Annotated in this window: 61 protein-coding genes, 1 pseudogene and 1 riboswitch (2 of these 63 only partly in view); of the genes and pseudogenes, 45 read left to right on the top strand and 17 right to left on the bottom strand. The window is 48.5% G+C overall.

The annotated features are described in order from the left end of the window. A protein-coding gene (locus ACSZLD_RS04680; RefSeq protein WP_377907964.1) for an HD domain-containing protein crosses the window boundary here: on the bottom strand, window positions 1–467 show its 5' portion. 70 nt of this gene lie to the left of the window's left edge; 467 of the gene's 537 nt are visible here — the first part of the coding sequence; its start codon is at window positions 465–467; its stop codon lies beyond the left edge, outside the window. 206 nt (window positions 468–673) lie between these two features. Here ACSZLD_RS04680 and ACSZLD_RS04675 point away from each other — a divergent pair, with 206 nt between their 5' ends. The 7 genes from ACSZLD_RS04675 (at window position 674) to pepF (ending at window position 7,977) form a co-directional block, all read left to right on the top strand. Then, window positions 674–2,047, top strand: a complete 1,374-nt coding sequence (locus tag ACSZLD_RS04675; RefSeq protein ID WP_377907965.1) for a putative glycoside hydrolase — start codon at window positions 674–676, stop codon at window positions 2,045–2,047. Between the two features lie 237 nt (window positions 2,048–2,284). Further along, window positions 2,285–2,866 carry a GNAT family N-acetyltransferase gene (locus tag ACSZLD_RS04670; RefSeq protein WP_444684386.1) on the top strand — a complete coding sequence of 194 codons (582 nt, stop codon included), beginning with the start codon at window positions 2,285–2,287 and terminating at the stop codon, window positions 2,864–2,866. Between the two features lie 56 nt (window positions 2,867–2,922). Continuing rightward, window positions 2,923–3,057 (top strand): hypothetical protein, encoded by a 135-nt coding sequence (locus ACSZLD_RS04665; protein WP_377907967.1) that lies wholly within the window; start codon window positions 2,923–2,925, stop codon window positions 3,055–3,057. A gap of 478 nt (window positions 3,058–3,535) precedes the next feature. Beyond that, window positions 3,536–3,937: a transcriptional regulator SpxA gene (spxA, locus tag ACSZLD_RS04660; protein WP_168009294.1), complete on the top strand. Its 402-nt coding sequence runs from the start codon at window positions 3,536–3,538 to the stop codon at window positions 3,935–3,937. A 257-nt stretch (window positions 3,938–4,194) separates the two neighbouring features. After that, the gene (gene mecA, locus ACSZLD_RS04655; protein ID WP_444684385.1) at window positions 4,195–4,842 is read left to right on the top strand and encodes an adaptor protein MecA; all 648 of its coding nucleotides are present in this window, start codon (window positions 4,195–4,197) and stop codon (window positions 4,840–4,842) included. Continuing rightward, window positions 4,751–6,103 (top strand): competence protein CoiA, encoded by a 1,353-nt coding sequence (locus ACSZLD_RS04650; protein WP_444684384.1) that lies wholly within the window; start codon window positions 4,751–4,753, stop codon window positions 6,101–6,103. The genes mecA and ACSZLD_RS04650 overlap by 92 nt, the downstream gene beginning before the upstream one ends. A 65-nt stretch (window positions 6,104–6,168) precedes the next feature. Further along, window positions 6,169–7,977, top strand: coding sequence for an oligoendopeptidase F (gene pepF / locus ACSZLD_RS04645; protein ID WP_444684383.1), 1,809 nt, complete (start codon window positions 6,169–6,171; stop codon window positions 7,975–7,977). Between the two features lie 153 nt (window positions 7,978–8,130). Here pepF and ACSZLD_RS04640 read toward each other — a convergent pair whose 3' ends face one another. From ACSZLD_RS04640 to ACSZLD_RS04625, 4 genes are all read right to left on the bottom strand, one after another. Beyond that, a complete protein-coding gene (locus ACSZLD_RS04640) occupies window positions 8,131–9,063 on the bottom strand; it encodes a ClpXP adapter SpxH family protein (protein WP_377907971.1) in 933 nt (310 codons plus the stop codon). After that, complete coding sequence (locus ACSZLD_RS04635; RefSeq protein WP_377907972.1) at window positions 9,060–9,461, bottom strand: globin domain-containing protein; 402 nt, start codon at window positions 9,459–9,461, stop codon at window positions 9,060–9,062. Before ACSZLD_RS04635 ends, ACSZLD_RS04640 begins: the two co-directional genes overlap by 4 nt. Window positions 9,462–9,662: 201 nt before the next feature. After that, entirely contained in the window at window positions 9,663–10,277 is a 615-nt protein-coding gene (locus ACSZLD_RS04630; RefSeq protein ID WP_444684382.1) for a lytic transglycosylase domain-containing protein, read from the bottom strand. Between the two features lie 23 nt (window positions 10,278–10,300). Next, window positions 10,301–10,876 carry a CYTH domain-containing protein gene (locus tag ACSZLD_RS04625; protein WP_444684381.1) on the bottom strand — a complete coding sequence of 192 codons (576 nt, stop codon included), beginning with the start codon at window positions 10,874–10,876 and terminating at the stop codon, window positions 10,301–10,303. Between the two features lie 162 nt (window positions 10,877–11,038). Here ACSZLD_RS04625 and ACSZLD_RS04620 point away from each other — a divergent pair, with 162 nt between their 5' ends. The 4 genes from ACSZLD_RS04620 to ACSZLD_RS04605 are packed head-to-tail and all read left to right on the top strand — an operon-like array spanning window position 11,039 to window position 13,737. Next, window positions 11,039–11,416, top strand: coding sequence for a UPF0738 family protein (locus tag ACSZLD_RS04620; RefSeq protein WP_377907975.1), 378 nt, complete (start codon window positions 11,039–11,041; stop codon window positions 11,414–11,416). A gap of 5 nt (window positions 11,417–11,421) precedes the next feature. Next, a complete protein-coding gene (gene yjbM, locus ACSZLD_RS04615) occupies window positions 11,422–12,060 on the top strand; it encodes a GTP diphosphokinase (protein ID WP_377907976.1) in 639 nt (212 codons plus the stop codon). 16 nt (window positions 12,061–12,076) lie between these two features. Next, entirely contained in the window at window positions 12,077–12,865 is a 789-nt protein-coding gene (locus tag ACSZLD_RS04610) for an NAD kinase (protein ID WP_377907977.1), read from the top strand. Continuing rightward, window positions 12,865–13,737, top strand: coding sequence for an RluA family pseudouridine synthase (locus ACSZLD_RS04605; protein WP_444684380.1), 873 nt, complete (start codon window positions 12,865–12,867; stop codon window positions 13,735–13,737). Before ACSZLD_RS04610 ends, ACSZLD_RS04605 begins: the two co-directional genes overlap by 1 nt. On the opposite strand, the gene prpE is transcribed toward ACSZLD_RS04605, so the two are convergent. Next, on the bottom strand, window positions 13,730–14,464 hold the full coding sequence (gene prpE / locus ACSZLD_RS04600; protein WP_444684379.1) for a bis(5'-nucleosyl)-tetraphosphatase PrpE: 735 nt from the start codon (window positions 14,462–14,464) through the stop codon (window positions 13,730–13,732). The two genes, ACSZLD_RS04605 and prpE, sit on opposite strands and share 8 nt — an antisense overlap. A gap of 120 nt (window positions 14,465–14,584) precedes the next feature. Here prpE and fabI point away from each other — a divergent pair, with 120 nt between their 5' ends. Both fabI and ACSZLD_RS04590 read left to right on the top strand, forming a co-directional pair. Then, the gene (gene fabI, locus ACSZLD_RS04595) at window positions 14,585–15,361 is read left to right on the top strand and encodes an enoyl-ACP reductase FabI (protein ID WP_444684378.1); all 777 of its coding nucleotides are present in this window, start codon (window positions 14,585–14,587) and stop codon (window positions 15,359–15,361) included. 885 nt (window positions 15,362–16,246) lie between these two features. Beyond that, entirely contained in the window at window positions 16,247–16,564 is a 318-nt protein-coding gene (locus ACSZLD_RS04590) for a hypothetical protein (RefSeq protein ID WP_377907981.1), read from the top strand. A gap of 64 nt (window positions 16,565–16,628) precedes the next feature. Here ACSZLD_RS04590 and ACSZLD_RS04585 read toward each other — a convergent pair whose 3' ends face one another. Continuing rightward, window positions 16,629–18,005, bottom strand: coding sequence for an MFS transporter (locus tag ACSZLD_RS04585; protein WP_444684377.1), 1,377 nt, complete (start codon window positions 18,003–18,005; stop codon window positions 16,629–16,631). A 176-nt stretch (window positions 18,006–18,181) separates the two neighbouring features. Between ACSZLD_RS04585 and ACSZLD_RS04580 the strand changes: the two genes are divergently transcribed. Next, window positions 18,182–18,733, top strand: a complete 552-nt coding sequence (locus ACSZLD_RS04580; RefSeq protein ID WP_377907983.1) for an NADPH-dependent FMN reductase — start codon at window positions 18,182–18,184, stop codon at window positions 18,731–18,733. A gap of 77 nt (window positions 18,734–18,810) precedes the next feature. Further along, on the top strand, window positions 18,811–19,053 hold the full coding sequence (locus ACSZLD_RS04575; protein ID WP_377907984.1) for a protein YuzH: 243 nt from the start codon (window positions 18,811–18,813) through the stop codon (window positions 19,051–19,053). Here ACSZLD_RS04575 and ACSZLD_RS04570 read toward each other — a convergent pair. Then, window positions 19,041–19,166 carry a hypothetical protein gene (locus ACSZLD_RS04570; protein WP_377907985.1) on the bottom strand — a complete coding sequence of 42 codons (126 nt, stop codon included), beginning with the start codon at window positions 19,164–19,166 and terminating at the stop codon, window positions 19,041–19,043. The two genes, ACSZLD_RS04575 and ACSZLD_RS04570, sit on opposite strands and share 13 nt — an antisense overlap. A gap of 208 nt (window positions 19,167–19,374) precedes the next feature. Here ACSZLD_RS04570 and yxiS point away from each other — a divergent pair, with 208 nt between their 5' ends. The 7 genes from yxiS to ACSZLD_RS04535 all read left to right on the top strand — a co-directional run bounded on the left by yxiS (window position 19,375) and on the right by ACSZLD_RS04535 (window position 26,762). Beyond that, window positions 19,375–19,683 carry a protein YxiS gene (gene yxiS, locus ACSZLD_RS04565; RefSeq protein WP_377907986.1) on the top strand — a complete coding sequence of 103 codons (309 nt, stop codon included), beginning with the start codon at window positions 19,375–19,377 and terminating at the stop codon, window positions 19,681–19,683. Next, entirely contained in the window at window positions 19,680–20,642 is a 963-nt protein-coding gene (gene phnD / locus ACSZLD_RS04560) for a phosphate/phosphite/phosphonate ABC transporter substrate-binding protein (RefSeq protein ID WP_377907987.1), read from the top strand. Before yxiS ends, phnD begins: the two co-directional genes overlap by 4 nt. A 13-nt stretch (window positions 20,643–20,655) precedes the next feature. Continuing rightward, a complete protein-coding gene (gene phnE, locus ACSZLD_RS04555; RefSeq protein ID WP_377907988.1) occupies window positions 20,656–21,417 on the top strand; it encodes a phosphonate ABC transporter, permease protein PhnE in 762 nt (253 codons plus the stop codon). Window positions 21,418–21,431: 14 nt separating this feature from the next. Continuing rightward, complete coding sequence (phnC, locus tag ACSZLD_RS04550; RefSeq protein ID WP_444684376.1) at window positions 21,432–22,166, top strand: phosphonate ABC transporter ATP-binding protein; 735 nt, start codon at window positions 21,432–21,434, stop codon at window positions 22,164–22,166. Window positions 22,167–22,448: 282 nt separating this feature from the next. Next, window positions 22,449–23,963 (top strand): HD domain-containing phosphohydrolase, encoded by a 1,515-nt coding sequence (locus ACSZLD_RS04545; RefSeq protein ID WP_444684375.1) that lies wholly within the window; start codon window positions 22,449–22,451, stop codon window positions 23,961–23,963. Window positions 23,964–24,025: 62 nt separating this feature from the next. Next, window positions 24,026–26,296 (top strand): putative bifunctional diguanylate cyclase/phosphodiesterase, encoded by a 2,271-nt coding sequence (locus ACSZLD_RS04540; RefSeq protein WP_444684374.1) that lies wholly within the window; start codon window positions 24,026–24,028, stop codon window positions 26,294–26,296. Beyond that, entirely contained in the window at window positions 26,262–26,762 is a 501-nt protein-coding gene (locus tag ACSZLD_RS04535; RefSeq protein WP_377907992.1) for a GNAT family N-acetyltransferase, read from the top strand. Before ACSZLD_RS04540 ends, ACSZLD_RS04535 begins: the two co-directional genes overlap by 35 nt. Before the next feature lie 97 nt (window positions 26,763–26,859). Here ACSZLD_RS04535 and ACSZLD_RS04530 read toward each other — a convergent pair whose 3' ends face one another. Beyond that, window positions 26,860–27,201, bottom strand: coding sequence for a DUF4870 domain-containing protein (locus tag ACSZLD_RS04530; protein ID WP_377907993.1), 342 nt, complete (start codon window positions 27,199–27,201; stop codon window positions 26,860–26,862). Between the two features lie 33 nt (window positions 27,202–27,234). Further along, a complete protein-coding gene (gene rarD / locus ACSZLD_RS04525) occupies window positions 27,235–28,131 on the bottom strand; it encodes an EamA family transporter RarD (protein WP_444684373.1) in 897 nt (298 codons plus the stop codon). A gap of 171 nt (window positions 28,132–28,302) precedes the next feature. Here rarD and ACSZLD_RS04520 point away from each other — a divergent pair, with 171 nt between their 5' ends. The 16 genes from ACSZLD_RS04520 (at window position 28,303) to ACSZLD_RS04445 (ending at window position 40,086) form a co-directional block, all read left to right on the top strand. After that, on the top strand, window positions 28,303–29,280 hold the full coding sequence (locus tag ACSZLD_RS04520; protein ID WP_377907995.1) for a zinc-binding dehydrogenase: 978 nt from the start codon (window positions 28,303–28,305) through the stop codon (window positions 29,278–29,280). Between the two features lie 319 nt (window positions 29,281–29,599). Then, window positions 29,600–31,243: a SulP family inorganic anion transporter gene (locus ACSZLD_RS04515; RefSeq protein WP_444684372.1), complete on the top strand. Its 1,644-nt coding sequence runs from the start codon at window positions 29,600–29,602 to the stop codon at window positions 31,241–31,243. A 60-nt stretch (window positions 31,244–31,303) separates the two neighbouring features. Beyond that, window positions 31,304–31,690: a DUF302 domain-containing protein gene (locus tag ACSZLD_RS04510; protein WP_377907997.1), complete on the top strand. Its 387-nt coding sequence runs from the start codon at window positions 31,304–31,306 to the stop codon at window positions 31,688–31,690. Between the two features lie 17 nt (window positions 31,691–31,707). Continuing rightward, on the top strand, window positions 31,708–31,968 hold the full coding sequence (locus tag ACSZLD_RS04505) for a metal-sensitive transcriptional regulator (protein WP_168008925.1): 261 nt from the start codon (window positions 31,708–31,710) through the stop codon (window positions 31,966–31,968). 169 nt (window positions 31,969–32,137) lie between these two features. Next, window positions 32,138–32,617, top strand: a complete 480-nt coding sequence (locus ACSZLD_RS04500; protein WP_377907998.1) for a DsrE/DsrF/DrsH-like family protein — start codon at window positions 32,138–32,140, stop codon at window positions 32,615–32,617. A 22-nt stretch (window positions 32,618–32,639) separates the two neighbouring features. Further along, window positions 32,640–32,942 carry a rhodanese-like domain-containing protein gene (locus ACSZLD_RS04495; RefSeq protein ID WP_444684371.1) on the top strand — a complete coding sequence of 101 codons (303 nt, stop codon included), beginning with the start codon at window positions 32,640–32,642 and terminating at the stop codon, window positions 32,940–32,942. Window positions 32,943–32,954: 12 nt separating this feature from the next. After that, complete coding sequence (locus ACSZLD_RS04490; protein WP_377908000.1) at window positions 32,955–33,518, top strand: sulfurtransferase TusA family protein; 564 nt, start codon at window positions 32,955–32,957, stop codon at window positions 33,516–33,518. A gap of 23 nt (window positions 33,519–33,541) precedes the next feature. Beyond that, window positions 33,542–34,672: an MBL fold metallo-hydrolase gene (locus ACSZLD_RS04485; RefSeq protein ID WP_444684370.1), complete on the top strand. Its 1,131-nt coding sequence runs from the start codon at window positions 33,542–33,544 to the stop codon at window positions 34,670–34,672. 18 nt (window positions 34,673–34,690) lie between these two features. Beyond that, window positions 34,691–34,918 carry a sulfurtransferase TusA family protein gene (locus ACSZLD_RS04480; RefSeq protein WP_444684638.1) on the top strand — a complete coding sequence of 76 codons (228 nt, stop codon included), beginning with the start codon at window positions 34,691–34,693 and terminating at the stop codon, window positions 34,916–34,918. A gap of 177 nt (window positions 34,919–35,095) precedes the next feature. Further along, window positions 35,096–35,632: a hypothetical protein gene (locus ACSZLD_RS04475; RefSeq protein WP_444684369.1), complete on the top strand. Its 537-nt coding sequence runs from the start codon at window positions 35,096–35,098 to the stop codon at window positions 35,630–35,632. Window positions 35,633–35,644: 12 nt separating this feature from the next. Continuing rightward, window positions 35,645–36,133 (top strand): metallophosphoesterase family protein, encoded by a 489-nt coding sequence (locus tag ACSZLD_RS04470; protein WP_444684368.1) that lies wholly within the window; start codon window positions 35,645–35,647, stop codon window positions 36,131–36,133. A 60-nt stretch (window positions 36,134–36,193) separates the two neighbouring features. Continuing rightward, window positions 36,194–36,238: riboswitch (PreQ1 riboswitch) on the top strand. Between the two features lie 117 nt (window positions 36,239–36,355). Beyond that, window positions 36,356–37,012 (top strand): 7-cyano-7-deazaguanine synthase QueC, encoded by a 657-nt coding sequence (queC, locus tag ACSZLD_RS04465; RefSeq protein WP_377908004.1) that lies wholly within the window; start codon window positions 36,356–36,358, stop codon window positions 37,010–37,012. A 4-nt stretch (window positions 37,013–37,016) separates the two neighbouring features. Then, entirely contained in the window at window positions 37,017–37,490 is a 474-nt protein-coding gene (gene queD, locus ACSZLD_RS04460; protein ID WP_444684367.1) for a 6-carboxytetrahydropterin synthase QueD, read from the top strand. Then, on the top strand, window positions 37,483–38,223 hold the full coding sequence (gene queE / locus ACSZLD_RS04455; protein WP_444684366.1) for a 7-carboxy-7-deazaguanine synthase QueE: 741 nt from the start codon (window positions 37,483–37,485) through the stop codon (window positions 38,221–38,223). Before queD ends, queE begins: the two co-directional genes overlap by 8 nt. A gap of 90 nt (window positions 38,224–38,313) precedes the next feature. After that, complete coding sequence (gene trhO / locus ACSZLD_RS04450) at window positions 38,314–39,285, top strand: oxygen-dependent tRNA uridine(34) hydroxylase TrhO (RefSeq protein WP_444684365.1); 972 nt, start codon at window positions 38,314–38,316, stop codon at window positions 39,283–39,285. Between the two features lie 243 nt (window positions 39,286–39,528). Continuing rightward, window positions 39,529–40,086: a DUF2179 domain-containing protein gene (locus ACSZLD_RS04445; protein WP_377908008.1), complete on the top strand. Its 558-nt coding sequence runs from the start codon at window positions 39,529–39,531 to the stop codon at window positions 40,084–40,086. A gap of 532 nt (window positions 40,087–40,618) precedes the next feature. Here the strand turns inward: ACSZLD_RS04445 and ACSZLD_RS04440 are convergent. Then, window positions 40,619–41,692, bottom strand: a complete 1,074-nt coding sequence (locus ACSZLD_RS04440) for a DUF3900 domain-containing protein (RefSeq protein WP_444684364.1) — start codon at window positions 41,690–41,692, stop codon at window positions 40,619–40,621. A 310-nt stretch (window positions 41,693–42,002) separates the two neighbouring features. Between ACSZLD_RS04440 and ACSZLD_RS04435 the strand changes: the two genes are divergently transcribed. The 3 genes and pseudogenes from ACSZLD_RS04435 (at window position 42,003) to ACSZLD_RS04425 (ending at window position 46,703) form a co-directional block, all read left to right on the top strand. Then, complete coding sequence (locus ACSZLD_RS04435) at window positions 42,003–43,655, top strand: glutathione ABC transporter substrate-binding protein (protein WP_377908010.1); 1,653 nt, start codon at window positions 42,003–42,005, stop codon at window positions 43,653–43,655. 246 nt (window positions 43,656–43,901) lie between these two features. Further along, window positions 43,902–44,447, top strand: a pseudogene (locus ACSZLD_RS04430) (peptide-methionine (S)-S-oxide reductase); the annotation flags it as partial. A 60-nt stretch (window positions 44,448–44,507) separates the two neighbouring features. Beyond that, window positions 44,508–46,703 carry an alpha/beta hydrolase family protein gene (locus tag ACSZLD_RS04425; protein WP_444684363.1) on the top strand — a complete coding sequence of 732 codons (2,196 nt, stop codon included), beginning with the start codon at window positions 44,508–44,510 and terminating at the stop codon, window positions 46,701–46,703. A gap of 221 nt (window positions 46,704–46,924) precedes the next feature. On the opposite strand, the gene ACSZLD_RS04420 is transcribed toward ACSZLD_RS04425, so the two are convergent. From ACSZLD_RS04420 to ACSZLD_RS04410, 3 genes are read right to left on the bottom strand one after another with little or no spacing between them, the layout of a single operon-like run. Then, window positions 46,925–47,653: a hypothetical protein gene (locus ACSZLD_RS04420; protein WP_444684362.1), complete on the bottom strand. Its 729-nt coding sequence runs from the start codon at window positions 47,651–47,653 to the stop codon at window positions 46,925–46,927. Window positions 47,654–47,683: 30 nt separating this feature from the next. Then, entirely contained in the window at window positions 47,684–48,172 is a 489-nt protein-coding gene (locus ACSZLD_RS04415; RefSeq protein ID WP_377908013.1) for a DUF456 domain-containing protein, read from the bottom strand. Window positions 48,173–48,184: 12 nt separating this feature from the next. Continuing rightward, window positions 48,185–48,484, bottom strand: a complete 300-nt coding sequence (locus ACSZLD_RS04410; protein WP_377908014.1) for a hypothetical protein — start codon at window positions 48,482–48,484, stop codon at window positions 48,185–48,187. A gap of 111 nt (window positions 48,485–48,595) precedes the next feature. Here ACSZLD_RS04410 and ACSZLD_RS04405 point away from each other — a divergent pair, with 111 nt between their 5' ends. The 4 genes from ACSZLD_RS04405 to ACSZLD_RS04390 all read left to right on the top strand — a co-directional run bounded on the left by ACSZLD_RS04405 (window position 48,596) and on the right by ACSZLD_RS04390 (window position 53,315). Continuing rightward, window positions 48,596–49,600 (top strand): zinc-binding dehydrogenase, encoded by a 1,005-nt coding sequence (locus tag ACSZLD_RS04405; RefSeq protein ID WP_444684361.1) that lies wholly within the window; start codon window positions 48,596–48,598, stop codon window positions 49,598–49,600. Further along, window positions 49,597–51,378 (top strand): prolyl oligopeptidase family serine peptidase, encoded by a 1,782-nt coding sequence (locus ACSZLD_RS04400; protein ID WP_444684360.1) that lies wholly within the window; start codon window positions 49,597–49,599, stop codon window positions 51,376–51,378. The genes ACSZLD_RS04405 and ACSZLD_RS04400 overlap by 4 nt, the downstream gene beginning before the upstream one ends. 1,057 nt (window positions 51,379–52,435) lie before the next feature. Next, on the top strand, window positions 52,436–53,143 hold the full coding sequence (locus tag ACSZLD_RS04395) for a tyrosine-protein kinase family protein (protein WP_444684359.1): 708 nt from the start codon (window positions 52,436–52,438) through the stop codon (window positions 53,141–53,143). 10 nt (window positions 53,144–53,153) lie between these two features. After that, on the top strand, window positions 53,154–53,315 hold the full coding sequence (locus ACSZLD_RS04390; protein ID WP_377908018.1) for a hypothetical protein: 162 nt from the start codon (window positions 53,154–53,156) through the stop codon (window positions 53,313–53,315). A 72-nt stretch (window positions 53,316–53,387) separates the two neighbouring features. Here the strand turns inward: ACSZLD_RS04390 and ACSZLD_RS04385 are convergent, their stop codons facing one another. The 3 genes from ACSZLD_RS04385 to ACSZLD_RS04375 all read right to left on the bottom strand — a co-directional run. Then, the gene (locus ACSZLD_RS04385) at window positions 53,388–54,350 is read right to left on the bottom strand and encodes an acetamidase/formamidase family protein (protein WP_444684358.1); all 963 of its coding nucleotides are present in this window, start codon (window positions 54,348–54,350) and stop codon (window positions 53,388–53,390) included. Window positions 54,351–54,416: 66 nt separating this feature from the next. Beyond that, window positions 54,417–54,737 carry a YolD-like family protein gene (locus ACSZLD_RS04380; RefSeq protein ID WP_377908020.1) on the bottom strand — a complete coding sequence of 107 codons (321 nt, stop codon included), beginning with the start codon at window positions 54,735–54,737 and terminating at the stop codon, window positions 54,417–54,419. Then, window positions 54,734–55,357, bottom strand: partial view of a DNA polymerase IV gene (locus ACSZLD_RS04375; protein ID WP_444684357.1) — the 3' portion only. 603 nt of this gene lie beyond the right edge of the window; only the last 624 of its 1,227 coding nucleotides appear in the window; its start codon lies beyond the right edge, outside the window; the stop codon is at window positions 54,734–54,736. Before ACSZLD_RS04375 ends, ACSZLD_RS04380 begins: the two co-directional genes overlap by 4 nt.

The following is a 55,357-nucleotide window of genomic DNA, read 5'->3' as shown; positions in this document are numbered from 1 at the left end:
TGCGAAGCTTCGCGGTCACTGATGTGGCGGTAATGGTGAAGCCCACCGGGTTCTTCATCAGCTTCATCAGCAGCAGCAACTACTTCCTGAAGCGGCTCCCTGCGGATCGATTGCTCCGGTAAAAACGAATCCGTGTGTAATAGGACGGCAAGTGAAATCCGCTTTGCGTCACCAGGGTCTTCGCCAAGCTCAATTAAAATACGGTGCGCGCGCTCAGCACCTTTAATCGCGTGAATATCATTGCGGCGGTATAGCTCGTAATCCCATTCGCCGTCCCGGTACCACGTATAATGGCCGATATCATGGAGAAAAGCAGCCTTTACAGCAAGCGCTGTATTAGTTCCGTATTCCGGTGCCAGACGGTATGCATGATAAGCACATGCCACCGCATGAGCGAGTCCGGAACGTTTCACGTATTTTTGAACATCGGGATGAGAGAATAAATCTAGCAGTGTTACACGGCTCATCTTACATCGCCTCCTTTAAAAGGGTATTTTTACAATAGTACGGAATACGCACAGAAAAGTCAATAAGTCTGTTTATACATTTGCGGAATGGTTCCATCAGCATGAATTTTCAGGAATTGCAGATAAATCATTGGTTGAAGCGGGAATTCATAGTATAATTTACCAAGCACATACAAATATAATGGAAGAAAGCGGGTATTACATATATGAAACACTGGAAATTGTACGCGGCCGGAGCCGCCCTTGCAGCAGGCGGATTCTCAGGACAGGCTTTGGCAGAAGAAGAAAACAGTGAAATGCTCACAGCGCATGCGCATAATGGTAAAACGATCGTACTAGCAGAACGGCAATGGCCTGACCGTGTGGCGCGATATACATTTGATTCAGGCTACCACTTCGATTATCCGGATGCCGTACGCGGTATTTTTGTTACAGGTCACATTGCAGGCCACCCAACAAGGTTCGACGAGCTGATAGAGCTCGTAAATGAAACAGATTTAAACTCAATGGTCATCGACGTGAAGGAGGACGACGGCTACATTACCTTCGAGCCCGAGGAAGGCAATCCCTACGTCGATATCTCTCAGCCAATGATCGGCGATCCGGAAGAAATGATGGAGAAGCTCGAGGAGAACGAGATTTATCCGATTGCGAGAATCGTTGTCTTTAAGGATTCCCAGCTGGCTGATGCCCAGCCGGAGCTGTCCTTTATCGAAAACGGGAACGTGTGGGCCAATCCCCGCGGAGATAAATTTGTAAATCCTTTCTTGGAGGAAGTGTGGGACTATAACTTGGAAGTAGCGCGCATGGCCGCTGAAATGGGCTTCCAGGAAATTCAATTTGACTACGTCCGTTTCCCTGAAGGATTTGAAACAAGAGATGAGAACCTCGAATATGATACTGGCAACTACACAGATCGTCCAGAAGATGATAATATCGGCGCCCGTGTCGATGCCGTCTCTGACTTCGTCGAGTATGCCTATGAAGAGCTGCAGGAGTACGATGTAGACGTTTCTGTCGATATTTTCGGCTACACGGTAACAGTTGAAAATGCACCTGGCATCGGTCAGAACTTCTCCCGAATTGCAGAAAACGTTGATATTATTTCTTCTATGCCGTATCCAAGCCATTGGCAGCAGGGGGATTTTGGGTTTGATGAAGGCCACCCGGATCTGTACCCGTACGAGCTGATGAACCGATATTCTCAGGCAGAAAATGAAGTGATGTCCAACCTGGAAGATCCGCCCGTATCCCGTCCGTGGCTGCAGGATTTCACCGCCTCTTATTTAGGATCCGGGAACTATCTGAATTACGGCAAAGATGAAGTTGAAGCGCAGATTCAGGCGATTTATGATAATGAAATTTACGAGTTCCTGCTCTGGAACGCAGGCAACCGCTATTCAGAAGGGGTGGATTATCTGCTCGGACTTGATCCAGAGGATTTAAACCAAGGTGAGTTAGATGAAGAAGCTCAAGAGGACTACGAAGAAGACAGTGAAGCACCTGATGAAGGAGTCGATGAGGAAGACGATGACTGGGATGTAGAGGAAGATGAAGATCTCGGTGATGAAAACGAATAACGTTCACTAGTTTGCCCGCCGCTCAGTTTATTTGCTGAGCGGCTTTTTTATGAAGCATAAATGCGCGGTTCGTTTGAACGGAATCGAGGCAGGAATCCGAGGCTCAGAATAGAAAGCTGTACGAAACAGCCTGTCAAAGCGAATTGTGAGGGGAGAATCCGCTTATCTGCCCTTTCCGTTCAAGGAAAACCGTTATATAATAAGATGAGAAAGTGAAACAGCCGAAGGAGGGGTTTCATGCACTGGTACGAAAAACTGAACAAATACTTTCCCGACGAAGAAATGAAATCTAGAGAACACATGGAACTGCTTCTGAAAGAGAAACAAGATATTTATAAGAAAAGTGAAGATGAGTATCACGTCATGATGTATGTAGAAATGGAAGATTTTACGTTCATCGATTATTTGTTTGTGTCTAAAATGGCAAGAGGAAAAGGGATTGGCAAGAAGCTGCTCGACGATTTAAAACAACGCAGCAAGCCAATCATTTTAGAAGTTGAGCCTGTTGACTATGACGATACGGATACTGAAAAGCGTCAGCGGTTTTACCGGCGCGAAGGCTTTCAGCATGCGAAATCAATCGGTTATTCAAGGCGCTCGCTCGCGACCGGTGAAGTGAATACAATGGAAATCCTGTATTGGACGCCGGAAGATGAATCTGAAGAAAGCATCTACAACAAAATGAAGCATACGTATGAAAACATTCATACGTATAAGGATGTCGAGCTGTATGGAGAACCTTACGAAGAAGTAGACAAGGCACTCGTCTACCGGGAAATAAATAAGGAAGAAGGAAGCGGTGAAGAACCGGCCTCCTGATTTCTGAAGCATATAGCACACTGACCGCTGTCATAACACGGGAAGGAGTGTGGATCATGAAGGGAAACAAATCCCGTCGCAAAAGCAGGAAAAAGCTTCTTTGGAGAGATCTTCTTAAACGTAAACTGGAAGAAGTAAATAAAATTCCAAAGAAGCAGCCTGTCTCCCAATCCAGGCCGCTTGCTTCCTGATTGGGGACCGAGAAGAACCGGCAAATGCCGGTTCTTTTTCTATTGAATGAGGGTAGTGAAACTTTTCTATGCTTTAATCGTATACTAATGAAGAGAATCCTGTTTTGATCATTTTTGACATTTATCTAATTGATAACGTTTTTTCGTAACTGAAAATGTGATAGAATGAGCGTAATGATTGATTGTACAATCATGTATGAGCTTAACCTTCTGGGACCGCCAGCTAGTAATAGCTCGCTCTGCTCCTGCTGTGAGGCAGAGCGCCATTCATATAAATTTGTTTATAAAAAGTAGTTTAACCATTGAACAAAAAGGTTATTAGACATATGTGAGCTTATAATCAAGCTTTTGTAAGGATTTTGTACAAGTTTTTTAGAAGGCATTGATAATTTGTAAGCAATGTTGTATAATAATAATTATAATTAAGCGATCGATGGTAGTGGTATACATTATTTCTTGTGAAAGGGGATTCAGCCGTATGGTCACGCTATTTACATCACCGAGCTGCACGTCCTGCCGAAAGGCTAAAGCATGGTTGGAAGAGCACGATATCCCATTTGAAGAAAGAAATATATTCTCAGAGCCTCTGTCGGTTGAAGAGGTGAAACAGGTTGTTCGAATGACGGAGGACGGCACTGATGAAATAATCTCGACACGTTCTAAAGTTTTTCAAGAGCTTGATGTTGAATTGGATGCTATGCCGCTTCAAGAACTGTTCCAGCTGATCAGCGATCATCCTGGCTTACTTCGACGACCGATTATCCTTGATGAAAAACGAATTCAAGTTGGGTATAACGAAGCGGAAATTCGACGCTTTCTTCCTAGAAAGGTTCGTACATTCCAGCTTCAAGAAGCAACGAAGCGCCTCGTAAACGAATAACTTTCAGAGAGTGATGCTGCTGATGCGCATCACTTTTTTCCTTATTTACGCAACGACAGCCGGAAAACGGGATAAGTTGGAATTTTCTGATAAATAGTTTGAAAAAAACGAGCAGAGTTATTTCATTTCCCGTCTTTATCATCTAGAATAGGAGTAAGCAGATCATGATTGACACTTGCAGGATTCGGGAATAGAATGTTAAGTTAATATAACCCAAAGACATCGTCAGCGTATTCTCGCGAAAGGGTGAGACTTTTATGGAAATAGAACGCATTAATGATACGACTATTAAGTTTTATATTACGTATCACGATATTGAGCGTCGTGGATTCGATAAAGAGGAGATCTGGTATAGCCGTGAACGCGGCGAAGAGCTTTTCTTTGAAATGATGAACGAAGTAAGCGATCAAGAGAAATTTGAAATGAACGGCCCGCTATGGGTTCAGGTTCATGCATTAGATAAAGGACTTGAAGTAATTGTAACACGCGGCCAAATTAATGATGGAAACGTAAAGCTCGAAATTCCGGTTGAAGATGAAGGGGAGGACAGCGTGGATAAAAATATTGTCGATATGCTTGATCAGCAGTTTGCTAATGATGAAGCCAATGAAATTGCCAAAGACCATTCGCTTAACGTCGTCGTCGGCTTCAGAGATTTCGAGGATGTTATTTCGTTAAGTAAAGTATTTGATGAGGACATTTCAACAAGTCTTTATCATTTTGAGAATACGTACTTCATTTATGTATCAATCGACGAATCGTATTCGGACGATGAACAGGACAACATGCTTAGCCGCATTCTCGAGTACGGTTATGAATCAGACACAACGATCCACCGCATTCATGAATACGGAAATCGTATTGCTGATCAAAATGCGCTCAGCGTCATTCGCGGCCAATTTTAATTTTAATCAAAAGGCAGAGGACATTGTTCCTCTGCTTTTTTGTTTCCGTGATTTGAACGTACGTTCCCCATTGTGGTATACTTACAAAAATTGGAGAGAGGTGAACGCTCTGTATACTGCCAGGTGCTCAGATCGCTCTTTAATACACAGTCTGACCGCATCAAAGCTTACGAATAAAAGTGCCTATCGGTGCCCGGACTGTGATCAACCTGTCCTCTTAAAGACTGGCTCAAAGGTCCGTCCTCATTTCGCTCATATCCGCAGCTGCCGCGCAAGCGGGGAGAGCCGCTGGCATCGTGCTGCAAAAACAAAGCTGTTTGAGCTGTTCTCAGATCAGCAGCTGTTTGTTGCTTTGGAGTATTATCTGCCGTCAGCTGGCAGAAGGGCAGATGTGTATGTGGCATCTGCAGGAAAAACCTACGTGTTTGAATGTCAGTCTTCTGCCATTTCACAGAAGGAGATGACAGAAAGGAAGCTTGACTACGAACGAGCTGGAGCAGAGTTAATTTGGATTCTCATGCCGGAAAACGTGAAGACAGGCGTGCAGCGGCAGGCCGTATCTGTGGTAAAACGCGGCGCGTTGTGTCATGCAGCATCCTTTCATTACTGGACGCTCTGTCCGCAAACCGGTCAACTGTTCTGCTATGGAGGCTGTGCGTCGATCAGCCGTGCCCGATGGACTGTGGATGTTACGTCGTTTCGTATCTATAACCAGTCTCCAGAATGGTTTTTAATGACTCGAGCCACCACCGATAACGGGGAATTTAACAGAGCTTTACGAAGCAGCTGGAGCAAAAACGCTATTTCCCATCGCATGACACGATTTAAGCAGACCGATCCGCCCGCCGTTCTGCTCCGCGAACTGATGGCTGTCTTTCAGCTTCCACCTCACGCCTATCCAGCACTGGCGAGAGTTCCTTTCCCGGGGAGTGGTGCGTTATCGATTCCGCCTGAAGTCTGGCAGTCGCTGCTGCACGTAAAGCTGCTGCGAAACGAGGGAGTATCGGTAAGGCTGACAGGTGCTTGTGAGCTTATACTGCTGAAGTGTCATAGCTTTTTGCAGCCGATGGATCGATTTCATATTCGGTCGATTGTCCTTGTTTACTTCAGCTATTTGGCCGATTGGGGTGTTTTGACGCAGCGATATCCAGGGGTTTTTACGGTCAAGCATCCGATTACCTTTAACAAAACAACCGAACAGCTTTTTATGGACGACAGCTACGTCGCCCAGCAAAGTTCTTTCGTGTACAAAAATAATTGATAATTAGTACTATTCATATTACGATGGAAGAAGTACACAGATTGATAATTGGAGGGTACATATTCATGAGTAAAACGGAATTGCCGGTACGCAGTGAAATACCGAAAGAACGCACGTGGGATCTGGAAGACATTTTTGCAAGTGATGACGAATGGGAAGCAGAGTTTGAGCAGTTGAAGCAGGAGCTGCCTCAAGTAGCCTCTTATCAAGGAAAACTCGCCGAATCCGGCAGCTTGCTGTACGAGGCACTGCAGACAGAGGATACGCTTTCCATTAGACTGGGAAAGCTCTTTGTATATGCGCGGATGCGCTACGATGAAGACACGACGAATGCGCATTATCAGGGACTGAATGAAAAAGCACGTCAGCTGCTCGTGCAGTTTGGACAGCAGTCTTCGTATGTGACGCCTGAGATTCTCGCAATGCCAGAGGAAAAACTGAAGCAGTTCCTGCAGGAAGAGCCGGAACTGCAGCTTTATGAACACGCGTTGGAGCGGCTTAACAAAAAGCGGCCGCACGTTCTTTCTGAGAAGGAAGAAGCATTGATGGCACGGTTCAGTGATGTATCTGGTGCATCTTCCAATACGTTCAGCATGCTGAACAATGCGGATCTGCGTTTTCCAGAGGTAGAAGACGAGGATGGCAACATGGTTGAAGTAACGCAGGGGCGTTTTGTCGGAATGCTGCAGAGCCAGGACCGCAGAGTGAGACGGGATGCGTTTCAGGCGATGTACAGCACCTATAAAAAGTTTCATCATACATTTGCCAGTACGCTCAGCGGAGAAGTAAAGAAGCACCTGCTTTCCGCCGATGTGCGAAACTATGAGAGTGCAAGACAGGCTGCTCTGTCAGCGAACCACATTCCGGAAGTCGTATATGATCAGCTTGTAGATACGATCAATAAAAACCTTCCGCTGCTACACCGTTATGTAGCAGTCAGAAAGAAAGTGCTGGAGCTTGAAGAAATGCATATGTACGACCTTTATACGCCAATGATTCAGGATGTTGATTTCTCTGTTTCCTATGACGAAGCCAAAGAGCTGATGGTTAACGGACTTGGAGCAATGGGTGAGGAGTATCAGGAAATAGTAAAAGATGGACTTTCAAATCGCTGGGTCGATGTGGAAGAGAATAAAGGCAAGCGGAGCGGTGCTTATTCCTCAGGCACGTTTGGCACAAAGCCATATATTCTCATGAACTGGCAAAACGACATTAACAACTTGTTTACTCTCGCACACGAATTTGGTCATTCTGTGCACAGCTACTATACGAGGGAGCACCAGCCTTATCCGTATGCTAATTATTCGATTTTCGTTGCAGAGGTTGCTTCTACAACGAATGAAGCACTGCTGAATCGATATTTGCTTGATCGAGAAACGGATACTCGTCGCAGGCTTTACTTGTTGAATAACTTTTTAGAAGGGTTCCGAGCAACCGTATTCCGTCAGACGATGTTTGCAGAATTTGAACAGCTGATTCACGAAAAAGCAGAAGCAGGGACGCCGCTTACAGCAGATCTTTTAAACACGTTGTATTATGACTTGAACATAAAGTATTTCGGCGATGAGCTCGTGATTGATGAAGATATCGCATTTGAATGGCAGCGTATTCCTCATTTCTACATGAATTTCTACGTCTATCAGTATGCGACCGGGTATAGTGCTGCAACAGCACTCGCTCAGCAGATTCTCGATGAAGGAGAGCCTGCAGTGAAGCGATTTACCGATTTCCTGAAAGCTGGTAATTCAGATTATCCGATCGAGGTGCTGAAGCATGCTGGAGTAGATATGACCTCCGCAGAACCGATCCAGCAGGCACTGAACGTATTTGAATCAGTTCTCGATGAATTTGAAGAGCAACTGAAGTCGCTTTAATGAGTGGCTAGTTATACGGACACCCCAGCCGCCTTGAGACTATGCAGGGCGGCCGCTCCGTCTCAAAAATATGGAGAAGAATACAGGCATGCAATGAAGAAGAGAGCGGTTCCTCGCGCAGGAACCGCTCTCTTTTTCAAACAGTTGAATCCGTCACGTTGATGACGCCAATGAACGCCAGATGGATCCGTGTTTTGTTGGAATTTCTTCTACTATTTGCTGCAGCTGCAGTTTTTTCATTTCGCGGTGTGCTTCTTCCAGTTTCATATCATAGACAACCGCAATTTCTTTAGTCGCAACCAGCGAGTAAAAGGATACAAATTCTTCAAGCGGAATCGGCGGGCATTTCTCAAGTTTCTGTGCGGACATTTCCCGGAGCAGTTCTTCATAAATTTCGTACCGGTACGCACCTTCAACCTTCAGGCCGGGCTCATCGACATCTTCATTAAAAAAGACGATCGTAGGAGTAGAACGGATATCCATTTCTTCCGCCGTCTTCCGGTCATTGTCGAGTGCTTTCTTGGTCGTGTCGGAATGAAGGTCACGAACAAATTCGTCTACGTCCATTCCGGAAACACGCATCGCGCAATTAATGAGTACTTGCTGATCAGCGATGTTTTCTTTATGAAGAAACAATGCTTCACGGACTCTCCTTAAATACTTGGCACCAATTACTTTTCCCTGCAGGCCGGCAGCCTTAATGGCAGCCATAGCATCATATGGAGCAGGTGCGGGATTCTCATACCACACGTCTCCGTCACACGGCATGCCGGTGCGGCAGCCTGTTTCATTATAAGCCTGCGCCATTTCTTTCATGAGAGACCGGTGCTTGGACCCGCAGGACGAGTGAAGCGGCTCCAGATTATTGGCAAGCACCAGATTAAGCTTTAAATACCTGCCGTATTCCATTTTCAGCTTTTTTATAGCCGGCTCAAGCGCCCAGCATTCCGGGCAGAGCGGATCGATAAATACATACACTTCCATGTCGGCAGCTGCACTGCCGTTTTCATAAATGGAGGAAAGCTCCTGTGGGCAGCATTGTCCCGATTCTTCCTCACATACGTAAGTCCGGTTCTTTGTTGTCATGAATGATCCCCCCTGGATGAAGCATCCACTGTGTTCACCATATGGCGGGCGGTCTGCTGGAGCCGTTCAAATAGATAAGAGCGCAGAGGCTCTTCGACGTCAGCTTCAACCAGCGCCTGTCCCATGCAGGAAAGCCAAGCATCTGCACGCTCAGGTGTGATGACAAATGGCATGTGTCTGGCTCTCAGCATCGGATGTCCATGCTCTTCTGTATAAAGAGCGGGACCGCCAAAAAACTGTGTCAGAAACTGCTTTTGCTTCCGGCGTGTTTCTGTGAGGTCATCCGGAAAAATATCTTTCAAATCCGGATGCTCAGCAACATGACCATAAAATATATCGATAAGGCGGTGAAGGCGTTCTTCGCCGATTGCCTCAAAGGCACTGTTAGCTTGATTCATGGTAAAAACCCTCTTTATCGAACGTATCGTTATTGTAGCAGGGCTTCCGAATTCCAGCAACAAATGTGAACTATTTATGACAATTGCGGAAAGAAGCGCTGCCCCGACTGCTTATGTTAACGTCCTATCGACAGCGGTGCAAGCAATAAGGCGTAAAAAACCAGCATCTTCTGCCGAAGCGGACAGAAATGCTGGTCTCTATTATGCGTAGCTGCTGCCTGATCGGTAGCTGGCCATCACTTTTGGTACGTAAGCCTGTGTTTCTCGAAACGGCGGAATGCCACCGTATTTATCCACGTTGCCGGGCCCTGCGTTATAAGCAGCAAGCGCGAGGGACTCATTGCCGTCATAGCGGCGGAGCATGTCACGCAGATAGCGTGTGCCTCCCTCGATATTTTGCTCTGGATCAAAGCTGTCAGCTACTCCAAGAGAGCGGGCGGTTGCCGGCATCAGCTGCATCAAACCGCGGGCGCCTGTGTGGCTTACAGCATCCGTTTTGTAATTGGACTCGTGCTTTATTACCGCATGGATCAGCGCCGGATTGACTCCATGTTTATCAGCAGCCTGCTGAATGAGCGTGTTGATAGAGCTGTCCTGGGAACGGGGTGTTGATGAAGGTGCCTGCTGAACCGGAATGACGGGAGCGGCGGCAGCAAGCTGCTGCATAGCCCCTGAGCGCTCGCGTGCCAGCTCTTCAAAAGATTTAAACATCTCTTGCTCCAGCATCGATTGAAATTGTCCGGAAGCAGCAGTTGATTCATTTGGCGGGAAAATACGGCGGGAAAATATATCGTTCATAATTGGCGGCAGGAACATCGTGCAGTCATCTCCTTTTCACTTTAGGACTGCTCGTAGGCGGCCCGGTAAAACCTTCTTATTTTATTATCGGGTGTATTCCAGGAAAGTTTCCATTCTGACAGAAGATTTTCGAAAAAAACTTTACCTTCCTCGTAGCTGGCTGATTCGAATTCCAGCTCGTAATCAGTTACCCCGGCATAGGTGGATTTATCGAAAACAAGGAGTCCCTCGGGCAGCTTTTTTTCCATTCGCTCTGTTACTAAACTTCCGAGCCAGTTGAGCGAGGGTTCATATCCGAGAAACGACCTGAGCTGATCAGCGGTTTCACCTTTTGGAAGCCGTCCGTCAGCCTTGAATGCTTCAAACGCGTCATATGTTATAGACTGATTGGTTTCAAGCAATCCTTCTCCGGAAGGCTGCTTCAGCGTAAACTCCAGGCTGTTGTCTTTTACTCGCACTCGCAGAGCGGCTCCTTTCTCCCGCAATGCCATGTCCTCAGTCTCGAAATAATGATTTTCCTGACGAAATGGCGTGGGCATTTCATAGTGACGGATCATCTTTTCAAAAAGGCTGTTCGTCAGCAGCTGTTTAAATTCAATTTCCATTTCCTGAGGCATTGTATGTCTCCTTTATATGCATCTGTTTTCTCTATTGTTCCATAGAGAAAGAGCTGTGGCAATGAGCCAAAGGACGATGCAGCAGACCGTTTCTTCGTTTACAAATAAGGGAATAACAGATAATATGGAAAGCGGAAAAGCATTGGCAGAAGGAGCGGACGCATGATTATTGTAAAGACCATTCACGAAGAAGAAGCAAACTTGTTAGCAAAAGGAGATGTGACGCTTCCGTTTCAGGGACTGGAGCCGGAAGGACGCATGCTTGTAGATTCAGACGGAGCTGCATTTGTTTATTTGCTCGCTCACGGAGATGAATTTATCCATCTGCGCTTTGAAGAATCGGCCTGGCAGCAGCTGCATACATACCGGGCCTCCGCAAAGCCTATGTTCGTGCAGACAGTGCTGAAACCTGTTGAACTGACGGCCTTCTGGGAAGAGCTTGATTTTCTGCTGGACAATATTAAAGGCAATCAGAACTACGGGAAGGAATTCGTCGATAAAGCAGACGAAATCTTTGAGCTGAACAGCGGGGAGGACTGATCGCAATGATGGATTGGGATGTGCTGCTCACGCCCTATAAACAGGCGGTCGAGGAGTTAAAGATCAAGCTGAAAGGTATCCGGGATCAGTATCAGCTGACATCTAAACATACGCCAATTGAATTTGTAACCGGGCGCGTTAAACCGGTATCCAGCATTCTGGAAAAAGCGAAACGTAAAAACATCCCGTTAAATCGACTGGAAGAGGATATGCAGGATCTCGGGGGCGTGCGCATCATGTGCCAGTTTGTCGGCGATATCGATACGATTGTGGAACTGATTAAAGCACGAACGGACTTTTCCATTGTGGAGCAGCGCGATTACATTAAAAACAAAAAGCGGAGCGGCTATCGTTCGTATCACATGATATTAAAATATCCGGTGCAGACGATTGAGGGCGGCGAAAAGAATACATTGGTAGAACTGCAGATCCGCACGCTTGCCATGAACTTCTGGGCTACCATTGAACATTCCCTGCAGTATAAATATTCCGGAAAAATACCGGACGAGATTGAACAGCGGCTCGTAAAAGCAGCAGAAGCCGCCTTCCAGCTAGATGAAGAAATGTCGAAAATCCGCGGTGAGGTACAAGAAGCACAAAAGATTATGACGAAGCAGCAGGAAGCCTCACGCCGGAAACCATAGGGAAAGGCGGTACGCTATGAATTTTAACGTTCGCTCACGCGGCGATCATTCATCCAACGTGCTAACGCAGCAAGTGAAAACGTATTTGGAGGAATTCGGACTCGTTTACCATGAGGACGAGCCGGAAATTGTGATATCGATCGGCGGGGACGGCACACTGCTGGAAGCCTTCCACCAGTATGCCCACCGGCTCGATTCTACGAGCTTTGTAGGGGTACATACCGGTCATCTTGGCTTCTATGCGGACTGGCAGCCCGATGAAATCGAGAAGCTCGTCATTCATATTGCGAAAACGCCGTTTAAAATTGTGGAGTATCCGCTGCTGGAAGTGTTAATCCGACATACGAACGATCTGGAAAATGAACGCTATCTGGCTTTAAATGAATGTACGGTGAAAAGTATGGAGGGCTCGCTCGTTATGGATATTGAGATCAAAGGGGATCATTTCGAAACCTTTCGCGGCGACGGGCTGTGCATGTCGACGCCTTCTGGAAGCACCGCGTATAACAAAGCACTCGGTGGAGCGATTCTTCATCCATCCCTTGCATCAATCCAGCTTTCCGAGATGGCATCAATTAACAATCGCGTTTACCGGACGATCGGTTCACCGGTTGTCCTGCCAGAGCATCACACCTGTCTGCTTAAGCCTAAAAATGACGTTGATTTTCAAGTGACCGTTGACCATTTAACGCTTGTCCAGAAAAAAGTGAAATCAATCCAAGTTCGCGTAGCGGATGAAAAAGTCCGGTTTGCGCGCTTCCGGCCATTCCCATTTTGGAAAAGAGTGAAGGAGTCGTTTATTTAATGGTCCATACCATTCACATCGCGTGGCGTGTATCCCGGTCGCAGGCAGGGATGACGCTGCGCGATTTTCTTCGTGTCGAAAAGCAAGTGTCAAGAAAACTGCTGGCTGAAGTGAAATATGAGGGGGGAGGGCTGCGTGTTAACAGTAAAGCAGTGGATGTTCGCGCGAGGATCGCAGAAGCGGATTTAGTCGAGGTAACATTTCCGCCGGAGGAAGCAAGCTCCAACATTGTGCCGGTAAAGGCACCTCTTGAAGTCATTTATGAAGATGAGCATGTACTTTTAATTGAGAAACCAGCAGGTCTTGCAGTGCTCCCAATGTCCGACAGACAGAAACCGTCACTTGCAGGGGCTGTGCTGGCATATTACCAGGAAAGCGGCTGGCCGGGGACAGTTCATATTGTGACAAGACTGGACCGAGATACGACGGGTCTGGTGTTGATCGCGAAGCACCGCTACGCGCACAGTATCTTGACCGCTGCTCAACAGAGCGGAAGCATTCACCGCATGTATGAAGCGGTCGTGCGTGGCAGCTTTTCATGGGAATCCGTATCTGTTTTTGCGCCGATTGGGCGGAGAGCTGGAAGCATCGTTGAACAGGAGGTTTCTTCTTCCGGAAAATGTGCTGTGACGCACGTGACCTGCCTGTCACGGTCGCCTTTCGAAAGCCGTTTAGCTGTGCAGCTGGAAACCGGCCGTACGCATCAAATTCGCGTGCATCTCGCCTGGCTCGGATTTCCACTGTCCGGTGAGTCGCTCTACGCTTCAGCAGACAGAAGGCCAGTTCACGCGCTGCAGGCCAGAATGATTGCGTTTCCTCATCCTTACACGAATCAGATGCTCACCTTCGAAGCGAAAAGAAAGCTCATTTGAACGTGCGGAACTTTTCGTCAACACGCGGCATAGAAGAAGCGACGGAAACCGTCTCGATTTCCGGATAGCGAAAAGCGGTGAGCCTGCCTCCAAAAACACAGCCGGTATCAATATTAACCGTGTGTCCCACGAAGCGAGGAGCCTCCACAGGCGTATGACCGTATACGATCCAGGCTTTGCCTTGAGGATAAATGGTTGCCCAGTCCCGGCGTTCGGGCTTGCCATCTGCATCCACTTTTCCCGTAGTGTCTCCGTAAAGCACGAATGATTTAATCCGCTTATTATTCAGACCGATATCATCATAGCGAATGCCGGCGTGAGCCGCGACAAGACCTCCTTGGTCCAGCACCTCATAAAGCGGTGCTTCTTCGTAAAGCTTCATAAAAGCAGCGCGGATGGCTTTCTGCTGCGCTTTTGAAAGCGCAGCAACCTCGGCAGTAGTCGTTTCCAACCCGTGCAGCACTTTCACGTTTCGACCTAAAAACCAGCGGTACAGCTTGTCACAGTGGTTGCCTGGAACATATACGTGTCCTTGTGACACGAATGCAGCAACGTCTTCAATAACACCTGTTGAATCAGGGCCGCGGTCCGTCAGATCTCCAATGAAAACGAGCCGCCGCCCGTCCGGATGGACTGCCTTTCCATTATATAAGCTGTAGCCAAGCCGTCGAATCAGCTGATGCATTTCCAGCCGGCAGCCATGAATGTCACCTATTAGATCGTACATTGAACCGTCAGCTCCTTTCCAGCTGTAATTATAGCATGAAAGAATTGACGGGAGGAAAGCAGTACGCTAAAATTAGGACCAGATACTAACAGTTGTACAAATGAGGGAGGAACCATCATCATGCAAATCGATCTTTCAAATAGAACCTACGTCGTAATGGGCGTGGCGAATAAACGAAGCATTGCTTGGGGAATCGCACGGGCATTGGATCAGGCTGGAGCATCTCTCGTATTTACATACGTCGGAGAACGATTTGAGAAAACAGTTCAAGGGTTGGCGGATACGCTTGAGGGGGACCACTATGTCCTGCCATGCGACGTGACCAGCGATAAAGATTTAGAAAAAGCATTCCATCAAATCGGGGAAAAATCAGGTGCGATTCATGGGATCGCGCACTGTGTGGCGTTTGCCAACAAAGAAGAACTGGAAGGCGAATATTTAAACACGACGCGGGACGGCTTTCTTCTGGCGCAGAATATCAGCGCATATTCCCTCACGGCTGCTGTAAAAGCCGCGAGACCATTTTTGGCCGAGGATGCAAGTATCGTAACGCTGACGTATCTCGGTGGAGAGCGCTACGTGAAAAACTACAACGTCATGGGTGTAGCAAAAGCGAGTCTGGATGCGAGTGTAAAATACCTGGCTCACGATCTGGGCAAGGACGGCGTTCGTGTCAATGCAATCTCGGCAGGACCAATCCGTACACTCTCTGCGAAAGGAATCGGCGGCTTTAACGAAGTACTAAAGGAGATGGAAGACCATGCCCCTCTTAAGCGCACGGTATCCCAAGAGGAAGTGGGCAGTACAGCTCTGTTTCTAATGAGCGGGCTGGCCTCCGGAATTACAGGAGAAATGCTGCACGTCGACGGAGGTTACCACACGATCGGACTAACGTAACAGCAGACAGATCGTTAAGCAAATAGAACCGCTCTGATTATAGATCAGGGCGGTCAGGGTGTCGATAAAGTGTTTTTAGGTGAATAACGTTGCATCTGCCTGTATCTGCAGACGCTCGCTCTCCGGAGGGAGCGGGCTCGGCTTTCCCTTCTTCCGTCGGAAGCGCTGGATCTTCACCTCGTTCTGATCCTCCTGGAGTTGAGGCCCTCCGATGCCGGCAGCTGATAGCATGTTTCACGTGCCTGGTAATGACTGCAAGATCTAGTTCTATACGGATAGAACCTTCCCGATGAAACGTTTCGATGTTGCATAGAGATGCCACTACGTCATCGAATTCACGATAAACGCATGATAAGCAGTCGCGTTAGCCTGTCGTGACGTTGTTCTCTAAGAAGCATAGCCGTTTCCCAGATGTGTCCGACGGAGACGCAACTAGCAGTCTGAAGATGCCGTGCCGTTCAGTTCTGCGAACGGCATCAACGCACGAGCGGAGCCTGACTGGCTTTTGAAAGCTTCTCGTGAGAAGCCTGAGTCCGAGTGAAGCCTCATCGCCGTTCGAACTTGAACGGCATGACAAGCGCGAGCGGAGCCGGACCGGCTCTTGAAGGCTTCTTGTTAGAAGCTTGTGTACGAGTGAAGCCGCGCTATCCTCCCGCGTCATTCTCCCTGCAAAAAGGGATCACGCTGAAAAATAGCTGAAGGCAAGTCCACGGCAGGCTCGGTAAGCGGAAGGGAAATACCACCAAATGAATCAACATATAAGCTAATTGACTTTGTCTACAGTCTCACCGCTCTGAGTATACATCAGGGCGGTTTTTTGACGTGCACATAGGTTTCTTTTTAGAGAATGCTGGGAATACGTAAGTAAGGAGAAGGGGTGATATCATGGGTTATATTCCACTTGTACGGGATGAACAGCCGATGAATTACGCAGCAAGACAGGTTCTCCAGAAGCCGCAGCAGCTGACGGTGGACGGCATCCCGCGAGTCGCATTTCAAGACGTAATGGAACATCGCAATCCGTATGGCAGCTATTTTCAAAGGTATGAACGAATTGCCGCGCACAAACTGCGTGCCGGTGCCGGCAATCGCACGCCTTCCGCGACAGCGGAGCGGTCGATTAAAGAACGGAAATTGGAAGCTGCCAAACGGCACGAGGCAGAGCTGCTTCGTAAAGGTACGACATTCGATGCGTCTGTCTGACAGCTGGTTATATAAGTGCGAAGAGGATTCAGGTGGCATCCATGATGCACGCTGAATCCTCTTTCTATAGAGCGGGTCGCTTTCGTTTACGAAACTGCCTCGTGAACAACAGCAGGGCACCGACTGCTGTAAGACTGATTGCTAAAAACAAATTGGAGTAAAGTGCCAGCCCATCATATATTGCAATAGGGTTCAGCTGCAAAGAGGTTTCCTGTAAATCGAGAAACGCCCCGAATATAGCACTGGAGACAGCCCCTGAAAGAAAGTTCATCAAGTTGAACATCCCGATCCCGACACCGGTCTTTTCTTTCGGTACAAGCTCTGTTAACAAATTCGCAGTGGAGCTTTGAATAAGCGGAAATGCGACATACTGAACAAGAATACATAGCGCCAGCAGAAACGGCGGAATACCGATAAAGATCGAAATCAGCAGGCTGCCTGCAACAGCCAGCAGGAAGGCAAGCTGCAAGACTGGAAAACTTCCTCTTGACTCAACAAGCCTTCCGCCCCGCTGACCAATGACAGCTGCCCCGAGAGCGCCAGGGAAAAGCAGAAGACCAATCTCGATTGTCGAAAGCCCGTAAACAGCTCTTGCCATAATCGGAACGATAAAAATCATGCCGAACATTACGCTCGTACCTAGAAAACTTGTCATTACGGCCGTCGTGTAATACTTATCCTTCAGCATCGACGGATCAATAAAAGGAGCAGGATGCCTCCTAATGTGCAGAATAAATAACAACATTGCCAAGGCAAAAAAGGCGAGCCCTGTCAGGCTGAAAGCCGTAATAAAAAAGAGAAGTCCCGCTACAGCTGACGCAATCAGCAGTGCACCGATGAAATCAATACGGCCCGAACGAGTTTCTTCATCCGGGATCCACTTTCTTAAAAAAGGCAGCGTCAAAAGCGAAAGAATGGACAAGATGAATAAATAGCGCCAGTCAAAAGCTCCGCCAATCAAGCCTCCGGTGATTGGTCCAAGACCGGAAGCAAATGCTACCGTAGCGGACACGGTTCCAAAAACGCGGCCGCGTTCCTTCGGCATAAATCGAGCAGGGATAATAAACGCGAGGGCGGGAATCGTAGCACCGCCAGTTGCCTGAATGATTCGAGCGGCAAGCAGCATGGCATAGTTCTGAGAAAATAAACCGAGTGTAGCACCGGCAGCAAATAAAATAATACCGATTGTTAAAATTCGTTTAATTGGAAACATATCCGCAAGCTTTCCGTACATCAGTGCGCCAACTGCAAAGACCAGAATGTACCCGGTCATGACCCAGGTCACCTGAGAGGGGAGCAGCTGGAAATCTTCGGCAATATCAGGGATCGCGACGTTAAACATCGTTCCATTCATAACGGTGAATGTTAAAATGACACAGAGCATGACAACGAGCCGGTTTTTCTGGCTGCGCGTCAGCTCTGCAGGGGTTTGATCAGTCATAGTGGTTCCTCCAACAGCTCTTTTCCAGGAATGCTGTGTAATTAATGCGTAAGGTTTGTATAAAGAGGGTATAGAAATTCGAGCAAGGTTATTATTTCGAGACCAAAAACAATTACGTTCATATCTTACGTCTGAAGGATGAACCTGTCAATCAATCAAATGAGGGAGTGTCGATTATGACAAAGAAAATCGCCGCGTTCTGCGGTAGTCTGCGTAAAGAGTCATTCAACAAGCAAGTACTGGAAACCATGGTGGAGCGAGCGCCGTCTCACTTTGACGTATCGGTCCTATCAATTGAGGAGATACCGCTGTACAATGCGGATATCGAATCGGAGGGAGTGCCGGACCCGGTACAATCATTTAAGGATCAGTTGAAGCAGGCAGACGGTATCTGGATTGTGACGCCTGAGTATTCAGCCAGCATGCCTGGTGTGTTGAAAAATGTACTCGATTGGGCCGGCAGCATGACAGTTGAAAACGCATTGGACCAGAAGCCGGTCCTGATTGCTGGAGCATCACCAACACAGCAGGGAACAGCCTTTGCCCAGGCACATCTGCGCCAGACGCTTGCAGCCTGTAACGCATATCCAATGCAGCAGCCGCAGCTTTACATCGGCGGTGTTCCAAATAAGCTGAGCGGTGGAAAGGTGGACGACGAAAAAACGAATGAATTTCTCGAAAAGGCGATGAAGGCCTTCGACAACTGGATGGACACCTTTCAGAAATAAGAAGAGGGTTGCAGAACGAACGTTCGTGAGGTAAGCTAATCAGGGAAAGAAACTGAGAAAGAGGTGGCTGGTCCGTCATGAAGCTGCTTGACTGGAGCTACGGCCGCAGATATCAGATAAAGGCCGTTTTCTCCAAGTTTCCGAAATCAACCGTTATTTTTCGCTCTTTCCCTGCCTATTATTTCATTTATACGGTACGATGGTCAGAAGATGATCCCGTGGTAACGAGAGAAGATCTCGTTGAAATGGAGAAAATATTGAATGACATGCTCGGTCTTCTCGATAATTATGAGAATCGCCGGGCGATTCAATTAAGATAAAACGTACCGATCAAAAAACCGATTAGAAATGTTACAAAAAACATCGTCACACCTGCAGCGACGACAACGAGCGTTTTCTGTTTGGTAGTCAATTCCGCAAATTTATTCAGCAATAAACGTTACCTGCCTTTCTGTTTTTTGCAGGGCAGCGCGTCTGCCGATCGGCAGACGCGCTTTTTTTATCCCTGCTTTCATAATCAGTTTACCGGCCTGGCGCATTGTCGCGCAAGTCTCTTTCAAAGTGAATAAAGTGTTATCCTTTGTTTTCCACTTCCGTTTCGGCTAAGATAGAGACCGGATGCTAATTTTGGAGGTGGAACCATGTCCTCTTACTCAGATAAGGAAAAGCACATTATTGAATCTTTTCAGCAGGATGAGCTGATGATGGCCCACGTTTTTGCCCAGTGGTGCGTCAACAATGAGCTGGATCCTGCTCACGTCTATAAAGAAGCATATGGCACAGCTGACAGTGACGTACTTAAACAGGCAATAGCTCTCACGGTATCTAAAGAAGAAGCTGGAGAGATTGCCACATCGACATTATTAAACGTGTTAAGTCTTTACAACAACGACGCACTCGCAGAACGAGTCGTCCATTATGATAAGGAGAAAGGACCAAAAAAAACATGAAAAAAACATTATTTATGGTGACTGCTTCTGCATTAGTGCTGGCTGCATGCGGGGCAGATGAAAATGACAACGCGACCGGCGGGAGTGAAGCAGGGGATGAAGACGTCTTTGAAGTAGCCGTCATCCCATCCCAGTCTATCGGCGAAATGGAAGAAGGGTTGAACCTGCTGGAGGAACACCTGGCAGAAACATTGGATGAAGAAGTGGAAGTTACGCACTATCCAAGCTATAACGCCGTAGTGGAAGCAATCAACTTTGGACATGTCGATCTGGCTTACTTCGGTCCTGTTACGTACCTGATTGCGTTCGAGCAAAGCGGTGCAGAAGCGATCCTGACGCAGACGATCGATGGAGACCCGTATTACTATTCCTATATGATTACGCAGCCGGATGCGCCGTGGGACAGCCTGGATGACCTTCTCGCAGATGTGGAAGATATTCAGTTTGCATTTGGCAGCCAGTCCTCCACGTCCGGATTTGCTATTCCTGCATATGAGCTTTTGCAGCAAGGAGTGTATGAGAGCGAAAGCACATACGAATTTGAAAGCGTGCAGTTTACCGGCTCTCATGACATTACAGCTGACGCAGTAGCGAGCGGTTCTGTCGATGCAGGTGCTATTGACAGTGCAATTTTCCAGGCATTGATCAACGATGGGTTGATCGATGAAGATGACTACAAAATTATTTGGGAATCAGAGCAGCTCTATCAGTATCCTTGGGCCGTTCCAGATGGTACAAGCGATGAACGCATCAGTGAAATACAGGAAGCATTCATGGCTGTGGACGATGAGCAGATTCTACAGATTTTTGGAGGGGCGGATGCTTTTGTAGAAGCTTCTCCAGATGAATACGAAGTTGTTTTAGAAGCAGCACGTGCGTTTGATCTGCTGGAACCTGAGGAAGAAGATGAGGAAGACGAAGAAGAAAACAACGGCGCTGACGAGGCTGAAAACGAATAAAGGAAGGTAGCCGATGGTTTGGTTTCGTAAACGCATGCTCATTTATGCGGGGATTATCCTCGTACTTTTAATACTAAGCGGGAGGGGCTCGGATTTTTCTATTACCGGGCTCTTTCAGCTTGGAAACACATGGGAAATGCTCTCAGACCGGTTTTTTCCGCCGCGCTGGGATCTTGTTCCTTACTTGCTGCAGCAATCTCTGATTACGCTCTCCATTGCGTTTTTCGGGACGCTGACTGCCTTGTTAGTAGCGCTGCCGATCAGCTTTCTGGCTGCTGAGAATACGTCTGGCTCTGCTCCCGGCTTTTACCTTGTGCGCTCCCTGCTCAGCGTATTCCGTTCCGTACCAGAAATCGTTTTTGGCCTGATTTTTGTTGTTTCATTGGGGTTGGGTCCATTTGCCGCCCTTCTGGCAATTTTTCTGCACAACGTTTCTGTACTTGGCAAGTTGATTGCAGAGCTTGTCGAGTCTTCCGATAAAGGGCCGCAGGAGGCGATGAGCTCCGTTGGTGCCGGCAGAAGAACCGGCCAGCTGTTCTCGATCATTCCTCAGATTTGGCCAAACGTGCTGTCTCATTATTTTTACCGGTTTGAAGTGGCAATCCGGACGTCTCTCGTACTCGGGATGATCGGCGGGGGCGGACTCGGTCAAAGTCTCATGAACTATTACAACAGCCTGGCCTATACGTCGATGGCGACCGCGATTATCATTATTATGGTGCTCGTTATTATCGTGGATGTCAGCGGCGGAATTGTTCGCAAGCGGGTGATTTGAGGAGATGAACGACTATGCTGGATTTTAACAACGTAACCGTCCGCTATGACGAAGCAGATGATCCTGCCGTCGATGGACTGACGATGCAAATTGCAAAAGGGGAGTTCGTCTGCGTGCTCGGTCGAAGCGGCGCCGGTAAGTCGACATTCATCCGTACGATAAACGGCCTGCAGTCCCTTACAGATGGATCTGTTACGGCGCTTGGGTATGAACTGATGGGACTGGATCAAAAAAAACTGCGCCAGCTCCGCTCGGAGATTGGCATGATTTTTCAGCACTTTCACCTCATTCCAAGAATGACGGTTCGTCAAAACGTGTATACAGGCAGGTTCGGCAAACGAAGCGCTTACCGTAATTACTTGGGATTGTTTTCAGATGAAGAAAAGCAGCTGACGGAGTATTTTTTAAATGAGGTCGGATTGCTTCCATATGCAGACCGCAGGGTAGAGCGATTAAGCGGAGGTCAGAAGCAGCGGGTAGGCATCGCCCGTGCGATGGTACAGGAGCCGTCGATTTTACTTGGAGATGAACCGGTGGCGAGTCTGGACCCAACGACATCAGATCATATTTTTCAGCTGCTGCGGCAGCTGCATGATGAAAAAGAGCTGACGACTGTCATTAATGTGCATGACGTGGAGCTTGCAAAAAAATATGCCTCACGGATCATCGGACTGAAGCAGGGGAGACTCGTATTTGATGGATCGCCAGCTGATATGTCCAGCGCTGATCTCGATGATATTTATGAGTAGTCAAAAAGCCCGAGCAGCAGTGTCGCCTAATGAAACGCCTCTCAAATAACATAGCAAAGCTGATCAGGAGGCTTGCGATACCTGCTTCATGAAAAAAGATCCCTTTCACCAGGGGTCTTTTTTGTATTTGTTGATCGTCATATATGAAGCATACTGCTTTTACCTTGAAGCCTGTTTAGCCCGTTCCACTTAATCAAGCCGATGAAATTATAGTTCCGATCGGTTTTGAATTGGCGTATACTGAATAGTAGCACAATTAGGTAAGAGAAAGGGGGCGAAACGATGGAGGAAATGAGAAAACTTTTTATCAAACAAGCATGGAGAAGCTATGTCATCGGTTCAACGGCAGCTCTTTTTTGCGCCGTGAGCCTGATTGTCTTCCACACGTCCCGACTGAGTGCGGGCGAGCTGTATATCGTGCTGCTCATTCTTTCCGTTTCGATCCCTGTCATGCTTCTTGCTGAATGGTACGCATTTAAGCGGGACACGACTTCGCTGCGCAAACTGACGTTTGAATCAACTCCGGAGGCATGGCAGGCAGCAGCGAAAGAAACATTGTATTTTCCGATTGCCTGCGTTAAACGCGTCATGCTCCCGCACTTTATAGGCATAAGTCTGCCGGCTGCTTCACTGACGTGGATGGCGATTCTCATGGATTTGCTTACGTTTTCACCGCTCTATATCCTCCTTGCAGTGATTGCAGGGCTCTTAATTGCTGGATTGCATGCGATGATAGAGTTTTTTTTAGTTTATCCGCTGAGCGTTAAACTGGCTGCGGTTTTACATGAACAGGCTCCAGTTCCTTCATCGATTGTTCACGATCGCTCTTTATTTGTCACCTCCTTCCGCCGTAAACTGATTGCGAGTCTAGTATTTACATCTGCCTTTCCGGTATTAATGCTGCTGCTATCGCTTCAGGTCAGACGCATGAGCGGTGTGACTGAATCAATAATCGAGTTTTGGACGTGGGCCTCTATTCTCGTTCTCATCACTGCAGGTACAGCCTGGGCTGGAGCCTGGCTGCTCTACCGCCATCTCCTGACCCCGCTCTCAAAGCTCCATGAAGGGTTTCGTCGGGTAAATGAAGGGGACTGGGCGCCGGTGCAATCATTGTTCGGGGATGAATTTGATGAACTCTCCAATGGATTCAATGCGATGATCAGCGGGCTGGAGCGCCGGGAGAAACGAAACCGTGAACTGCTGCAAAACGTGTTTTCGTTCTTTGCGGCAGCGCTTGATGCTAGAGATGAATACACGGCAGGCCACTCAAGGAGAGTAGCCTCTTATGCAGTTTCCATTGCGAAGGAAGCGGGATTTTCAGAGAGTGAGCAGGATCTGGTTTACAAAGCCGGACTGCTGCATGACGTGGGAAAGATCGGTGTTCCGGATGCTATATTGCTGAAAAAAGGCAAGCTGACAGAGGCCGAATTTGCTGCGATGAAGAAGCATCCTGAAATCGGGGAGCAAATGCTCATTGAAGCGAATCTGCCTGCTGAATGGATTGGCGTTCTGCCAGGCGTCAGGCATCATCACGAGCGCATGGATGGAACCGGCTATCCTGATGGACTGCAGGGAATGGAAATACCGATACTCGGCAGACTGCTCGCCGTTGCGGATTCGTTTGATGCAATGACATCAGACCGGCCTTATGTGAAAGGGATATCCGTTCAGCAGGCCCTCCTTGCCATTGAAGAGGGGAAGGGGCGTCAGTTTGATCCGAGGTTTGCAGACGCATTTCTGCACGTGATGAAATCCGCAAGCAAAGATAAAGGAATCCCGCTTGAGGCTGTCGAATAAATCAGAAATAGGAGGGGATTGGTCTGCGGTATTCAGAAGACATCCAGCATACGCTGACTTCCATGAAGCAGCGCGTATTGACTATCACCTCTTTAACCATTGCCGGACTTGGTATGTTATTTCTTGCAGCCAATTTCTTAAACGAACAATCATTAGGAAATATCAGTGTCACCTTGCTTGTCATTCCGGTATACGGTGCCGTAGTGGCTGCGCTTTTAGCCCGCAACCGGATAAACAGCAGTCTTCACAGCTATATTAATATTGGCGCTGTTTATGTGACGGGCATGTTAAGTGCTCATTTTTACGGCATGATTGGACCTGGGATGATGTTTTTTCTGGCATCCGGTTTTATGGCGACTATTCTGTTATCGAGGCGTCATGCCTATGTGCTGATCGGACTCAATCTTGTTACAGCTGCAGGTTATTACTATGTATGGACAACCGGATTTTTGACGTTTGGATTTGATGTAGCCGAATACGCGTCATCAACAGAAACGTTTATTTCCCGTGTCATGATGCTGGCATTTTTTGCAGGGCTGCTTTTTATTAACCAGCATCAGATCGTCGACTATTTGATGGGAACGCTGAAGGAAGTCGGGCAGACGCACCGCAAACTGGATGACCAATACAGGGAGACGGAATCAGCGCGCAAAAAACTGGAGCTCAGCGAGCAGAAATATCGTCTGCTTATTGATCATACAGATGATTTCATTTACAGTTTAACGCCTGAAGGAGACATCATTTCCATCAATCCGCCAATGGAAAAAGCGATGAATCTGGTGGAGACTGATATAGCCGGCACCTCAATGTTTCATTATTTGCCAAATAAGGAACATTCTCTGAAACTGGAAAAAGCGCTGTCGGATATTCGCGAGGGCAAGCCTTCTTCTGTCTATGTTGTTATGACAGAACAAGCTGGTGCGAGGCATGTTACGCTTACGCCGGTAACAGACACGGATGGAACAATCAGTCTGGTAACAGGGCGGGCCAATGATGTTACGAAACTACTCGAAAAAGAGCGGGAGATTAAGCGACTTGCCTTTTCGGATCCATTAACAGGGCTCGGCAACCGCACGACAATGGAATACGAGGTCAAGCAGCGGCTGAAGCGAAACGAACATTTTGCTTTGTTGTACTTTGATCTCGACCGGTTTAAAAAGGTGAATGATACACTCGGGCACACAGCTGGAGATGATTTGTTGAAGCAGATAGCCAGACGCGTGGAAACAGTGCTGAAGAAAGGAGCGCATGCAGCCAGAGTAGGCGGCGATGAATTTGCAGTCATTATAGAAGGAAATGGGCTTAACGAAGCCGAAACAATAAGGAGCATTCTTCTGGAACCGGTGATCGTAAATGACATCGCGTTTTATACAGGAGCCAGCATCGGCCTCGTCTGTTCTCCTGATCATGGCACTGAGCTTGAACAGCTGCTGCAAAAGGCGGATGAAGCGATGTATCGCTCAAAAGCAGCTGGCGGCGGCAAGGTCAGCGTATACGATGATTCAATGAGGGAGGAAACAATGCTGCTCGTCAAGCGGGAACACGAGCTGCGCCAAGCGCTGCAGCGTAGTGAGCTGAAGCTGCATTATCAGCCGGTTATCCATGCTGCAACCGGGAAAGTGCGCGGGATGGAGGCTCTGCTCCGCTGGGAAAATGAATTGTTCCCGGGTACAGGACCTCAGGAGTTTATCCCAATATTAGAAGCGAATGGGCTTATCACAGAATTTGGTGAATGGGTGCTGGAGCATGCGTGCGTTTTTGCAGAATCGTGCACGACGGCCGATTGGCGGCCTGTCGTATCAGTGAATGTTTCACCTGTTCAAATGAAGCAGCCCGAATTTGTGGAAACCGTGCGGAGTATCTTGGGACGAAGCTGTTTGGCACCTGAGCAGCTGGAGCTTGAAATTACAGAAGGCACGATGATGGATACGTCCAGTAAAACGATTCAGACGCTGGAGCAGCTGCGCGACGCAAGAATCCGTACAGCCCTCGATGATTTCGGAACAGGCTACAGCTCCCTCAGCTACTTGCGCAAGCTTCCGATTGATACACTGAAGCTGGACAAATCGTTTTTAAAGGAAGAATCGACGAGTCGGGTTGGCAAGCACGTAACAGATGCGGTTATTTCCATGGCACACGCACTGCGCCTTGATGTAGTTGCAGAAGGTGTCGAAACAGCGTCTCAGGCAGCGGATTTGCAAAAGCGCGGTTGTGATTTCATGCAGGGCTACTGCTTTTCAGAGCCGCTTGATTCAGAGTCATTTAAAACGTGGGTTAAATTAGAAAGGAGTGCAGCTGATGTTTTGCAGAAGAGCAGTGAAAGAGGACATTAATGACATTCAGGATATCGCCGTTCAATCCTGGCACGATACGTACGAAGGACTCATTCCTAGAGAGATCCAGGATGCTTTTTTAAATAAAGCCTATTCCTATGAACGAATGGAGGAAAGGCTGGAGAAAAACAACGTGTTTGTTTGTGAGAAAGCCGGTCATGTCATTGGCTTTACGTCTTTTTTTCATGAATCTGATACGTCTGCCGAGGTTTCTGCTATTTACGTGCTGCCGGGAGCGCAGCGCGAAGGAGTCGGGTCAGCTCTGATGAAACACATATGGGCTCACATGCAAAACGTGGAAGAGCTTTACGTTGACGTAGAAGCAGGGAACGAAAAAGCCGAAAACTTTTATGCAATGCTCGGATTTACGCTGCAGCAGGAATTTGATGAGGTATTTGAAGGTCATACGATGCGAACAAAACGCCTTCGCCTTACGGCAGCAGAAGCCTGTCAGCAAGCAATCTGACGCCGCAACAAATCAGATATTCATCAAAAAGCCGGCCCTCCCCATGACGGAGAGCCGGCTTTACCCATGTTTCTGATACGTGACGGCCTTCGCTTACCTACATCTTCACGGATGGGATCAGGCGAAAAATAAGCGGAAAACGATATGTCTCTCCAGTAATTGCTTTGACGGCACCGATAATAGTAAGAATGATCAATGCGATTCCTAATACCGACAGAATGATCCATCCTATTAAAATAAGTGTAAGAATACCGGCAATCACTGAATAAACGAAATAAGAGATAAATAAATTAAAATATTCCCGTCCATGATAATCAACAAACACAGAATCATTTTTTCGGATAATCCAGATTACGAGCGGAGCAATGATCGGAAAAAAGAAGCTCGTAATGTATATGAGTCCGGCTAAAAGCTTATCCTCCGATTTAACTTGATGCATACAGCATCCCTCCTTTCTGCTCTTATCCCCTAATCAAGCAGATTGTACACGTTTTACACGCGGCCGGGTCGAATAAAGAAGCAGGGCCGTCCATATTAAGATAAATGCGGCTGCATCGATGAACGTGAATGGCTCTCCGTAAAAGAATACGCCGAGCAGAAGCATCGAAGTCGGAGCAATATACTGGAGAAACCCTAATAAAGAGAGGGGGATTTTTCTGGCGGCTGTTCCAAACAAAAGCAGCGGAACAGCTGTCGCAATCCCGGTTCCGGCTAAAAGCAGAAAGACGTCTGAATCAGAGATATGAAAGGCTGACGCAATCGATTCATGAACGTACAGCAGATAAATCAGTGCAGCTGGCACAAGAAACAGCGTTTCAATGATCAGCCCGGTCATTGCACCAATCTGCGTTTGTTTTTTAACTAACCCGTACATGCCGAAACTCATCGCTAGAGCGAGCGCCACGTATGGGATCTGTCCGGCGCCAATTGTCACGATGAGCACACCGGTAAACGCGAGCGCAACGGCAGTTTGCTGTCTGGCAGAAAGGTCCTCTTTAAAAAACAAAACACCGAGAAGCACGTTAATCAGCGGATTTATGTAGTAGCCCAGGCTGACTTCAATGATTCTGTCCGCAGCAACCGCCCAGATAAAGAGGACCCAGTTGACGCTGATGAAGAAAGCACTCGTCAAAATGCCGACTGCAATTTTAGGGTGTGACACAATATACCGGATATCCTCTTTCAATAGAGATGTCTTCTTAAGAACGATAAATAACATGATCATAAACAACAATGACCAAATGATCCGGTGGGCAAGCACTTCTACGGCTGGAATTACTTCTAGCCATTTCCAATAGATGGGCAGCAGTCCCCACAGGGAGTAAGCGGCGATACCGGCAGAGACGCCAGACCGATGTTCGTTTGACATAACGACAACCTTCTCTCGACAATGCATTTAATCAGCTGACAAAACAATACTACGTTTCTAATGTACGCTTTTATACGAGAAAACTCAATCTGCGTGTGCTTATTGGTTGCAGGGGAGTGATCCTGCTACGTATACTGAAAAAGTATCAGCTCAAGACAGGAGGGATCATGCGTGAAAGCATTAGTACTGGAAGAAGCAGGCAAATGGGAAAGCATGAAGGTAGAAGAGCTGGATCGGCCGGTTCCTCAAGAGGGAGAGCTGCTTGTCCGCGTGAAGGCAGCAGGCTTGAATCCAGTGGACTACAAAACTGGAGAAAACGGATATCCGGGATGGACCTATCCGCACGTTCTCGGATTGGATACAGCTGGAGAAGTGGAAGAAACGGGACCTGGCACTGAAGGTTTCACAGCAGGAGATCCGGTGGTTGGTCTGAACAACATGGCCGAACGCGGCTCATTTGCAGAATTTACAATTTTAAAAGCTCATACTGCTGCGAAACTCCCGTATAACGTAACGTATACAGACGCAGCTGCCCTGCCGGTAGCGGGATACACGGCATATCAGGCTCTGTTTGAAAAGCTTCGCGTACGTGAAGGAGAATCTATTTTAATTCATGCTGGTGCGGGCGGAGTTGGTTCCTTTGCGATCCAGCTCGCAAAGGACGCAGGTCTGACTGTTTATACCACGGCGAGAAGTGTCAACCATGACTACGTGAAAGAGCTGGGAGCAGATGCTGCTGTCGACTATTCCGAAGAGTCGTTTGTTGACCGAATTTTACAGGAGACAGGCGGTCTCGGTGTAGATCATGTATTCGATACTGTAGGCACAGAAAATGCAGATGCTTCACTTAACGCGCTGGCGTATAACGGCCATGTCGTATTTATTGCCGGCGCACCGCATATGGATGATGCAGTTGATTTCCAGCATCCTAAATCATTTCACCAGGTTGCGCTCGGAAGCGTCTATCAGGCGGGAAGCATACGTGATGAGAAAAAAATTGCAGCGATGGGGAGTACGATGCTGTCGATGTTAAGTAATGGCCGTCTGAAAATACCGGCTGTTGAAAAGGTACCGATGGTAGATGTTCCTAAAGCGCTGCAGCGCATGAAGGAGCGCCACGTACGAGGTAAACTGATCGCTGAATGGTAGGAAACGAATGTAGAGACTGCAAACGTGAAGCCTGACAGGTGTTGGCTGCAGGATGAAAGCTTGATTCGAATGAAAAACCCGTCCGGGGAGAACCCCGGGCGGGTTTTTGTAGCGAGCAGAAAGCCGGAAATAGGGAACATATGACTGCTGCCGTTCAGCGTCCCTCTGCTGCTTAGGAGTATTATACAAAATATTTCGACAAATTTCTGTGTAAAACTGTGTATATTTATGACTGGTTGACAATACATGTAGGGGTATGTAAAATGAAAGTACACACTAAATACCCTTATGGGTATATATGAAAGAAGGGATTCCAGTTATGAAATCGTCCTGGCTTGATTGGATGAGACCTTATCATAAAGAGCATTTACAAGGAGATATCAGCGCCGGACTGATTGTGGCGGTTATGCTGATTCCTCAGGGAATGGCATATGCGATGCTTGCCGGCATGCCGCCCGTAACCGGTCTTTATGCTGCTGCGATTCCTATATTCATATACGCTATGATAGGCAGTTCCCGGCAGCTTGCAGTCGGTCCGGTAGCGGTTGTCTCGCTGCTCGTATTTGCCGGAGTGTCACCGCTCGCAGAGCCTGGCAGTTCCGAATACATGACACTTGCGGTGTTATTAATGCTGATGGTAGGAGTTATTCAGCTGCTGATGGGAGTTTTGCGGCTCGGCTTTATTACCAAGTTTTTCTCACATGCTGTTATCAGCGGCTTTACGTCTGCGGCAGCAATCGTGATAGCGTTCAGTCAGCTGAAACACATTGTAGGTCTTCCGCTTGAAAACAGCCAGCCAGCTGGTGCCGCAGCAGAGGCAGCGATGCAGCTATCGTCGTGGAATTGGGCAGCCGTCGGTCTGGCAGCTGCCGGAGTAATCGTTATTCTCGCATCGAAACGATTTATCCCGCTCATTCCGGGTCCGCTGGCGGCTGTTCTTCTTGGAATCGGTACCGTGATTTGGTTTAATTTGGATGCTGCAGGGGTATCCATCATTGGAGAGGTACCCGGTGGACTGCCGGCATTTTCATTGCCTGCTGTAACAGGAGATGCCGTAATGGCACTGTTGCCAACGGCGCTCACGATCTCCTTTATCGGTTTTATGGAATCGTTCGCCATGGCAAAAGTGATCGCGGCTAAAGAAAAACAGTATGTTTCAGCTGACAGGGAGCTTTCCGGCCTGGGAGCTGCCAATATCGGAGGTTCGTTCTTTGGGGGCTTTCCGGTAACGGGAGGATTTTCACGATCCGCGGTCAATTACGATGCGGGTGCTAAAACCCCGCTTGCTTCCATTATTACAGCGGTGCTGCTGCTGCTGACACTGCAATTTTTCACTGGTGCATTTTACTATCTGCCAAATGCAATTCTCGCTTCTGTCATTATCGTAGCTGTTTATAAGCTGATTGATTGGAAGGAAGCAGTATCTCTTTTTAAGCTGCGCAAGGCAGATGGTGCAGTTTGGATGATCACCTTCGGAGCAACCTTGCTGATCGGTGTCGAGCAGGGGATCTTTATTGGTATTGGTATCTCCCTGCTGGTGTTTATTTGGAGCAGTGCTTATCCGCACACGGCAGCGCTAGGATGGCTGGAGGAGAGCAGGACTTACCGCAACGTGAAACGCTATCCGCACGCAGAGGAAAGAGAAGGAATCTTTATGCTCCGCATCGATGCACCTCTTTATTTTGCGAATGCGGCTTTTGTAGAAAGCAGAATCGAGGAGGGGCTCGTTGCAAGGCCGGAAACGACGGAAGTTATCCTGGATTTTTCCGGGGTGAATTCGATGGATGCTGTAGCCGTTCATGAACTCGAGCAGTGGGAGAAAATGCTGCAGGATCGGGGCATTACCTTGACGATCGTCGATATAAAAGGACCGGTTCGCGATATTCTTCGTAAAGCAGAATGGGAAGAAGATCGTCTGCAGATGACGCTTCAAAATAGGTACCGCACAACTCATATACGTTGACCAGATGCAGCCCGTCATGTACGATATACCCATAGATGTATAATCAAAGGAGGCAGACGCATGTTTCATACAACCTATTCATCCCCATATTCCGTCGATGAGACAGTTGAAAAGTTAACCGCTTCGTTTCAAGACGTACAATTTGGTGTGCTTTGGGATTTTGATGTTAAAGCAAAGCTCGACGAAAAAGAAGTCGGTCTTGATCACGAATTCCGCATTATGGAAGTCTGCAATCCAAAAATCGCCAAAAACGTATTAACAGAAACGATGCTGGCAGGTTATTTTCTTCCATGCAAAGTCGTTGTATATGATGATCATGGACAAACGAAAGTCGGCATGCCGAATCCGACTGCATTAATGGAGCTTGTTGGAGAGCCGCAGGTACTTGAAACAGCGAAAGACGTAGAACAACGCATGAGTGATGCGATGGAAGCCGCTGTAAAGTAAAGAAAGAAGGGATTACGATGGAATACACTCCACAAATGAAAAATCGAATGAAACGGGTGGAAGGACAGGTCAAGGCTGTGCTTCGAATGATGGAAGAGGGGAAAGACTGCCGCGAGCTTGTTGGACAAATGTCTGCTGCCCGAAACGCAATGGACCGTGCAATCGGGGTTGTTGTCAGTTCTAATCTTGAACAGTGTGTACGCCAGCAGATTGAGAATGGCGAAGATTCTGAAGAGATGATTCAGGAAGCGGTTAATATGCTCGTGAAAACGAGATAGGTTTGCTTGTGAGCCCGCTTTAAAGGCGGGCTTCATAAAAGATGCTTAAAGGGTTGACTTGTAATACCTATAAGGGTATGCTAGGAATCAAGCAGCCGGTTACCGGCTAAAAAATTTTGTAACTTAATATACCCATACAGGTATTAGTATTATGAAGGAGGTTATTTTTATGACAGAGAAAAAGTCTACGAACATTATTTTATTCAGCGGTGATTACGACAAAGCAATGGCCGCCTTCATTATCGCCAACGGTGCTGCGGCATACGATCATGATGTGACGATCTTCGCAACATTCTGGGGGCTGAATGCATTCCGCAAAGAAGAAAACATCGATGTAGATAAAGGGAAAATGGAGAAGATGTTTGAGAAAATGATGCCGCGCGGAGCTGAAAAAATGGGTCTCTCAAACATGAACTTTGGCGGCATGGGTCAAAAAATGATTAAAAAAGTAATGAAGAAGCATCAGGCGATGCCGCTGTCAGATTTAATCGAAATGGCCCAGGAGCAGGAAGTGAAGCTCGTAGCCTGCACGATGACGATGGATCTGCTCGGTCTGCAAAAAGAAGAACTGCTGGATGGTGTAGAATACGGCGGCGTTGCAGCTTATCTTGCAGATGCGGAAGACGGAAACGTCAATCTGTTTATCTAATAAACTCTCAGGAGGAAAACAAATGAAGGAAATTCAAGCAACACAGGTAACCACGTATCTAAATGACTATCAGCTGATTGATGTAAGAGAATCGTTTGAAACAGAAAAAGGTATGATTCCTGGAGCGCTGCATATTCCTCTCGGTGAGCTGCCTGGTAAACTATCGACCCTTGGTAAAGGAAAGCCGTTACTGTTCATATGCCGCTCCGGATCAAGAAGCGAACGAGCAGCATTATTCTCAGAAGCGCAAGGGTATCAAACAGCTAACATGACTGGTGGAATGTTTCAGTATTCAGGCAGGACGATCCTGCCCGCACACACTTGAGGAGGTTTTACTATGACAATTAAAGCAGATCAAACGCTGGATGCAAAAGGGCTTGCCTGTCCGATGCCGATTGTAAAAACGAAAAAAGCAATTGGAACGATGGAACCAGGTCGCGTCCTTGAAATTCAGGCGACAGATGAAGGATCACTGGCTGACTTAAAAGCCTGGTCTGAAAAGGGCGGCCACCAATATATCGGCACGAAGCGTGATGGAGATGTTTTGATTCATTACGTAAGAAAATCTACCGGCGAAGAAAAAGAAGATATGACATTTCCTCATACAGTAAGCAATGAAGAACTTGAGGAAAAGCTCGGTGCAGATGCACAAATCGTCGATGTAAGAGAAGCAGCTGAATACTCATTCAGTCATATACCTGGGTCTGTATCGATTCCTCTAGGTGAACTGGACTCTCGTTTATCAGAGCTGGACAAAACAAAGGAAACATTTGTTGTTTGCCGAACAGGAAATCGAAGCGATTTAGCTGCGCAAAAGCTGGAAGCGAATGATTTTAATCAAGTGAAAAACGTTGTTCCAGGGATGAGCAAGTGGAATGGTCCTGTAGAAGAAAACGAATAGTTCGTAATTAGGAGGTTTGAAACATGACAGTAACAGCATGGAAAGCAAGCGAGGTAGCAGAACGTGTTATTCAAAAAAAGGACGTTTTCGTTCTGGATGTCCGGAACGAAGACGCATTCGCAGACTGGAAGATTGAATCAGAATCCTTCACGTATAAAAACGTGCCGTACTTCGATCTGCTGGATGGAGTAGAAGAGCTCGTACCAGAGCTTCCCCAAGATAAAGAAATCCTGGTCGTCTGTGCAAAGGTCGGGTCTTCCCAGATGGTAGCTGAGATGCTTTCAGATGAAGGTTTGGATGTTGCCTATTTAGAAGGAGGAATGAAAGCATGGAGCGAGCATCTCGAACCTGTAAAGGTCGGGGATCTGCCTGGCGGGGAGCTGTATCAATTCGTACGATTAGGAAAAGGCTGTCTCTCCTATATGGCGATTTCTAATGGAGAAGCAGCAATTATCGATGCAACACGTATGACAGACACCTTTATTTCATTTGCTGAAGAAAAGCAGGCTGTGATCAAGCACGTATTTGATACGCACCTGCATGCCGACCATATTTCAGGCGGCCGTGAGATTGCAGAGAAAACCGGTGCGAGCTATTGGCTTCCGCCAGCGGACGCAGAAGAAGTGGTTTTCTCTTATGAAAAGGTAACAGATGGAACGAATGTGCAGATTGGGGATACAACCATCGACATCAATGCGCTGTATTCACCAGGGCATACGATTGGCTCCACTTCCTTTGTCATTGACAACCGTTTTCTGCTCTCTGGAGACATTCTGTTTATCGATTCAATTGGACGGCCAGACCTAGCTGGAAAAGCAGAGGACTGGGTAGGGGATCTTCGGGAAACACTTTATACCCGGTATCGCAGCCTGGCGGAAGAGTTGATTGTACTGCCGGCGCACTTCATGATCATGGATGAAGTCCAGGATGATGGAAGCGTTCAGGAAAAACTGGGCGTATTGTTTAACGAAAATCACGGGCTGAATATTGAAAGTGAAGAAGACTTCCGTGCACTCGTTATAGAAAACCTGCCGCCGCAGCCAAATTCTCATCAGGAAATCAGACAGACGAACATGGGGCGTCTTAATCCAGATGATGAAAAGAAACGCGAAATGGAAATCGGACCAAACCGCTGTGCGGTAAAAGCACAATAACTCAGGAGGAGGATGATGATGAACGCAGATAAAGTACTCGATGCAAAAGGAATGGCATGCCCAATGCCGATTGTAAAAACGAAAAAGGCAATGACAGATCTTGAATCCGGTCAGGTGCTGGAAGTTGTCGCCACGGACCAGGGAGCAAAAGCAGATATCGCAGCTTGGTCGAAATCAGGGGGGCACAAACTCCTTGAAACTGTGGAAGAAGAGGGCGTCCTGACATTCTGGATTCAAAAAGGATAATCAGATCATGAGAAACCGGTCGGCAGCCTGCCGGCCGGTTTTACCTTATTCCTGTCAATCAGCTACATAAAATAGTTTCTAATCTTTATACCTGAATCTAAAGTTGTAGTAAAGCGTTTCTTTTCCTGTTAAACTGGGTATACTAGTACTTAGTATGCAGGTAAAGGAGTCGAGCCTATGGCTGAAATAATTCTAATGTCTCATCTTCCTTCTGTTGTGCCGGAAGCTGGCATGCACGTCGATGCCGAACTGGCTCCAGGCTCAAGGGAGCTGACAGTCCGCTATGAACCGGATATGGTGCATGTGTCGACATTCTTAAGCAGCAGCTACCGTTCCGCAATTGAAACAACCTATTCGCTTGCAGCGGCACTAGGCGTTCGATGGCGTCCGCTGCTCCGTCACGAACCCTTTTTTGCGTCGTTTGATGATCACGGGCAGTGGGAAAAGAGCGTTGACCGGTTTTTAAGGGGGGAGCTGTCTGAAGATGAATCAGGTGCCACTTTGCAGGCGGTGCAAGAAGGTATCTGTTTCAGCGTTGAAACAACGTTGAAGGCACTTCCGGACGAACAGTATCTGGCGCTGGTCGGATCTCCCGTTCAGCTTGCGCTGCTAGCTGAAGCATCTGGAGAGGTAAAAGCGGCAGATGCCTTTCATATGCTGCAGACAGGTATGATTGTCAACGTGTCCTGTCTGAAGGATCGGATTCGCCGTTAGGAGGAAACGGGTGTGGAAATTATCATCTTTGGCGACACACATACCGATTCGTATGCACACCTTCCCGAACAGTTGAGGAAGCTGATGGTGCAGGCGGACGTATTAATACATACAGGGGACTGGGACAGCCTGTCGCTTTTTGAAGCGGTTTCTCATCTCGGTATCCCGCTTTATAGTGCGGCGGGGAACACGGACCCTCCGGAGCTTCACGCTAGGCTGGGGAGCTCTCAGCGCTTCCAGGCAGCCGGCAGAAGTTTTGGCGTGGTTCACGGACACGAAGGACACGGTAAAACGACAGAGGAACGGGCGAAGCGTTGGTTTAACGACATGATGCCTGACTTTGTCTGTTTCGGACACTCTCACATTCCTTACCTCCGGTATCATGGTCAAACCCTGCTTTTAAATCCGGGGTCAGCAATGTATCGCCGAAAGATGCCATACCGGTCAGCGATCCAGCTGCGCCTGAAGCCGTCACTGGAAGTAAGGCACGTTTTCTTATAATTGACAGCTGTGTGACCCTGTGCTATTCTTTTCAAGGCTTACTATACGTACACCTGCGGAGCAGGAGAGGTTCTAGCTAAACCCTCTATAAAAAACTAGGTCTCTTCACGTTCCTGAATGTGGAGATGGCTTCGTTTTTTGGAGGAAATCCAGAGGACGAGGCCTTTTTTTGATTTCAATCAAATGCTCATAAGCAGACAGACAGTAAAAGGACGGGATAACATGCTCTCAGAAGAAAAGGCAGTTGTCGTATTCAGCGGCGGCCAGGACAGCACGACATGCCTTGCCTGGGCAGAGAAACGCTTTGCTTCAGTGGAGGCTGTCACGTTTGATTACGGACAGCGGCATCGGCTTGAAATTGAAACTGCTGCAGCTATCTGCAGCGAGAGGGGAATTCCGCATACGGTGCTCGACATGAGTTTGCTGAATCAGCTGGCCCCAAACGCCCTCACCCGGAAAGATATTGAAATTGAACAGCACGAAGGAGAACTTCCTACCACGTTTGTCGATGGCCGGAATCAGCTGTTCTTAACGTTTGCTGCGATAAAAGGAAAACAAAATGGAGCAAGGCATATCGTAACAGGAGTTTGTGAAACTGACTTCAGCGGTTATCCGGACTGCCGCGACGTATTTATCAAATCTTTAAACGTGACGCTGAATCTGGCAATGGACTACGAGTTTGTCCTGCATACGCCTTTGATGTGGCTCGATAAAGCTGAGACATGGGAGCTGGCAGATGAACTTGATGTGTTCGACTATGTGCGTGAGAAGACATTGACCTGCTACAACGGAGTGGTTGGAGACGGATGCGGAGCTTGTCCGGCTTGTGAACTTCGCAGACAAGGCCTCGAAACGTATTTACAACGAAAGGAAGCATGATGATATGTTTGGTTTCCGGATCGTCGATAAGCTGGAACAGCTTGGCGAGGACATTCAAAAAAGCGAACTGAAATACCATCAAAAACGTGTTATGGTCTCAAAAGAATTCACGTTTGACGCCGCACATCACCTTCACGCATATGAAGGGAAATGTAAAAACCTGCACGGGCATACCTACCGGGTCGTGTTTGGGATCAGCGGCTATGTAGATGAGATCGGGATTATGATGGATTTCGGCGACATAAAAGAAATTTGGAAAGAGCAGATTGAACCTTACTTGGACCACCGCTATTTAAATGAAATGCTCCCTCCAATGAACACTACTGCTGAGAATATGGTCGGATGGATTTTTGAGCGCATGGATGAGGCCCTGAAGGAACAGCGGAGCGGGCAGCAGTGCCGCACGGAATTTGTACGTCTGTTTGAGACACCGACGAGCTATGCAGAAATGAAGCGGGAGTGGATGCTCGATGACTAAACAGCCGTCACTTCCCGTACTCGAGATTTTTGGGCCGACGTTTCAAGGTGAAGGAATGGTAATCGGCCGGAAAACGATGTTTGTCCGTACCGCAGGCTGTGATTATTCGTGCAGCTGGTGTGATTCAGCATTCACATGGGACGGAAGTGCGAAGGACGATATTCGTATGCTGACGCCGGAACAAATCGTAGCAGAATTGGATGAGACGGCTCCGGATAATTTTTCGCATGTGACGATCTCCGGCGGGAATCCAGCTCTCCTGAAGCACGTGGGTTCGCTCATCGAACAGCTCCATGCACGAGGGGTGCAGGCAGCGCTCGAAACGCAGGGGAGCCGATGGCAGGACTGGTTTGTCGCTGTTGACGATTTAACGATTTCGCCAAAGCCGCCCAGTTCTGGCATGAGAACAGATTTCACCGTGCTGGATGATATTCTTGATCGCCTTCGAGTTGAAAACAGGCTTTCGCATACAAGTTTAAAAGTAGTCATCTTTGACGAAGCGGATTTTGTCTATGCGAAAAGCATTCATACCCGTTATCCAGACGTGGCGTTTTATTTGCAGACCGGGAATGATGAAACCGGGGAAGAGGCGGATACGTCGAATCTTGCGTCACATCTGCTCAACCGCTACGAAAAGCTGGTCGACTGGACGATGGCCGATAAAACGATGAACAATGCGCGCGTGCTCCCGCAGCTTCACACGCTCGTATGGGGCAACCAGCGTGGTGTTTAGGACACTGCGCAGTTGTCTCTTTCTTTTTTGAACAGATTTGGTATAATATCCGAGGATACGAACATAGCAGGAGAAAGGGGTTTAAAACCGATGGAAAAAGCAGCATATCGCGTTTTGCTCTATTATTTGTATACGGACATTGAGAATCCGGAAGAAGCTGCCCAGCAGCATTTGGAGTATTGTAAAAGTATTGGTCTGAAAGGACGGATTTTAATCGCGAAGGAAGGCATAAATGGAACGGTTTCCGGAACGATTGAACAAACAGAACAGTATATGAATGATATGAAGGCAGACAGGCGCTTTAAAGATATTATCTTTAAGATAGATGAAGCCGAAGGTCATGCATTTAAAAAAATGCACGTGCGCCCGCGTCCGGAGCTCGTTACTCTGCGCCTGCATGAGGAAGATGTAGACCCGCGTGTGACAACGGGCCGCTATTTGAAGCCGATGGAATGGCTCGAGAAGATGAAAGATCCGAATACGATCGTTCTCGATGCCCGAAATAAATACGAATATGATCTCGGACACTTCGATGGTGCAATCCGGCCGGATATCGATTACTTTCGTGAGCTCCCGGAGTGGGTGGATGAGAACCGAGAGATGCTTGAAGGCAAAGAGATCCTGACCTACTGCACCGGCGGCATCCGCTGTGAGAAATTCTCAGGGTGGCTGAAGGAGAAAGGCTACGATAATGTGAATCATCTCGAAGGCGGTATCGTAACGTATGGAAAAGACGAAGAAGCGCGAGGACGAGGCTGGAAAGGTCAGTGCTATGTATTTGATGAGCGGATCAGCGTGCCGATCAATCAGGAAGAGCATATTGTCGTCGGCCGTGATCATTTCGACGGCGAGCCATGCGAGCGCTATATTAACTGTGCAGACCCATCCTGTAATAAGCAAATTCTAGCTTCTGAGGAAAACGAAGCATTCTTTCTCGGCGCCTGTACACACCAGTGCAGAATATCGCCGCGTAACCGCTACGTGATCCGGGAAGGGCTGACTGATTCACAGGTTGAAGAGCAGCTCCAGAAAATTGATGAACGGCTGAAAGTGACGAAATAACGGCATCACGAAGAAGCCAGGATAACAAGGACGCTTCACGTTCGCGTGGAGGCGTCCTTTTTTTGTGTGAAATGAGTGAAACATCAAAGAGAACGGGGCGGAAGAACACCCTGAAAAGACGTTACATTCACCGGAAATAGTTTTGTCGTAATTTGTCGAATGAATTTTCTTTCCTTTTTAAAATTACCTGCTAAACTTAAGCAGAATTCGATTTTATACAGAGAGAAAGGGGAGCGATCTCCAATGCTTGAAGCCGTTATTATTTTCTTCGCGCAGCTGTTATTTGTCCCGATTTTGACCCTTCGTACGATTATGATGGTTAAATCTCAAAAAGGTAAAGCAGCCGGTCTCGGTGTGCTAGAAGGTGTTATATATGTCGTTGCTGTCGGTCTCGTGTTAAGTGATTTATCAAACTACTACAATATGGCTGCCTATGCATTAGGATTTGGAGTCGGTCTCTATATCGGTGCAATGGTGGAAGAAAAGCTTGCGATCGGCTATGTCACGATTGAAGCGAATATCCCTCAGCCAAATGATGAGCTGGTGGCCCGGCTGCGAGAAGTAGGTTTTTCTGTATCGACTTCTTCCGTTCAGGGAATTGAGACGGAGCGATATATGCTTTTCTGCACGGCTCGCCGGGACCGGGAAAAAGAATTTTACCGGATCATTGAATCCTTTGAAGAAAGAGCCTTTGTAGCATCTTATGAACCGCGGAGCTTTAAAGGTGGATACATTACGAAGGGCATGCGCCGGCGCCGCGAATTGTTTAATAAAAAGCGAGCTGCTAAAAAGTCTGCTTAAGCGTCAAAAGAACCGCCGGAGATCCGTCTCCGGCGGTTTCAGAGTGTTGATAAAGTCATTTCAGGTGAATGGACTTTGCATCTGCCTGCATCTGCGGACCCTCGCTTTCCGGAGGGAACGGCCTCAGCTAACCGCTTCTTCCTTTCGTCAGAAGCGCTGGATCTTCGCCTCGTTCTGATCCTCTCGGAGTCGAGTTTCCTCCGATTTAGCAGCTGGCTGTCCGGTTAAAACCCTGGTGATGATTCACACGAGTTTGTTCCATCTAGAGGGAACCTTTCGTTAGGCAGCGCTTCGATGTCGAATCGGGATGAACGTCAACGTACCCACCAAAAAAAACCGCAGCGTCCAGCGATTGGAACGTTTTTCTCCATCAAACAAATTCATTTCCCCTTTGTGTCCGGCGTGCCCGTGGAATTAGCGCAGCCTGAAGATCCTTACTCAGGGTGCCCCCATGTATAACGGGAATAGCTCGGCTGCACTCGCGCTTTTCATGCCATTCGCAGATCTGTACAGCACGGCATCTTCAGCCTGCTTACTGACCTGAATCGAAAGGCGCCTTAGCTAAAATCCGTTCGAAGACAGCTGCCATATCGTCCGGCTGCAGAAACTCTACCGGCGATGCTTCTTTATCAAATGAAAAAGCTTCTCCTTCCAGAACAATCACATAGCGGTCGTCTTTTCTCGCAATATGAAGGCGTTCGCCAAAGTCTTCAAGCAGGCCTTCTATTTTCATGTGATCCAGCTTCAGCTTTAGTTTAACCTCAGGATTGCGATCGAGAATCGGGCGGCTGACTTCTCTTACCTGCTCTTCATCCCAGCGGTTTTGCAGCGTTCGCTCTTCCGTATTTGCCCATGCCTCCAATACTTTCTCCTCGGCAATCCGTTCTTCACTGTCATCTTCAAATTCGCTCAATACGGCTTCGCGGGCGCTCTCTATAACTGCTACTGCGGCTGCCTCCCGCTTCGTCTCCGGATATCCGACATAAGGCAGAAAATCCTCAAAATAGCTGGCATGGGAAGCCTGGTGTATTTTTACTTCCCACGGTTCAATCATGCCTTCCTGCGGCATGTGCGGGAATTGAACGGCTTTCATCCCTTTTGTGGAAATCGCTCGATTCACCTGCCGCAGCAGTTCTCCCTCTGATGAGCCAACCGTTACAATGTGGTCCTCAAAGTCACATTTAGCAGCGAGGACAAATGGTTGGGAGGACCATTCTGTCACCGTAAGCTGCACGAGCATGAGAATGCCTCCTCTTGCTGAATTGGTTCCGGCGTAAGCGTCGGCGAGGCGGACGGCTGCTTTCTCAAGCGCTTCTGCGGAGGCTGCCTGCCGGAGATTTTCCAGCATGGCGTAATTTGGATTAGAGCCGAGTTCATATCCGTCTTCGACAATAAACTGCCCTACCTTTGTCGCTGATTTATGGCTTGTCGGATTCCGGTCCGCCTTTCGCTTCAGCATTTTACGGAATTCTTCATGCAAAAAGGACTCAAGCGCGCTGCCGGCATACTCAGAAGCTGTCACGGTTTGTTCAAGCCGTGCCTGACGAACGCTTCCTTCTCCGGACTGAACCGTAAAAAATGATACAAACTGTACGTGCATATCCATCGTCATTCCTCCATTAATCGCAGCGCCAACTGGCGGTAATGTCACTTTGTTCAGTGTAGCATAACTATATAGATATATAATTTAACAACACAGAAAAAATCGGGACAAATTTGTTCCCATATTATGACATCGTGAATCCCATAAGGATAGGGGTTGAGAGCGTCTTAACAAGTCTATAAACGTAGACTGAAAGAAAGGAATAAATATAATTTTCAAAAAACAATCTTTACATTGTTCGACAAATTTAGTACATTTGTCATCACAGTAGTTTTTCGGACTGCTAACTATTTATTTTTAGGGGGAACAATCTGTGAAGAAAAGTACATATTTAACGTCAGGTCTGCTGGCTTCTTTCGTGGTGCTGGCCGCATGTGCCAGCGAGCCGGATAACGATGGAGCGGGTAACGATGGTGCACCGCCTGATAACACAAACAATACAAATGAGGAAGCTGCAGACAACAATAACGGCGACGGTGAAGTGGAAGAACTTCAGGAAGGAAATGATTTAATTATTGCCACGCTTTCTGACATCACGTCACTCGATCCGCATACGACAAGTGACGTACCGTCCGGTAATGTGCAGATTAATATTTTTGAAACTCTCACAAAGTCAGATGAAAACTTCGAAATTCAGCCGCATCTCGCAGAGAGCTGGGAGGATGTGGAGGAAGATATATGGGAATTCCAGCTTCGTGACGATGTTACCTTCACCGATGGCGAGGAGTTCAATGCAGAAGTAGTGCAGCAGAACCTTGAGCGTCTTCTGGACCCAGATGTCGGCTCTCCGCGGGCAGGGCTTTTTGAGGTCATTGAAGAGATAGAGATCGTCGATGACTACACGATTCGACTGCATACAGAAATGCCGTTTTCTGCACTGCCGGCTCACTTGTCAACGTATCCGTCCAGCATGGTCTCGCCAGCTCTGATTGAAGCAGACTACGAGAATATGGAAGATGAGGGGCAGCCAGGGGATATTGTTAATGAAGAACCGGCAGGAAGCGGTATGTTCACACTTAACGACTGGGACCCGGGTAATCAGGTTGTCCTGGACGCTAACGAAGAGTACTGGGATGGACGTGTAAACGTTGATTCCGCTACGTTCCGAGTTGTTTCTGAGGATCTCACAAGACTCGGTGAACTTGAAACTGGTTCTGCTCACGTGATTGATCCAGTTACGCCGAGTGATATGTCCCGTGTAGAAGGAACAGATGGAGTAAACATCTTCCAGACTGAAGCGGCGAGCATTACCTATATGGGCTTCAACGCAGATGTAGAACCATTTAACGATCCCGAAGTGCGGCGAGCGCTTGATATGGCCGTGAACAAAGATAATATGCTGGAAGGTGTGCTCGAAGGAAATGGTACGCCAGCAGTCGGTCCAATTAACGAAACGCAGTTCGGCTTCTCGGATGAAGTAGAAGCAAATGAATATGACCCAGAGCAGGCACAGCAGATTTTGGCTGATGCAGGCTATGAAGACGGATTCGAAACAACGCTTTGGACGAACGACAGTCAGGAGCGAATGGACATTGCAGAGCTGATTCAGGCGGATCTGTCCATGATCGGCGTGGACGTATCCATTGAAGTACTTGAATGGGGAGCCTATCTGGATGCTACTGCAGAGGGAGAGCATGACATGTTCATTCTTGGCCTAAGCTTGCCGACGATGGATGCAGACTATCCGCTGCACGAGCTTTTCCACTCTGATTCTGTTGGAGAAGGAAATCGCTTCTTCTTTGATGATGCGGAGTTTGATGCCTTGATTGCAGATGCTAGGGAAGAGACAGATGAACAGGCCCGTGAAGACCTGTACGTGGAAGCAGTAGACTACCTGAATGAAATGGCTCCGGCCTCCTTCCTCTATCATCCGGACCACATTATGGGCTACCGGGATGAAGTGAGCGGTTTCTGGGCAGATGGCTCAGGGCTGTACCAGCTTAGAGACGTAGAAATCGAACAGTAAATTGAAAGAATCAGTCCGTCCTTCGGGTTAGGTAATTCCTTTTGGAGAGCCCGGAGCAGGCTTGTACTGAAGTTAAAGCTCGAGTAGGCAAGGCATTGACCGTAGTCGTTACGGTCAATGCCTTTTGCTGTTTCTTTCAGAAGAGGACAGAAAATGGTAAAATAAATTGACTTCACGCACAGACTGGAGGCGTTTGATATGCAAGAGGAAAAAATCGTGCTCGGACTCGGTTGATTCTGGGGACCAGACGGCCGGTTCGGTCGTTTACAAGGAGTTACGTCGATTCGCTGCGGCTACGCAGGCGGAAATGAGCCCGTTCCAACCTACCGGAATATGGGCTCCCATAGTGAAACGATTGAAATCACGTATGACAGTGAGATTCTCTCGACTCGTACCCTGCTGGAGGAATTTTGGGATCAGCATTCTGGTAAAAATCATGGATATGGCGGCAGACAGTACATGTCTATTTTATTGTATACTACAGAAAAACAGTATCAGGAGGCAGAGCTTCTGCTGAGCGAGTTCAGAGCGGAGGGCCGTCAGGTGGATACAGAACTAGCTCCCTTAGAACAATTTACGGAAGCTGAAGCATACCATCAAAAGTACGTGCTCCGCCGGTTTCCGCGCGCGGTTGATGCATTAACCGCTGCTTATAACAGCAGCTGGTACCGCTCGACTGCCGCGGCAAAGCTGAACGCATGTGCAGCAGGCGAACTTTCTTCTGTTGACGTCCAGCGTCAGCTGTCTGAAGATCAAGCAGCAGTGGATCTTGCTGCTTCTGTAAAATGGTAGTTTTTTGGAGGAATGGTCATGCGGCAGTCTGATTTAACGAACAGTTTCAAGGAGGGAAGGATGAGAAGCTGGCTTTTCTGGTTCCGAACCCGTCTGCAACGTACTCTACAGTGGGACAGAGGACTGGAGGGTGCTGTTGCTGCCATGTTTCTTGCGGCAGCTGCAGCCGGTTTGATCGGAGCGCTCTCTACGCCTACCGGAATAGGTGTCTGGTTCGATGTTCCGGCTTTCACAATCGCAGCGGTCGCAGCCTGTGCGCTGACAGCAGCGGTCTTGGCACCGCTGCTTTCTCTGTTTTACATTCCACTGCCGAGAGTGTTGTTGAGTGCTTCCGTTTTTACAGCAGGCTTAGTTTATTACATACAGGATGAAGCGAGTCTTGGCACGGTTTTTACGGCGATCATGACAGGGATTTACATACTGAGTGCCTATTTGCTTGGTTTTTTGTTTCAAATTTGGGGCGGTGCTGCTTCCAGCAAGAAAAAAACACTGCTTTCGCTCGTTCCGGTGACCTGGTTTTTGTTTCTGCTGTTTTTTCACCCGACGATTGATCAGCACGAGTCGGAAAGTACGTTTGAAGGCAACCAGTACATCACTCCTCTGTCAGTAGATCACCCTGGTGAACCCGGGGCTTTTGAGACGAAGCAGCTGTTTTACGCAAGTGGAGGAGACAGGCACCGCGTTCACTTTGACGAAGGAATGGATTTTGTCACGAGAACGGTTGATGCGACCAGGTATGTGGAAGAAGGAGAATGGCCGGGTTGGCGGAGCCGCTTTTGGGGATTCGATGAGAGTGCGTTCCCGCTGAACGGGGAAATGTGGCTTCCGGAAGGGGAAGGGCCCTTTCCGATTGTCCTTATCGCGCACGGCAATCATCGAATGGAAAATTTTTCAGACGAGGGATATTCTTATCTTGGGGAACATTTAGCGAGTCAAGGCTATGCTGTAGCTTCTATCGACCAGAACTTCGTGAATTTCTCCAACTGGACAGGAATACCTGATGAAAACATGCGGCTTCGAGCCTGGCTGTTTATGCAGCATATGCTCGAACTGAACAGGCTGCAAAATGAGGAGGATCATGTGCTTTCCGGAAGGCTGAATATGGAACAAATTACGTTGATCGGCCATTCCAGGGGCGGACAGGCGGCGGCTATGGTACCGGATTACGAACGATTTTTTGAAGGGGATTTTACACTTTCCGGTATAGAGGATCTGCCGGTCGCATCGGTGATCGGTCTTGCTCCTACAGATCAGACGGTTGATGACGAAAGGGCCGCTCCCTCAGGAGTGAACTATTTAACGCTGCACGGAGCCAGGGACGGAGATGTGCATAATTTCCGCGGTGACAGACAGTATGGGCGCACCACTGTGGAAGGGGAAGAACTGAAAGCAGCTATTTATATAGCGGATGCTAATCACAGCCAGTTTAATACGGCCTGGGGGCGGGCGGATATGCGCCTCCCTGGGGGCATGTTTTTGAGCAGAAAGCAAATGATGGAGCCGGAAGATCAGCGTGCGGTTGCGAAAACATTCATCACGGCGTTTCTGCATGCCACGATTCGAAACCAAACCCAGTATGAGCTGCTATTCCGGGACGTACGCTACGGTGCAGACTGGCTTCCGGACACCAGCTACGTATCGCGCTTTCAGACTGGGCATTATGAGCCTCTCGTCACGTTTAATCGAAATAATGACCGCAGCGAATTTCCGGAAGGGGTCGCAGCCGAGGCCGAAGGGTTTACAGAGTGGGCGAAAACATCAACAGAGGATCGCGCTGGGAATCGGAAAGCAGCTGATGGTGTGATCTTGGAGTGGGGAGACAGCGGAACCTACCGGCTTTTGCTTCCTGAAGAGTATCGGAATGACTATTTTAGTGGAGATGAAGATGCTCTCACGTTTTCGATGTCGCAAATGGACCGCGAGCTGGGAGGGGAGCTTAGAGGTTCTACCGATCCTTCTCTGGAAATCGGTCTGCTGTTTGAAGATGGAGAAACCGTTGATATTCCCCTTCAGGCCTACTACGATATTCCATCAGCCATCTGGACTCAGTATTCCCGATATCCATTTTTGGAAGATCAGTTCCGGGACGGCAAGTATGAAGAAGCGATCGAACCTGTCTTTCAAACGTATGTGATCCCTGCCGCTTTATTTGATGGGTATGCACCGAGTGAGCTTGCTGCGCTGGAATTCCGGTTCGGTGAAGGTCCCGGACGGATGATTATCGATGACATCGGTTTCGAGCAGCTTAATGACTAAATGTCTGCTTCTGATAGAAAAACCAGGCACTTGAAAGGTCCTGCCAGCTGCTGAATTCGGAGGACCGCGGCTCAAAACGAGGCGAAGCTCCGGCATACAGCGGAAGGAGAGCCGAGCCCGGTCTCTCCGGAAAACGAGTGACCTCAGAGAGAGCGTTATTCATCCTTAAAGACGTTATCGACACACTGCCAGGCTGGAAGTCCATGCTTCCAGCCTGGTTTTTAACGTGGATGAGTAACTTGCTCATTCGGATCAGGTTCATACCTAGTGGCTGCTTCATGCAGCTGCTGGAGAAACGCTTCGTTATAAGCAGCGGTTTGATAAGGCCGTGCACGGCTTAAATCGAACGTTCTCCCACACGATCGATGTGCGCAGGTGACCTGCTCCGCTTCTGGTGCCAGTACATACGGCCGCCGCTTTTTGCAAGCTGGACAGGTTGCCCGGACCATAACAGCCACTGGATCCTTCCGGTAAGCGCCGTCCGTTTCATCCCGGGAAAGCTTCGTCTCCTGCTGAAACAAAAAAGCGTTGGTTGCTGCGCGGCCGGTTCGCTTTATTAAAGTTTCCAGCTTCAGCTTTGGCGCTTTATTTTTCGTCGGGCGCTTAGTGACGGTAATCCTGTCGTATTCATCGATTTCAAGCAGTCCGTACCGGTTTGGCACTTCCTCCTTCGAAAGCAGTCCTGATGGAGTCAGGAGGTAAGCGTATGTCGCTACCGCCTCGTAACCCAGCTCATCCTGCAGAATATGATCACGCAAAAAATCACTTCGTGTTGCTTTTACTTCAATGATCCGGGATTCCTTTCGTTTCATGTTAATCCCGACGGCATCAGCGGTCCGCTTTCGCCGCTTTACAACAAACTTTACTTCTGTTGCACATAAATCGGTCATTTTATCCTTCAGCCATAGAAGCGCCTGGTGTTTAAGATGCTTATGAACAGTACTTTCCATAATGAATGTGGCTCTCCTTTATCGTGTGAATTACGTCAGCAAGAAAACATCAATCAGGAAGATACCAATTAACGCTGCCTGGATCAGTGCTTTTGCAAATGTGCTCGTCAAAAAGCCGAGCAGTGTTCCAACGGCGGTTTTGGCCGCCTGAGCCAATGTCCGTTTCTGCACAAGCTCCGTTGCCATGACAAGCAGAAAGGGTACGAACAGGATGCCAAATGGCGGTACAACAAAAGTGCCGATAATCAAGCCAATGGTAGCCGCCGTCATTCCGTGTTTAGTTGACCCGTATTTTTTTACGAAGTACATACTGGCTGCATAATCTGCTACGAAAATGATAATCGTTAACAGCACGAGCGACAGCCATGTATACCAGCTGACTCCTGCTCCGTCGATGAAGAACGCATACAGGATAACGCCTGCCCAAATGACAAGCACAGAAGGTATGATAGGGTAGAGCAGGCCAACGAAGCTCAAAAGAAACAGAGCGGCAATGACCACCCAAATAAGCAGTTCCACGTAATTCCTCCTCTAAAAAGCTTTTTCCTGCCTGATAGCAGCAGTTTGCAGTTTTTTCATGAGATGCGGCGTCCTCCGCAGCACGTAATAGCTGGTGCCGTTTCTGCTTTGATAAGCGGGGTTGCGCTGAATCAGTCCCTGCTCTTCAAGTTCGTTGACGGCTGGTGTAACGTTTTGCACGATGCAGAGGTGATCCTTGGACGAATGCTGAATCAGCCGCCAGAGAATCTGTTTTTCCCGCCGCTCAAGCTGTTGAAGCTTTCGCCATACCGGCCGTTCGCTTTCCGGGAGCTGTTCTTCTGTCAGTTTCATCGTCCGCCTCCTCCCCGCTGGGAATCATGCATTTACTTATAGTATAATGGAAAACGGAACCAATCAACACTATCAGCCTTTATCAGATAGTGTCAAAGGAGGACCTTCATTATGAAAGCGTTTGTACATGCTGGAGAACCTGGACTGAAGGGGACTGCGGTAAAGGATATACCGAAACCGGAGCCCGGTGCAGGAGAGGTCAGGCTGAAAGTCGTTACAGCCGGCTTGAATCATCGGGATTTGTTCGTGCTTCATCGACATACGGAAGATAATCCGCTCGTGATCGGTTCTGATTGTGCCGGGATCGTGGATAAGCTGGGGGAAGATGTAGAAGGACTGGAGGAAGGAGAGGCAGTTGTTGTGAACCCCGGGCTGCACTGGGAGGAAGAAAGTCCGGCACCACCGGAGGGCTTTGAAATTCTCGGGTTTCCCGGTGACGGCACTTTCGCGGAATACGCTGTAGTACCGGCTTCTTCACTGGAGCCGAAGCCCCCTCACTTATCATGGGAGGAGGCAGGAGTCTTTTCGCTTGCTGCGTTAACTGCTTACCGTGCGCTGTTTACTCGCGGAGGCCTGCAAAGTTCGCATACGGTCCTACTTCCCGGCGTAGGCGGAGGAGCTGTAACACTGATGCTCTTGTTTGCCAAAAAAACTGGTGCGAGGGTGATAGTCACGTCCCGCTCTGAAGCAAAGAGACGTATGGCGCTTGAAGCTGGTGCCGATGCAGCGATCGACAGCTCTGGAAACTGGGAAGAGCAGCTTGAAGGAGAAAAGGTGGATCTCGTAGTTGAAACCGTTGGAGCAGCAACGTTTCAGAAATCTCTGGATCAGCTAAAAAAAGGCGGCACGATGGTGATGTTTGGAGCTTCTGCGGGTGATGAAGTAAAGCTGAATCTGCGTGAATTCTTTTATGGGCAGTACAATTTACTCGGGTCTACTATGGGGAGTCATGAAGAATATCGGGATATGCTTGCCTTTATCAGTAAGCACAATATTCACCCGCTCATGGACAAGACCTTTTCGCTGAAGGATGCTAATGAAGCATTTCAGCGCATGGAGGAATCCGGGCAGTTTGGAAAAATAGCCTTTCGCATTTCCGGGGAGGTGGAAGAATGAAATTCCGCCCGGCTCGCGTCGAGCAGTTTTTCCGGACGTATGTGATTCAGCATTTTTCCATTTCGCCGGATGAGAAGCGCATGCTTTTTTCAACGAATCTCAATGGGAAAATGAATGTATGGGCGATGGATTTACCGGATGGCTTTCCATATTTGTTCGCGCAGACCGGTCAATCAGCCCAATTTTTAAAAGAGGATAAACGTGGTTCCTGTGTGATTGCCGCATTCGATAAAGACGGAGACGAGAACTATCAGCTGCATGCACTGCCGCCGGCAGGCGGGCTTCCGGAACAGCTTTTTGAAGCACGTCCAGGAGAAAAGCACTTTTTTCATGATCTCCGCGAAGACGGCAGTCTTTATTTTTCATCGAGCAGAGGCAACCCATCTTTTTTAACTGGATGGCGCTACGACTTGGAGAGCCACTCGCTTGAACAGCTGTTTGAAGGAAAACGAGGTGCCGCGTTTTTTAAAGCGGTAAGTCCGGATGGAACCCTTGCGGTTGTAAGCGAAATGCGTGCTAATACGCACGTTCCTGCCTATGCGGTTTATGAGGGAGAATGGCAGGCCTTAAGCCGTACACCTGATGAGCCTCATGTAACGGGAGATGCTGTTTTTACAGATGACCATACGCTGTTTATGGTAACAAATGAGGAAGCGGAGTTTTCTTTTTTAACAAAGGTGGATTTGAGAGACGGAAGCCAGCAGCCTGTGCTTTCTCTTCCGAATGAGAGCATTACGTCGCTTAAGCGTCATGAAGAAAGTGGAGATTTGATTTTCACAACGGAAAAAGGAGTCGCAGATAAGCTTTACCGATGGCGCAGCGGCGCTGCTGATCCGGAGGAGCTGCAAGCCCCTTTCTCTATTATTCAGCAGTTTTCTATGACCGCCAGTGGCGATATTTACGTGCTGGGCATGGAAGCGGACACGCCTCTTAACATCTTCCGATACCGGGGAGACAGCTGGACGATGTTAACGAAAAACCTGGTCCCGGGCGTTCCTTCCGAAGAGTTGATTCAGCCGTCAACGGTGAGCTACACGTCGTTTGACGGTACTGACATAGAAGCTCTTCTGTTTCGTCCAAAGCCGGAAAAGGATAACGGACACATGATTTTTTGGCCGCATGGCGGTCCCCAAGCTGCGGAAAGACGACAGTACCGGGCTATGTTTCAGTCGTTTCTGCACGAAGGATATGCAGTTTTCGCTCCTAATTTCCGCGGCAGCACCGGTTATGGATCTTCCTTTGTGAAGCTGGTTGAACAGGATTGGGGGGAAGGGCCCCGTCTGGATTGTACAGCCGGAATTGAATGGCTCTTTAAAGAAGGATACTGCAGCCCGGATCGGCTGTTTCTGATTGGGGGCAGCTACGGTGGCTATATGGCGCTGCTGCTGCACGGCCGTCACAGCGATTATTTCCGCGCTGTGGTCGATATTTTCGGGGTATCCAATTTGTTCACATTCATTAAATCGGTGCCGGATCACTGGAAGCCAATTATGGATCGCTGGCTCGGAGATCCGGTTAAAGATAAAAAGCGACTGGAAAAGGACTCCCCGATTACGTATCTTCACGGCATGAAAAAGCCGATGCTGGTCATTCAAGGGGCGAACGACCCTCGCGTCGTGAAAGAAGAATCTGATCAAATCGTAGAAGCTTTAAAACGTCAGGGCACTGAAGTAGATTATCTCGTCCTGGACGATGAGGGACACGGTTTCTCGAAAAAAGAAAATGAGATTCGAGTCTACCGCCGTATGCTCGATTTTTTGGCCGAGCATCAGCAGTAAGCAGCTGTTTTTGGCTTTGCCAGGCTGGCATACAGAACGACCCGCTCCGTTTAACTGGAGCGGGTCGTTCTGGCTGTTGAAAAAAGTCTTTCAACTTATATGTTTATTCGTTTGATTGTATTTTTCTCTGCTTACATAGTCTTCCGTGGGCTGGCCTTCAGCTATTTCTCAGAGTGACCCCTATATGAAGGGAAGAAAGGCAAGGGAGGATGGCGCGGCTTCCACGGGCATGCCGGACGCATCGGGAAAACGGCTCTGTTTGTTGGAGAACAACGTCACGACAGGCAGACGCGACTGTTTTTTTACGTTTATCATGCGTTCGATGAAGGACTGGTATCTCTATTTAACATCAAAACGCCTCATCGGAAGGTTCTATCCGTATGGAAGCCGATCGTGCCTTCATAAATAGACACATGAAACGCACTGCCAGCTGCCTGCATCGAAGGAGCTCGACTCCGGGAGGATCAGAACGAGGCGAAGATCCAGCGCTTCCGATGGAAGAAGGGAAAGCCGAGCCCGTTCCCTCCGGAAAGCGAGTGTCCGCAGATACAGGCAGGTGTAAGGATATTTACTATAAAATACTTTATCAACACTCTGGACGACCCGCTCTGTTTAACTGGAGCGGGTCTTTGTTTACCGGTGCAGGTAACGAGCAGTGGTGAGAAAAAGATAGTCAGACGATTTTGAGGCGATTCATCAGGTTGACACGCCGGCTGATTAGTGGTTAAATAGAACGTGCGTTCCCGTTTTGCTGGTGTTTAAGGTCTGCCAATTCGGGTAAAGAACTTCACTTTTCTTTCTTCATTTTTGTCCGTATATCACTGCGCGGCTCCCAGCATGAAAACTGATAGGACGGTTTTGTTACATATCCAAGGCGTACACACGTGTACGTCATCCCGTCTGCTGTTTTCGCTGCAGAAAAATGCTGGCACGTAGCGCAGCAATGATAGCGTGACGTCATAATGAAGGACCTCCTCAATCAAGCATGATGCTTTTTATTGTAGCAGAGGAGAACCGTCCGTGAAAGGTATTCATTTTTATAAGGAGGCGTTATGCAATGATTCCATTTGTCAGTGTTACCAGTGGTGAGTCAGGATCAGGTGCAACGACGACTGCGGTTAACCTCGCTGTATCGCTCGCATTAAGCGGCAGGCGCGTACTGTTAATTGACTGTTCGGAAAAGGCTGATTGCCTGATTGGTGCGGCAGGCACTGCAGATGGAAGCGTTCCGTATACTCCGCTGCTGAAAATCATGCAGGCCCGCTCAGAAGAGCTGCCGAGGCTGAAGGATGAAGCGGAAAATGGAACGTTCGAATGGATCATTGCAGATGTCCCGCACGCGGCTTATGAGATCTGGGGAAATCTTAGCTCTCAAACGGTTCTGGTGACTACGATGGAGGAAAGCTCCATCCCTTGTGCAGACGGTGTTGTAGGAAAGCTGGAGTCCATCGGTGTTTCGCCCGCTGTCATGCTGAATCGGTACGACCCTGAGAAAGACAGAACGATGGCAGCCTGCCTGTCCTATACATTAACGGATAATGTGATCGGCTGGATTACAAATATGGATTCCTCTGCCTCACGATTTCCTGTTGCGCTTTACCCGGACCAAGATACGGCTCAGCGCTTCCGGCACGCAGCCCGTAATCTAAAAGATGGCACAAACCGGCCATACCGAACGCTTCGTCCCCTGTCCCCTTACGGACGCGGATGGGAAAAACTGACTTCGTTCCTGCAGCTGGATGCAGGAGATCGTCGTATTAAATAAGGAGTCTGCTATGTGGATGTTGATTTTACTGGCAGCTGCGGCTGCAGCTGCCGCCATCGGCGGATGGATATCCTTTGAACGCCGTCGTCGCCGCGTTAAAGCGAAATTGTATGACCGGGCTTATTATACGGTAGCCAGGTTTTCAAACCGGACCCGTAAACCTGGAGCCTGAGCATCATCGATACGAAAAAACGCTTCCGCAAAGCCAGCAGGCTTCGGAAGCGTTTTTTTAATACGTTGATTTTCAGCTGGAGTCGCTCGCGAGTCCGGCAACGTGCAGCCGATCTTCAGGAAGAACCGCATGCACGCCTTTTACACCATTAACGACCTGGGTGATGCGGAGATCTACGACAGCGCCGGCAAGTGCGGCGGCCTGCTCTTCTGTGATTTGAAATGCAGCAGCCATCCGCCGGTTCATGTCCCGCAGCGCATTGGCGCATGCAATGTTCAGATCCGTATCAAAACCAAAGGTAACGAGTCCGGCAGGAGTTTTTGCGTAGGGCTGGGTGAGCGTCATGTCCGGATGCAGGATGATTTGAATGCTTGCTTTATCCATCGGACACTCGATTGCTGTACCGCTTACTTCTCCATCACCCTGGGCTGCATGGCCGTCGCCAGCGTATAGCATTGCTCCCTCCGTTTCTACGGGGAGAAAAAGGCTGCTGCCTGCTGTCAGCTCCCGGCAGTCAATGTTTCCGCCGGTATAGTAAGGAGGAGGGGTCGGATAGACGTCTCTTCCTCGCGGCTGCAGGGCAATCAATCCAAGAAAAGGCTGCATCGGAACCGTGTAGGAGACGTCTCCTATGTCAGCAGTAGCCGTTGAGGTCTCTCGGTCAAGACGCCAGTCGATCGCCGTCCGATCACCCGTCAGCTGCATGGCCTCGCTCTGCCAAGTGCCGGCTCCGCCACCCCAGCTCCGTCCATACCAGCCGGTTTCAAGCTTTTGGATACGTACTTCGACCGTCATGCCGGGGGATGCTCCTTGAATCTCGATCGGACCGATAACCGGATGCTTTGGATCGGCTTCTTCTGCAGCCGGTCGAAGCGTTCGTACTGCTTTTCCCGGTTCAGGGCTGTATCCCCATTCGATATCTGGTGTTTGAAATGTAATGATGTCCTCTGAGGCAGCTGTCAGAACAGGATCGTAGTCCCGGCTGAACGAGCCGCGCAGCACACTTTGACTCAAAGGAATCGTATGATGCATCATGCAGGTCAACTCCTTTTGTGAAATGTTCTCTGTGAGCATGACACAGCCGTTCGCATTTGCAAAGTATTATGCATACGTTACCCGAATCAGTTGTTCCGGCTTTAACTCGGTTCCTTCTATATAAATACGTTTTTCGCTAAGGACGGGAACACCGACTGCACTGTAGACGGCGCCATCTTCCCAAAAAAGAAGCTCGACTTCGAACCCTTGAAAAGAAGCGGTATGAAGCCGTTCTCCGAAAAGGGCCCAGTCTTCAGAGGTGAGGGAGGGCGGCGGTGTGCGTTTCTGCAGTTCCGCCCGCTTTTTCAAGGCAGCCGTATGCTCGTGCAGCATCATACGGCTGCCTTCCCACATTAAATTTCCTCGCTTTAAATAACGATCTTTCATTTAAAGTGACCTCCAATTCGCTGCGCTCTCTCTTGAAACTGGGAAGCAGGCAGCTTGGAGGAAGCCCGCCTGACGGCATGTTTGCCGAACCGGTCGTGGAGCCGGTCAGTCATGTAGCCGAGCTCCCGGGAAGCAAGCTGTTTGCCGGGATCCCGAAATAGATTCAGCTGGATACAGCCATCGGGCGAAAGTCCGGAAAGAGACACATGAATCCGGCGGACGGGAAAGCCGGACCAGAAGCGGCGGAGCAGGGAAGCGGCAGCTGCGAAGACGGCCGAAGCGGCGCTGGAAGGTTCCTGCATGGAGATGCTGCGGTGAAAGCCGCCGGCTGGACCGGAAGCCCCGCAGGAAACAGTTATTCCTGCTTTCAACTCCCGACGGGCCCTGCTGCAGACTTCATCGCACAGCTCGAGCAGCACGAGTTCAATGTCTTCCAGACGAACGTACTCAGCCGGCAGTGTCATGCCGTTGCCGATCGCTTTCTGACCGGAAAAGGTCTCGGTGGTAACCGGAGAATGATCAACGCCCTGTGCATTCATCCACAGCACCTGACCGTGAATGCCCCATCTTGAGCGGACTTCTTCAGGTTTCAGTGCGGCAAAGTCGCCAATGGTCTGAAG

The organism is Alkalicoccus luteus (genome assembly GCF_052061695.1).
In the GTDB taxonomy this organism is placed as follows: Bacteria; Bacillota; Bacilli; order Bacillales; family Salisediminibacteriaceae; genus Alkalicoccus; species Alkalicoccus luteus.
This window is presented reverse-complemented; position numbering and strand designations above follow the sequence as displayed.

Excerpts from the sequence above, each read along its gene's own strand:
- ACSZLD_RS04545 (WP_444684375.1), top strand. The coding sequence starts at position 22,449 with ATGGAGGAAATGAGAAAACTTTTTATCAAACAAGCATGGAGAAGCTAT.
- ACSZLD_RS04510 (WP_377907997.1), top strand. The coding sequence starts at position 31,304 with ATGTTTCATACAACCTATTCATCCCCATATTCCGTCGATGAGACAGTT.
- yjbM (WP_377907976.1), top strand. The coding sequence starts at position 11,422 with ATGATGGATTGGGATGTGCTGCTCACGCCCTATAAACAGGCGGTCGAG.
- ACSZLD_RS04420 (WP_444684362.1), bottom strand. The coding sequence starts at position 47,653 with ATGGAAAGTACTGTTCATAAGCATCTTAAACACCAGGCGCTTCTATGG.
- ACSZLD_RS04580 (WP_377907983.1), top strand. The coding sequence starts at position 18,182 with ATGACAAAGAAAATCGCCGCGTTCTGCGGTAGTCTGCGTAAAGAGTCA.
- prpE (WP_444684379.1), bottom strand. The coding sequence starts at position 14,464 with ATGTACGATCTAATAGGTGACATTCATGGCTGCCGGCTGGAAATGCAT.
- ACSZLD_RS04400 (WP_444684360.1), top strand. The coding sequence starts at position 49,597 with ATGAAATTCCGCCCGGCTCGCGTCGAGCAGTTTTTCCGGACGTATGTG.
- ACSZLD_RS04590 (WP_377907981.1), top strand. The coding sequence starts at position 16,247 with ATGGGTTATATTCCACTTGTACGGGATGAACAGCCGATGAATTACGCA.
- ACSZLD_RS04585 (WP_444684377.1), bottom strand. The coding sequence starts at position 18,005 with ATGACTGATCAAACCCCTGCAGAGCTGACGCGCAGCCAGAAAAACCGG.
- spxA (WP_168009294.1), top strand. The coding sequence starts at position 3,536 with ATGGTCACGCTATTTACATCACCGAGCTGCACGTCCTGCCGAAAGGCT.
- ACSZLD_RS04385 (WP_444684358.1), bottom strand. The coding sequence starts at position 54,350 with ATGATGCATCATACGATTCCTTTGAGTCAAAGTGTGCTGCGCGGCTCG.
- ACSZLD_RS04445 (WP_377908008.1), top strand. The coding sequence starts at position 39,529 with ATGCTTGAAGCCGTTATTATTTTCTTCGCGCAGCTGTTATTTGTCCCG.
- ACSZLD_RS04575 (WP_377907984.1), top strand. The coding sequence starts at position 18,811 with ATGAAGCTGCTTGACTGGAGCTACGGCCGCAGATATCAGATAAAGGCC.
- ACSZLD_RS04665 (WP_377907967.1), top strand. The coding sequence starts at position 2,923 with ATGAAGGGAAACAAATCCCGTCGCAAAAGCAGGAAAAAGCTTCTTTGG.
- yxiS (WP_377907986.1), top strand. The coding sequence starts at position 19,375 with ATGTCCTCTTACTCAGATAAGGAAAAGCACATTATTGAATCTTTTCAG.
- ACSZLD_RS04485 (WP_444684370.1), top strand. The coding sequence starts at position 33,542 with ATGACAGTAACAGCATGGAAAGCAAGCGAGGTAGCAGAACGTGTTATT.
- mecA (WP_444684385.1), top strand. The coding sequence starts at position 4,195 with ATGGAAATAGAACGCATTAATGATACGACTATTAAGTTTTATATTACG.
- ACSZLD_RS04495 (WP_444684371.1), top strand. The coding sequence starts at position 32,640 with ATGAAGGAAATTCAAGCAACACAGGTAACCACGTATCTAAATGACTAT.
- ACSZLD_RS04535 (WP_377907992.1), top strand. The coding sequence starts at position 26,262 with ATGTTTTGCAGAAGAGCAGTGAAAGAGGACATTAATGACATTCAGGAT.
- ACSZLD_RS04620 (WP_377907975.1), top strand. The coding sequence starts at position 11,039 with ATGATTATTGTAAAGACCATTCACGAAGAAGAAGCAAACTTGTTAGCA.
- trhO (WP_444684365.1), top strand. The coding sequence starts at position 38,314 with ATGGAAAAAGCAGCATATCGCGTTTTGCTCTATTATTTGTATACGGAC.
- ACSZLD_RS04605 (WP_444684380.1), top strand. The coding sequence starts at position 12,865 with ATGGTCCATACCATTCACATCGCGTGGCGTGTATCCCGGTCGCAGGCA.
- ACSZLD_RS04410 (WP_377908014.1), bottom strand. The coding sequence starts at position 48,484 with ATGAAACTGACAGAAGAACAGCTCCCGGAAAGCGAACGGCCGGTATGG.
- queC (WP_377908004.1), top strand. The coding sequence starts at position 36,356 with ATGCTCTCAGAAGAAAAGGCAGTTGTCGTATTCAGCGGCGGCCAGGAC.
- ACSZLD_RS04500 (WP_377907998.1), top strand. The coding sequence starts at position 32,138 with ATGACAGAGAAAAAGTCTACGAACATTATTTTATTCAGCGGTGATTAC.
- ACSZLD_RS04630 (WP_444684382.1), bottom strand. The coding sequence starts at position 10,277 with ATGTTCCTGCCGCCAATTATGAACGATATATTTTCCCGCCGTATTTTC.
- ACSZLD_RS04530 (WP_377907993.1), bottom strand. The coding sequence starts at position 27,201 with ATGCATCAAGTTAAATCGGAGGATAAGCTTTTAGCCGGACTCATATAC.
- fabI (WP_444684378.1), top strand. The coding sequence starts at position 14,585 with ATGCAAATCGATCTTTCAAATAGAACCTACGTCGTAATGGGCGTGGCG.
- ACSZLD_RS04395 (WP_444684359.1), top strand. The coding sequence starts at position 52,436 with ATGATTCCATTTGTCAGTGTTACCAGTGGTGAGTCAGGATCAGGTGCA.
- ACSZLD_RS04505 (WP_168008925.1), top strand. The coding sequence starts at position 31,708 with ATGGAATACACTCCACAAATGAAAAATCGAATGAAACGGGTGGAAGGA.
- phnE (WP_377907988.1), top strand. The coding sequence starts at position 20,656 with ATGGTTTGGTTTCGTAAACGCATGCTCATTTATGCGGGGATTATCCTC.
- ACSZLD_RS04425 (WP_444684363.1), top strand. The coding sequence starts at position 44,508 with ATGAGAAGCTGGCTTTTCTGGTTCCGAACCCGTCTGCAACGTACTCTA.
- pepF (WP_444684383.1), top strand. The coding sequence starts at position 6,169 with ATGAGTAAAACGGAATTGCCGGTACGCAGTGAAATACCGAAAGAACGC.
- ACSZLD_RS04635 (WP_377907972.1), bottom strand. The coding sequence starts at position 9,461 with ATGAATCAAGCTAACAGTGCCTTTGAGGCAATCGGCGAAGAACGCCTT.
- phnC (WP_444684376.1), top strand. The coding sequence starts at position 21,432 with ATGCTGGATTTTAACAACGTAACCGTCCGCTATGACGAAGCAGATGAT.
- ACSZLD_RS04650 (WP_444684384.1), top strand. The coding sequence starts at position 4,751 with ATGAATCAGACACAACGATCCACCGCATTCATGAATACGGAAATCGTA.
- ACSZLD_RS04440 (WP_444684364.1), bottom strand. The coding sequence starts at position 41,692 with ATGGATATGCACGTACAGTTTGTATCATTTTTTACGGTTCAGTCCGGA.
- ACSZLD_RS04610 (WP_377907977.1), top strand. The coding sequence starts at position 12,077 with ATGAATTTTAACGTTCGCTCACGCGGCGATCATTCATCCAACGTGCTA.
- ACSZLD_RS04390 (WP_377908018.1), top strand. The coding sequence starts at position 53,154 with ATGTGGATGTTGATTTTACTGGCAGCTGCGGCTGCAGCTGCCGCCATC.
- ACSZLD_RS04540 (WP_444684374.1), top strand. The coding sequence starts at position 24,026 with ATGAAGCAGCGCGTATTGACTATCACCTCTTTAACCATTGCCGGACTT.
- rarD (WP_444684373.1), bottom strand. The coding sequence starts at position 28,131 with ATGTCAAACGAACATCGGTCTGGCGTCTCTGCCGGTATCGCCGCTTAC.
- ACSZLD_RS04405 (WP_444684361.1), top strand. The coding sequence starts at position 48,596 with ATGAAAGCGTTTGTACATGCTGGAGAACCTGGACTGAAGGGGACTGCG.
- ACSZLD_RS04380 (WP_377908020.1), bottom strand. The coding sequence starts at position 54,737 with ATGAAAGATCGTTATTTAAAGCGAGGAAATTTAATGTGGGAAGGCAGC.
- ACSZLD_RS04675 (WP_377907965.1), top strand. The coding sequence starts at position 674 with ATGAAACACTGGAAATTGTACGCGGCCGGAGCCGCCCTTGCAGCAGGC.
- queE (WP_444684366.1), top strand. The coding sequence starts at position 37,483 with ATGACTAAACAGCCGTCACTTCCCGTACTCGAGATTTTTGGGCCGACG.
- ACSZLD_RS04625 (WP_444684381.1), bottom strand. The coding sequence starts at position 10,876 with ATGCCTCAGGAAATGGAAATTGAATTTAAACAGCTGCTGACGAACAGC.
- ACSZLD_RS04640 (WP_377907971.1), bottom strand. The coding sequence starts at position 9,063 with ATGACAACAAAGAACCGGACTTACGTATGTGAGGAAGAATCGGGACAA.
- queD (WP_444684367.1), top strand. The coding sequence starts at position 37,017 with ATGTTTGGTTTCCGGATCGTCGATAAGCTGGAACAGCTTGGCGAGGAC.
- ACSZLD_RS04515 (WP_444684372.1), top strand. The coding sequence starts at position 29,600 with ATGAAATCGTCCTGGCTTGATTGGATGAGACCTTATCATAAAGAGCAT.
- phnD (WP_377907987.1), top strand. The coding sequence starts at position 19,680 with ATGAAAAAAACATTATTTATGGTGACTGCTTCTGCATTAGTGCTGGCT.
- ACSZLD_RS04490 (WP_377908000.1), top strand. The coding sequence starts at position 32,955 with ATGACAATTAAAGCAGATCAAACGCTGGATGCAAAAGGGCTTGCCTGT.
- ACSZLD_RS04480 (WP_444684638.1), top strand. The coding sequence starts at position 34,691 with ATGAACGCAGATAAAGTACTCGATGCAAAAGGAATGGCATGCCCAATG.
- ACSZLD_RS04670 (WP_444684386.1), top strand. The coding sequence starts at position 2,285 with ATGCACTGGTACGAAAAACTGAACAAATACTTTCCCGACGAAGAAATG.
- ACSZLD_RS04475 (WP_444684369.1), top strand. The coding sequence starts at position 35,096 with ATGGCTGAAATAATTCTAATGTCTCATCTTCCTTCTGTTGTGCCGGAA.